This window comes from Serratia sp. CoH_122_TC_1 (assembly GCF_058191755.1).
In genome coordinates this window covers 281,875-330,096 of sequence record NZ_JBXWLA010000003.1, presented here as the reverse complement: position 1 = coordinate 330,096, position 48,222 = coordinate 281,875, and the positions used below count along the sequence as shown (strand labels likewise).

The 48,222-nt window shown below is 52.9% G+C and carries 43 protein-coding genes and 1 other RNA gene; 28 read left to right on the top strand and 16 right to left on the bottom strand.

Going from position 1 to position 48,222, the window contains the following annotated elements; all coding sequences use genetic code 11:
• Nucleotides 1-52 precede the first annotated feature (52 nt).
• Genes pheS through ihfA form a run of 3 tightly spaced genes read left to right on the top strand, consistent with a single transcriptional unit; the run spans nucleotide 53 to nucleotide 3,763 of the window.
• Nucleotides 53-1,060 (top strand): phenylalanine--tRNA ligase subunit alpha, encoded by a 1,008-nt coding sequence (pheS, locus tag AC2FC2_RS05940; protein ID WP_490658945.1) that lies wholly within the window; start codon nucleotides 53-55, stop codon nucleotides 1,058-1,060.
• A gap of 14 nt (nucleotides 1,061-1,074) precedes the next feature.
• Nucleotides 1,075-3,462, top strand: coding sequence for a phenylalanine--tRNA ligase subunit beta (pheT, locus tag AC2FC2_RS05935; RefSeq protein WP_404759728.1), 2,388 nt, complete (start codon nucleotides 1,075-1,077; stop codon nucleotides 3,460-3,462).
• 4 nt (nucleotides 3,463-3,466) lie between these two features.
• The gene (ihfA, locus tag AC2FC2_RS05930; protein ID WP_004943604.1) at nucleotides 3,467-3,763 is read left to right on the top strand and encodes an integration host factor subunit alpha; all 297 of its coding nucleotides are present in this window, start codon (nucleotides 3,467-3,469) and stop codon (nucleotides 3,761-3,763) included.
• A 212-nt stretch (nucleotides 3,764-3,975) separates the two neighbouring features.
• Here the strand turns inward: ihfA and AC2FC2_RS05925 are convergent, their stop codons facing one another.
• Nucleotides 3,976-4,107: a hypothetical protein gene (locus AC2FC2_RS05925; RefSeq protein ID WP_265556156.1), complete on the bottom strand. Its 132-nt coding sequence runs from the start codon at nucleotides 4,105-4,107 to the stop codon at nucleotides 3,976-3,978.
• A gap of 234 nt (nucleotides 4,108-4,341) precedes the next feature.
• Here AC2FC2_RS05925 and AC2FC2_RS05920 point away from each other — a divergent pair, with 234 nt between their 5' ends.
• The 15 genes from AC2FC2_RS05920 (at nucleotide 4,342) to AC2FC2_RS05850 (ending at nucleotide 19,811) form a co-directional block, all read left to right on the top strand.
• Entirely contained in the window at nucleotides 4,342-4,764 is a 423-nt protein-coding gene (locus AC2FC2_RS05920) for a DUF2502 domain-containing protein (protein WP_209633011.1), read from the top strand.
• Nucleotides 4,765-4,940: 176 nt separating this feature from the next.
• Nucleotides 4,941-5,948 carry a vitamin B12 ABC transporter permease BtuC gene (gene btuC / locus AC2FC2_RS05915; protein ID WP_404759726.1) on the top strand — a complete coding sequence of 336 codons (1,008 nt, stop codon included), beginning with the start codon at nucleotides 4,941-4,943 and terminating at the stop codon, nucleotides 5,946-5,948.
• A gap of 41 nt (nucleotides 5,949-5,989) precedes the next feature.
• The gene (locus AC2FC2_RS05910; RefSeq protein WP_490658932.1) at nucleotides 5,990-6,544 is read left to right on the top strand and encodes a glutathione peroxidase; all 555 of its coding nucleotides are present in this window, start codon (nucleotides 5,990-5,992) and stop codon (nucleotides 6,542-6,544) included.
• A 20-nt stretch (nucleotides 6,545-6,564) separates the two neighbouring features.
• Complete coding sequence (gene btuD / locus AC2FC2_RS05905; RefSeq protein ID WP_265556153.1) at nucleotides 6,565-7,320, top strand: vitamin B12 ABC transporter ATP-binding protein BtuD; 756 nt, start codon at nucleotides 6,565-6,567, stop codon at nucleotides 7,318-7,320.
• A 400-nt stretch (nucleotides 7,321-7,720) separates the two neighbouring features.
• Entirely contained in the window at nucleotides 7,721-8,875 is a 1,155-nt protein-coding gene (arnB, locus tag AC2FC2_RS05900) for a UDP-4-amino-4-deoxy-L-arabinose aminotransferase (protein WP_490658931.1), read from the top strand.
• A complete protein-coding gene (gene arnC, locus AC2FC2_RS05895) occupies nucleotides 8,862-9,842 on the top strand; it encodes an undecaprenyl-phosphate 4-deoxy-4-formamido-L-arabinose transferase (protein ID WP_209633015.1) in 981 nt (326 codons plus the stop codon). Before arnB ends, arnC begins: the two co-directional genes overlap by 14 nt.
• Nucleotides 9,842-11,824 (top strand): bifunctional UDP-4-amino-4-deoxy-L-arabinose formyltransferase/UDP-glucuronic acid oxidase ArnA, encoded by a 1,983-nt coding sequence (gene arnA / locus AC2FC2_RS05890; RefSeq protein WP_209633016.1) that lies wholly within the window; start codon nucleotides 9,842-9,844, stop codon nucleotides 11,822-11,824. Before arnC ends, arnA begins: the two co-directional genes overlap by 1 nt.
• Entirely contained in the window at nucleotides 11,821-12,726 is a 906-nt protein-coding gene (arnD, locus tag AC2FC2_RS05885; RefSeq protein ID WP_209633017.1) for a 4-deoxy-4-formamido-L-arabinose-phosphoundecaprenol deformylase, read from the top strand. The genes arnA and arnD overlap by 4 nt, the downstream gene beginning before the upstream one ends.
• Complete coding sequence (gene arnT / locus AC2FC2_RS05880; RefSeq protein ID WP_490658930.1) at nucleotides 12,723-14,390, top strand: lipid IV(A) 4-amino-4-deoxy-L-arabinosyltransferase; 1,668 nt, start codon at nucleotides 12,723-12,725, stop codon at nucleotides 14,388-14,390. Before arnD ends, arnT begins: the two co-directional genes overlap by 4 nt.
• Nucleotides 14,387-14,734 carry a 4-amino-4-deoxy-L-arabinose-phosphoundecaprenol flippase subunit ArnE gene (arnE, locus tag AC2FC2_RS05875; RefSeq protein ID WP_209633019.1) on the top strand — a complete coding sequence of 116 codons (348 nt, stop codon included), beginning with the start codon at nucleotides 14,387-14,389 and terminating at the stop codon, nucleotides 14,732-14,734. The genes arnT and arnE overlap by 4 nt, the downstream gene beginning before the upstream one ends.
• Nucleotides 14,731-15,123, top strand: coding sequence for a 4-amino-4-deoxy-L-arabinose-phosphoundecaprenol flippase subunit ArnF (gene arnF / locus AC2FC2_RS05870; protein WP_209633020.1), 393 nt, complete (start codon nucleotides 14,731-14,733; stop codon nucleotides 15,121-15,123). Before arnE ends, arnF begins: the two co-directional genes overlap by 4 nt.
• A gap of 173 nt (nucleotides 15,124-15,296) precedes the next feature.
• Entirely contained in the window at nucleotides 15,297-15,761 is a 465-nt protein-coding gene (locus tag AC2FC2_RS05865) for an NlpC/P60 family protein (RefSeq protein WP_037418610.1), read from the top strand.
• A 57-nt stretch (nucleotides 15,762-15,818) separates the two neighbouring features.
• On the top strand, nucleotides 15,819-16,832 hold the full coding sequence (gene lplA / locus AC2FC2_RS05860) for a lipoate--protein ligase (RefSeq protein WP_265556151.1): 1,014 nt from the start codon (nucleotides 15,819-15,821) through the stop codon (nucleotides 16,830-16,832).
• A gap of 552 nt (nucleotides 16,833-17,384) precedes the next feature.
• Nucleotides 17,385-18,122 (top strand): EAL domain-containing protein, encoded by a 738-nt coding sequence (locus AC2FC2_RS05855; RefSeq protein WP_209633022.1) that lies wholly within the window; start codon nucleotides 17,385-17,387, stop codon nucleotides 18,120-18,122.
• A gap of 246 nt (nucleotides 18,123-18,368) precedes the next feature.
• Nucleotides 18,369-19,811 carry a protein adenylyltransferase SelO gene (locus tag AC2FC2_RS05850; RefSeq protein ID WP_490658929.1) on the top strand — a complete coding sequence of 481 codons (1,443 nt, stop codon included), beginning with the start codon at nucleotides 18,369-18,371 and terminating at the stop codon, nucleotides 19,809-19,811.
• Between the two features lie 152 nt (nucleotides 19,812-19,963).
• On the opposite strand, the gene AC2FC2_RS05845 is transcribed toward AC2FC2_RS05850, so the two are convergent.
• The 9 genes from AC2FC2_RS05845 to ppsR all read right to left on the bottom strand — a co-directional run bounded on the left by AC2FC2_RS05845 (nucleotide 19,964) and on the right by ppsR (nucleotide 29,002).
• Nucleotides 19,964-20,749, bottom strand: a complete 786-nt coding sequence (locus tag AC2FC2_RS05845) for a heme ABC transporter ATP-binding protein (protein WP_209633024.1) — start codon at nucleotides 20,747-20,749, stop codon at nucleotides 19,964-19,966.
• Nucleotides 20,742-21,746, bottom strand: a complete 1,005-nt coding sequence (locus tag AC2FC2_RS05840; protein ID WP_314592289.1) for a FecCD family ABC transporter permease — start codon at nucleotides 21,744-21,746, stop codon at nucleotides 20,742-20,744. The genes AC2FC2_RS05845 and AC2FC2_RS05840 overlap by 8 nt, the downstream gene beginning before the upstream one ends.
• On the bottom strand, nucleotides 21,746-22,576 hold the full coding sequence (locus AC2FC2_RS05835; protein WP_209633026.1) for a heme/hemin ABC transporter substrate-binding protein: 831 nt from the start codon (nucleotides 22,574-22,576) through the stop codon (nucleotides 21,746-21,748). The genes AC2FC2_RS05840 and AC2FC2_RS05835 overlap by 1 nt, the downstream gene beginning before the upstream one ends.
• A complete protein-coding gene (locus AC2FC2_RS05830; protein ID WP_209633027.1) occupies nucleotides 22,573-23,607 on the bottom strand; it encodes a hemin-degrading factor in 1,035 nt (344 codons plus the stop codon). Before AC2FC2_RS05830 ends, AC2FC2_RS05835 begins: the two co-directional genes overlap by 4 nt.
• Before the next feature lie 63 nt (nucleotides 23,608-23,670).
• A complete protein-coding gene (locus AC2FC2_RS05825) occupies nucleotides 23,671-25,761 on the bottom strand; it encodes a TonB-dependent hemoglobin/transferrin/lactoferrin family receptor (RefSeq protein ID WP_490658928.1) in 2,091 nt (696 codons plus the stop codon).
• A 93-nt stretch (nucleotides 25,762-25,854) separates the two neighbouring features.
• Nucleotides 25,855-26,040, bottom strand: coding sequence for a hemin uptake protein HemP (gene hemP / locus AC2FC2_RS05820; protein ID WP_209633029.1), 186 nt, complete (start codon nucleotides 26,038-26,040; stop codon nucleotides 25,855-25,857).
• 167 nt (nucleotides 26,041-26,207) lie between these two features.
• On the bottom strand, nucleotides 26,208-26,693 hold the full coding sequence (locus AC2FC2_RS05815; RefSeq protein WP_209633030.1) for a glutathione peroxidase: 486 nt from the start codon (nucleotides 26,691-26,693) through the stop codon (nucleotides 26,208-26,210).
• Between the two features lie 112 nt (nucleotides 26,694-26,805).
• Nucleotides 26,806-27,852: a 3-deoxy-7-phosphoheptulonate synthase gene (locus tag AC2FC2_RS05810; protein WP_490658927.1), complete on the bottom strand. Its 1,047-nt coding sequence runs from the start codon at nucleotides 27,850-27,852 to the stop codon at nucleotides 26,806-26,808.
• 328 nt (nucleotides 27,853-28,180) lie between these two features.
• Nucleotides 28,181-29,002 (bottom strand): posphoenolpyruvate synthetase regulatory kinase/phosphorylase PpsR, encoded by an 822-nt coding sequence (ppsR, locus tag AC2FC2_RS05805; RefSeq protein WP_209633031.1) that lies wholly within the window; start codon nucleotides 29,000-29,002, stop codon nucleotides 28,181-28,183.
• 529 nt (nucleotides 29,003-29,531) lie between these two features.
• Between ppsR and ppsA the strand changes: the two genes are divergently transcribed.
• Nucleotides 29,532-31,910, top strand: a complete 2,379-nt coding sequence (ppsA, locus tag AC2FC2_RS05800; protein WP_490658926.1) for a phosphoenolpyruvate synthase — start codon at nucleotides 29,532-29,534, stop codon at nucleotides 31,908-31,910.
• A gap of 110 nt (nucleotides 31,911-32,020) precedes the next feature.
• Here ppsA and rprA read toward each other — a convergent pair.
• Together rprA and ydiK are read right to left on the bottom strand one after the other, a co-directional pair.
• Nucleotides 32,021-32,131, bottom strand: an RNA gene (gene rprA / locus AC2FC2_RS05795) — antisense sRNA RprA.
• A 261-nt stretch (nucleotides 32,132-32,392) separates the two neighbouring features.
• Nucleotides 32,393-33,493 carry an AI-2E family transporter YdiK gene (gene ydiK, locus AC2FC2_RS05790; protein WP_209633033.1) on the bottom strand — a complete coding sequence of 367 codons (1,101 nt, stop codon included), beginning with the start codon at nucleotides 33,491-33,493 and terminating at the stop codon, nucleotides 32,393-32,395.
• A 252-nt stretch (nucleotides 33,494-33,745) separates the two neighbouring features.
• On the opposite strand from ydiK, the gene ydiJ reads away from it, so the two are divergent.
• Nucleotides 33,746-36,802: a D-2-hydroxyglutarate dehydrogenase YdiJ gene (gene ydiJ / locus AC2FC2_RS05785; protein ID WP_490658925.1), complete on the top strand. Its 3,057-nt coding sequence runs from the start codon at nucleotides 33,746-33,748 to the stop codon at nucleotides 36,800-36,802.
• Nucleotides 36,799-37,215 (top strand): 1,4-dihydroxy-2-naphthoyl-CoA hydrolase, encoded by a 417-nt coding sequence (gene menI / locus AC2FC2_RS05780; protein ID WP_209633035.1) that lies wholly within the window; start codon nucleotides 36,799-36,801, stop codon nucleotides 37,213-37,215. The genes ydiJ and menI overlap by 4 nt, the downstream gene beginning before the upstream one ends.
• 51 nt (nucleotides 37,216-37,266) lie before the next feature.
• Here the strand turns inward: menI and AC2FC2_RS05775 are convergent, their stop codons facing one another.
• On the bottom strand, nucleotides 37,267-37,671 hold the full coding sequence (locus AC2FC2_RS05775) for a hypothetical protein (RefSeq protein WP_037418867.1): 405 nt from the start codon (nucleotides 37,669-37,671) through the stop codon (nucleotides 37,267-37,269).
• A gap of 555 nt (nucleotides 37,672-38,226) precedes the next feature.
• Between AC2FC2_RS05775 and sufA the strand changes: the two genes are divergently transcribed.
• From sufA to AC2FC2_RS05740, 7 genes are all read left to right on the top strand, one after another.
• Nucleotides 38,227-38,598, top strand: a complete 372-nt coding sequence (gene sufA / locus AC2FC2_RS05770) for a Fe-S cluster assembly scaffold SufA (RefSeq protein WP_037418650.1) — start codon at nucleotides 38,227-38,229, stop codon at nucleotides 38,596-38,598.
• Nucleotides 38,599-38,612: 14 nt separating this feature from the next.
• Nucleotides 38,613-40,109: a Fe-S cluster assembly protein SufB gene (sufB, locus tag AC2FC2_RS05765; RefSeq protein WP_037418869.1), complete on the top strand. Its 1,497-nt coding sequence runs from the start codon at nucleotides 38,613-38,615 to the stop codon at nucleotides 40,107-40,109.
• A 42-nt stretch (nucleotides 40,110-40,151) separates the two neighbouring features.
• The gene (sufC, locus tag AC2FC2_RS05760; RefSeq protein WP_209633036.1) at nucleotides 40,152-40,898 is read left to right on the top strand and encodes a Fe-S cluster assembly ATPase SufC; all 747 of its coding nucleotides are present in this window, start codon (nucleotides 40,152-40,154) and stop codon (nucleotides 40,896-40,898) included.
• Nucleotides 40,873-42,159, top strand: coding sequence for a Fe-S cluster assembly protein SufD (gene sufD / locus AC2FC2_RS05755; protein WP_265556147.1), 1,287 nt, complete (start codon nucleotides 40,873-40,875; stop codon nucleotides 42,157-42,159). Before sufC ends, sufD begins: the two co-directional genes overlap by 26 nt.
• Nucleotides 42,156-43,376 (top strand): cysteine desulfurase SufS, encoded by a 1,221-nt coding sequence (gene sufS, locus AC2FC2_RS05750; protein WP_490658924.1) that lies wholly within the window; start codon nucleotides 42,156-42,158, stop codon nucleotides 43,374-43,376. The genes sufD and sufS overlap by 4 nt, the downstream gene beginning before the upstream one ends.
• A gap of 95 nt (nucleotides 43,377-43,471) precedes the next feature.
• Nucleotides 43,472-43,885, top strand: a complete 414-nt coding sequence (gene sufE / locus AC2FC2_RS05745) for a cysteine desulfuration protein SufE (protein WP_209633039.1) — start codon at nucleotides 43,472-43,474, stop codon at nucleotides 43,883-43,885.
• A 292-nt stretch (nucleotides 43,886-44,177) separates the two neighbouring features.
• Complete coding sequence (locus tag AC2FC2_RS05740) at nucleotides 44,178-45,191, top strand: L,D-transpeptidase family protein (protein WP_265556144.1); 1,014 nt, start codon at nucleotides 44,178-44,180, stop codon at nucleotides 45,189-45,191.
• A gap of 144 nt (nucleotides 45,192-45,335) precedes the next feature.
• Here AC2FC2_RS05740 and AC2FC2_RS05735 read toward each other — a convergent pair whose 3' ends face one another.
• From AC2FC2_RS05735 to AC2FC2_RS05725, 3 genes are all read right to left on the bottom strand, one after another.
• The gene (locus AC2FC2_RS05735) at nucleotides 45,336-45,572 is read right to left on the bottom strand and encodes a major outer membrane lipoprotein (protein ID WP_004943717.1); all 237 of its coding nucleotides are present in this window, start codon (nucleotides 45,570-45,572) and stop codon (nucleotides 45,336-45,338) included.
• A 308-nt stretch (nucleotides 45,573-45,880) separates the two neighbouring features.
• Nucleotides 45,881-47,293, bottom strand: a complete 1,413-nt coding sequence (gene pykF, locus AC2FC2_RS05730; protein ID WP_037418669.1) for a pyruvate kinase PykF — start codon at nucleotides 47,291-47,293, stop codon at nucleotides 45,881-45,883.
• 405 nt (nucleotides 47,294-47,698) lie between these two features.
• On the bottom strand, nucleotides 47,699-48,004 hold the full coding sequence (locus AC2FC2_RS05725; RefSeq protein ID WP_209633041.1) for a cupin domain-containing protein: 306 nt from the start codon (nucleotides 48,002-48,004) through the stop codon (nucleotides 47,699-47,701).
• Nucleotides 48,005-48,222 lie beyond the last annotated feature (218 nt).

Sequence of the window (48,222 nt, the reverse complement as noted above, 5' to 3'; positions counted from 1 at the left end):
AAGATGTGCTAAAGGCGTGTTCGAATAATAGATAACAATTACTTAGAGCCATATCGGCCAGAGGAAGAGGAAAGCAACGCCACATCTCGCAGAGCTGGTTGCCAATGCCAAGGCAGCCGTAGAAGATGCCCAGGATGTTGCCGCGTTAGATTTGGTACGCGTCGAATATTTAGGCAAAAAAGGTCATTTCACCTTGCAGATGCAGTCGCTGCGTGACGTGCCGGCGGAAGATCGCCCGGCTGCCGGTGCGGTGATCAACCAGGCAAAACAAGCGGTGCAGGAAGCGCTGAACGCGCGTAAAAACACGCTGGAATCTGCCGCATTGAACGAACGTCTGGCCGCAGAAACCATCGACGTCTCTTTGCCGGGCCGCCGTATGGAAAACGGTGGATTGCATCCGGTGACGCGCACCATCGACCGTATCGAAGCCTTCTTCGGTGAGTTAGGTTTCTCCGTGGAGACCGGGCCGGAAATTGAAGATGACTATCACAACTTCGACGCGTTGAATATTCCGGGTCATCACCCGGCGCGCGCCGATCACGATACCTTCTGGTTCGACGCCACACGCTTACTGCGCACACAGACATCCGGCGTGCAGATCCGCACCATGAAGAACCAGCAGCCGCCAATCCGCATTATTGCACCGGGCCGTGTGTACCGTAACGATTACGACCAGACACATACCCCGATGTTCCATCAGATGGAAGGCCTGATTGTTGATAAAGACATCAGCTTCACCAACCTGAAGGGGACATTGCATGATTTCCTGAATAACTTCTTTGAAGAAGACTTGCAGGTTCGTTTCCGTCCGTCTTACTTCCCGTTTACCGAGCCTTCCGCTGAAGTGGATGTGATGGGTAAAAATGGCAAGTGGCTGGAAGTGCTGGGCTGCGGCATGGTTCACCCGAACGTGCTGCGCAATGTGGGCATCGATCCGGAGATTTATTCCGGTTTCGCTTTCGGTATGGGTATGGAGCGTCTGACGATGCTGCGTTACGGCGTTACCGATCTGCGTGCATTCTTCGAAAACGATCTGCGTTTCCTCAAACAGTTTAAGTAAGGCGGGAATATCACATGAAATTCAGTGAACTCTGGTTGCGCGAGTGGGTAAACCCGGCCATCAGCAGCGAAGCATTATCCGATCAAATTACCATGGCCGGCCTGGAAGTGGACGGCGTGGAGCCTGTCGCGGGTGCCTTTAACGGCGTGGTCGTGGGCCATGTTGTTGAGTGCGGTCAGCATCCGAATGCGGACAAACTGCGCGTAACCAAGATTAATGTGGGCGGTGACCGTCTGCTGGACATCGTCTGTGGCGCACCAAACTGCCGCACTGGCTTGAAAGTGGCTGTTGCTACCGTGGGCGCAGTGCTGCCAGGCGACTTCAAAATCAAAGCTGCGAAACTGCGTGGCGAACCTTCTGAGGGTATGCTCTGCTCGTTCTCCGAACTGGGGATTACCGACGATCACGACGGTATCATTGAGCTACCGGAAGACGCGCCAATCGGGACAGATATTCGCGAATATCTGCAGCTGAACGACAACGCGATCGAAATCAGCGTCACGCCGAACCGTGCCGACTGCCTGGGTATTATTGGCGTTGCACGCGATGTTGGCGTTTTGAATCAGGTTGCGTTGACCGAACCGGATATGAGCCCGGTAGCCGCAACTATCAATGATACATTGCCAATCCGTGTTGATGCGCCTCAGGCGTGCCCGCGTTATCTTGGCCGCGTAGTAAAAGGCATCGACGTTAAGGCTGCCAGCCCACTGTGGATGCGTGAAAAACTGCGTCGTTGCGGTATCCGCTCCATTGATGCCGTGGTTGATGTGACCAACTATGTACTGTTGGAACTGGGGCAACCCATGCATGCCTTCGACCTGAGCCGCATTGAAGGCGGTATCGTGGTGCGTATGGCAAGCGAAGGCGAAACCCTGACGCTGTTGGACGGTAACGAAGCGAAGCTGAACGCCGATACTTTAGTGATTGCCGATCACCAGAAAGCCCTGGCGATGGGGGGCATCTTCGGTGGTGAACATTCCGGTGTGAACGAATCTACCCAGGATGTGCTGCTGGAGTGCGCTTTCTTTAGCCCATTGTCCATTACCGGACGCGCACGCCGTCATGGCTTACACACTGACGCATCACACCGTTACGAGCGTGGCGTTGATCCTGCGTTGCAGTATAAAGCAATGGAGCGAGCGACTCGTCTGTTGATTGATATTTGCGGCGGTCAGGCTGGCCCTGTGATTGATGTAACCGCTGAAAGCGAGCTGCCAAAACGCGCCACCATTACGTTGCGTCGTGAAAAACTGGATCGCCTGATTGGTCACGTTGTGCCAAGTGAGCAGGTAAGCGACATTCTGCGTCGTTTGGGTTGCCAGGTGACCGAGCAGGGCGATAACTGGCTGGCGGTTGCGCCTAGCTGGCGTTTTGATATGGAAATCGAAGAAGACCTGGTGGAAGAAGTGGCCCGTGTTTACGGCTACAACAATATTCCTGACGTCCCGGTACGCGCTGACCTGATCATGACCAAGCATCGTGAAGCGGATCTGACGTTGAAGCGTGTGAAGACCATGTTGGTCGATCACGGTTATCAGGAAGCCATCACCTATAGCTTTGTTGATCCTAAAGTTCAGGCCTTACTGCACCCTGGCGAAGACGTCTTGATTCTGCCAAGCCCGATTTCGGTCGAAATGTCTGCGATGCGTCTGTCTCTGTGGACCGGTTTGCTGTCTGCGGTTGTCTATAACCAGAATCGTCAGCAAACTCGCCTGCGCCTGTTTGAAAGCGGCCTGCGCTTTGTGCCTGATACTGCGGCAAATCTGGGTATCCGTCAGGACGTCATGCTAGCTGGGGTGATTGCGGGCCATACGCATGAAGAACATTGGGATCTGGCGCGTAAGCCTGTCGACTTCTATGATTTAAAAGGGGATCTGGAGTCTGTTCTGGAGCTGACCGGTAAATTATCTGAAATTCAGTTCAAGGCAGAGACTCATCCAGCATTGCACCCGGGGCAGAGTGCGGGCATTTATTTCCAAGGTGAACCTGTAGGTTTCATCGGTGTAGTTCATCCGGAACTTGAACGTAAACTGGATCTTAACGGCCGAACAGTGGTGTTCGAACTGGAGTGGAACAAGGTCGCAAGCCGCGCCGTGCCTCAGGCGCGAGAGGTTTCTCGCTTCCCGGCAAACCGCCGTGATATCGCTGTTGTGGTGGCTGAAAACGTCCCCGCAGAAGATATTTTGGCAGAGTGTAAGAAAGTTGGCGCAAATCAGGTAGTTGGCGTAAACTTGTTTGATGTGTACCGTGGCAAGGGCGTGGCAGAGGGTTATAAGAGCCTGGCTATCAGTCTGGTATTGCAGGATACCGCTCGTACACTGGAAGAAGAGGAGATAGCCGTTACCGTTGCAAAATGTGTAGAGGCTCTAAAACAGCGATTCCAAGCATCCTTGAGGGATTGAACCTATGGCGCTTACTAAAGCTGAAATGTCAGAACACCTGTTTGAAAAGCTTGGGCTTAGCAAACGGGATGCCAAAGACCTGGTAGAACTGTTTTTCGAAGAGGTACGTCGTGCTCTTGAGAACGGTGAGCAGGTAAAACTGTCAGGTTTTGGCAATTTTGATTTGCGTGACAAAAACCAACGTCCGGGGCGTAACCCGAAGACCGGCGAGGATATTCCGATTACGGCGCGCCGCGTGGTCACTTTCCGTCCGGGACAAAAGCTGAAAAGTCGGGTAGAGAACGCAAGCCCGAAAGAGTAAGTTACGTGAAACCAAAAAAGGCCGCTTTTGCGGCCTTTTTCTTTTTGTGTATTAAATTCGGTTTATTCTTAAATTAAGGCGGAAAAACGAATTAAAAAATTAAGTTTCATTGGTTTTTTTAAATCCAAAATAATATATCGTTTGCGGATTATTCTTATGGTTATTTTTAACTTCGCATTACCATAAATAAAAGAGGCCGAAGCCCCTAATAATTAATAATGGTTGTAGTAGTGGCCAGGGCCACCACCGCCTCGGTGTCCACCACCGTAAGGCCCGTAGCAACAGGCGCTAAGCGCCGTGGCCAGCACGGCAACGGTCAGCAGCAGTACAATACGCTTAATCATAATAATATCTCTCTGGTGGGTGTTGGTTGAATTATAAATGTCGGTAGGGTACGCAGTACGTCAGTTATTCGTTAAGCGTTGTTAGCAGCTATAATTATTTAAATAACGAAAAGTTGACTGTATGGATTGTGTAAAGGAGATGAAAACGATCTGAAAATAGGCTTTGGTGAGATAGGCGCAAAATAAACGCACTGATATAAACACCACAGCGAGAAAATAAAGTAGGAGCGTAAAATGAAAAAGATCCTGTTGCTGGTGTGTTTACCGCTGCTGCTGCCGCTGGTTGCAAAGGCGGATGTCTCTATCGATATCAATGTACCGGGTGTTGCGGTGCATTTGGGGGATCAGGATCGTCGCGGCTACTATTGGGATGGATACGACTGGCGTCCACCACAGTGGTGGCATGAACACCAGGGACGCGGTATTGGCGAACGAAACAACCGCGGTATGTATTGGGATGGTGGGCGTTGGCAACCCTCGCCGCCGCGCGGAAATGATCACCGTGGCCCTGAGCGAGGGGGTAACCCATTCCACGGTGAGCGTGATCATCGTGATAACGGCAATCATCATGACAATGGCGACCGCGATAATGGCCGCGATCGTGACAATGGTCACGGCAAACCCTATCCGCAAAACAATAACGACCCTCGCCGCTAATTGATTTAACGGCGGCTAATCTTGCCATCACCTGCGCGTGGTGGGCAGGATTAGCCGCTGTTTTCCTGCCGTAATCCTTATGCAATGCTTTCCCTTCTGAGGCTAACCCCCTAATATTTGACCCAGACGTCAATTATTCGGCCGCTGATCACGGCCAGCAGGGAACCGCCACACTTATGTCAACCCGCCAGACTTTTACCTTATTGCTGCACAAACAGCGTCATCGCGATAAACGGCATCTCATGGTGTTGGCGTTGGGCGTTGCCGTTGCTTTTGTTTTCAGCCTCAGTGCCGGTGATGTATGGCTTTGGCCCACGCAGTGGTCGAGTGAAACGGCGCAGCTGTTTGTCTGGCAATTACGCTTGCCCCGTGCGCTGGCGGTGATGTTGGTCGGGGCGAGCCTGGCGGTTGCGGGTGCGGTAATGCAGGCACTCTTTGAGAATCCGTTGGCCGAACCGGGTTTGCTGGGGGTGGCAAATGGCGCGGGTGTGGCGTTGGTGCTAACGGTGCTGTTGGGCAACGGCCTGCTGCCGGTGGCGATGATGAGCCTGAGCGCTATTGCCGGTGCATTGATAATGACTTTCCTGTTGCTCAGTTTTGCGCGGCGCAAGCGCTTGACCAATGCGCGTTTACTGCTGGTCGGCGTTGCCCTGGGCATTCTGTGCAGTGCCGTGATGACCTGGGCGGTGTATTTCAGTTCCAGTCTGGATTTGCGCCAACTTATGTATTGGATGATGGGAGGGTTTGGCGGCGTTGACTGGCGACAGAAGTGGCTGGTATTGGCGCTGTTGCCCGTGTTGTTGTGGTTGTGCGTTCAGGGCAAAGCGCTGAACTTTATGGCGCTGGGGGAAGTGCAAGCTCGCCAGCTTGGCCTTTCTTTGCACCTCTGGCGCAACCTGCTGGTTTTAGCGATCGGCTGGCTGGTGGGGGTTAGCGTCGCCTTGGCGGGGGTGATCGGTTTCGTCGGGTTAGTGATACCGCATATACTGCGTCTGAGTGGCCTGACCAACCAACGTTATTTATTGCCCGGCTGCGCGTTGGCGGGCGCCGGCGTGTTGCTTGCGGCCGATGTCATGGCTCGTATTACTTTGCTGTCGGCTGAATTACCCATTGGTGTGGTGACCGCTACGTTGGGTGCACCTCTATTTATCTGGTTACTGATCCGGGTAAAAAGCGTAAGGTAGTTTCTCTGTTCATCTGCAAGCAAAACAAGAGGATAAAATCCATGGCTCAACCGATTTATGACATTCCACTGAATACCATCCAAAACCAGCCCACCACGCTGGGTACTTATAAAGGCCGCGTGTTACTGGTGGTGAATGTGGCATCAGAGTGCGGCTTGACGAAACAGTACGAAGGACTGGAAGCCTTATATGAAACCCACCGGGAGCAAGGTTTTGAAGTCCTGGGCTTTCCGTCTAATGAGTTTCTGGGGCAGGAACCAGGAAGCAACGAAGAGATCCTGGCTTTTTGCCGTGGCACCTTTGGCGTCCAGTTCCCGATGTTTGCCAAACTCGAAGTCAACAGTGAAAACCGGCATCCATTGTATCAGGCGCTGATCTCTGCAGAGCCTCAAGCCGTTGCACCACAGGGCCGTGAGTTCCTGGCACGCATGAGCAGCAAGGGCCGGGCACCGAAGCAAACCGGCGATATTTTGTGGAACTTTGAGAAATTCCTGATCGGGCGCGATGGCACTGTGATCCAGCGTTTCTCCCCGGACACAACGCCGGAAGATCCGATCTTGGTTGCTGCGGTTAAACAGGCGTTGGCCGAAAAATAAAGAGGGAGTGGTAATTAAGCATGCTGCAACTCAGTCAGGTTGGGGTAGAAGGGCGTTTTACGCCGTTTTCAGCACAGGTCGATGCTGGGTTGCAGTTTCACCTTATTGGTCCGAATGGCGCCGGTAAAAGCACGCTGCTGGCGCGACTGGCGGGTATATTGCCGGGTACAGGTGATGTCTTGCTCGCCGGGAAACCATTGGAAGACTATCAGGGCCATGAGTTGGCGTTGCGCCGTGCCTATTTGAGCCAGCAACAGCCGCCAGTCGCGCTGATGCCCGTATTCCAATATCTGGAACTGCACCGCCCGGCGGGGGCCGCGGAAGAGGCTCTGGAAAGTACCCTTCTTTATCTCTGTCAGCGTCTGAAACTGATGGATAAATTGTCCCGCATGTTGACACAACTATCCGGCGGGGAGTGGCAACGGGTGCGGCTGGCGGCGGTATTGCTGCAAGCCTGGCCGACGGTCAATCCGCGGAGCCAACTGTTGTTGCTGGACGAACCGACGAACAGTCTGGACGTGGCGCAGAAGGTTGCCCTGGATAGGTTGCTGCGGGAGTTTTGCCAAAGTGGGCGCAGTGCATTAGTTTGCGCGCATGACCTCAACCATACCTTGCAGCAGGCCGACCGAGTTTGGTTATTGCATGCAGGCCGTTTGGTTGCCCAGGGAGCCACGCAGGAAGTGATGGAGCCGTTATTGCTTTCAACAATTTATGACGTGGATTTTCACTTGCAGGCGGTTGGCGATCAACGCTGGATTATGACCAAAACTGCATAGTCCGTTAGCACGGTTAAAATTCACCCTAAACGAAAATTAAACGGACCCGATATAAATAGCGAGATAACGGTCGGCGTTATTTCCCTTTTTGCTTAAAATTGTCTGTCCAATCTTGAAAACCGTCGCTGACGTGCTACGATGATTAAGTTCAAAAATAATAAGTAAATAATTATAAATCACTATAACTAATTGATTATTAAATCAATTTAATTTTATGATGATGGCCCTCGCAGATCAGATAGTTAACTGATAATAAATCGCATCTTAAGGTTTAGTTAAGCTTGCGGCCGTACATTGGCAGTTAATCAACCAGGAACGATTCTCTCTGGCGTTTAATATCCGTTAAATAAAAGAGATCTACAGTGTCATTAAAAGAAGTTTGATACGTTTGGGGTTAACTATGGATCAATTTTTACCTTTCTCACGCCCAGCGATTGGCGATGAAGAAATCGCGGCGGTAGAAAGGGTATTGCGCTCAGGTTGGATCACTACCGGGCCGCAAAATCAGCAGTTGGAAAGTGAGTTTTGCGCCACCTTCGGCTGTAAACATGCCATTGCTGTTTGTTCCGCCACCGCCGGTATGCACATCACCCTGATGGCTCTGGGTATTGGCCCAGGCGACGAAGTTATCACTCCCTCACAGACCTGGGTTTCCACCCTCAACATGATTGAATTGCTCGGCGCGACGCCGGTAATGATTGACGTTGACCGCGATACGCTGATGGTCAGCGCCAGCGATGTTGAAGCAGCGATTACGGCAAAAACCAAAGCTATTGTTCCGGTACATTACGCTGGCGCACCACTGCAAATGGACGCGTTGCGCGATGTGGCTCAACGCCACAACATTCCTCTGATTGAAGACGCGGCCCACGCCGTCGGTTCCCGTTACAACGGTGAGTGGGTCGGTGCTCGTGGCACGGCCATCTTCTCATTCCACGCGATTAAGAATCTGACCTGCGCCGAAGGCGGCCTGATTGCCACCGACGACGACGAATTGGCGGATCGCCTGCGTTGTTTGAAATTCCACGGTTTGGCCGTTGATGCGTTTGACCGCCAGCAACTGGGGCGCAAACCTCAGGCTGAAGTGGTCGAGCCTGGCTACAAATACAATCTTTCTGATATCCATGCGGCCATCGCCGTGGTGCAACTGGCACGCTTGCCGCAGCTTAATGCTCGCCGTAACGCGCTGGCGCAGCGTTATCTCACCGCGTTGGAAGGCTCGCCTTTCCTGCCGCTGGGTTTGCCGGATTACCCGCATGACCACGCATGGCATCTGTTTATGGTACGCGTTGATGCCGAGCGCTGTGGGATCGACCGCGATCAACTGATGGAATGCTTGAAAGAAGTCGGTATTGGCACCGGTCTGCATTTCCGCGCGGCCCATACTCAAAAGTTTTATCGTGAACGTTATCCGCAGCTGTCATTGCCGAATACTGAATGGAACTCGGCGCGCCTGTGTACCTTACCGCTATTCCCTGATATGACCGACGACGATGTTGATCGCGTGGTCAAAGCCTTGTCTTCTGTTGTGGAGTCGTTACGTGTCTCGCGTTGAACCGATAAAAAAAGTTTCGGTGGTGATCCCGGTATACAACGAGCAGGAAAGCTTACCTGCTTTGCTTGAGCGTACCAGTGCTGCCTGTAAACAATTGACCCAACCTTATGAAATTATCCTGGTCGATGACGGAAGCAGCGACAACTCTGCTGACATGTTGACCGCCGCGGCTGAACAGCCAGGCAGCTGTGTTATTGCGGTATTGCTTAACCGTAACTACGGTCAGCATTCGGCGATCATGGCCGGTTTCAACCAGGTGAGTGGCGATCTGGTGATTACACTGGATGCCGATTTGCAAAACCCACCAGAAGAGATCCCGCGTTTAGTGCGCGTGGCGGAAGAAGGCTACGACGTTGTGGGCACCGTGCGTGCTAATCGTCAGGATTCCTGGTTCCGAAAAAGTGCCTCGCGCATCATCAATATGATGATCCAACGCGCCACTGGCAAATCGATGGGGGATTACGGTTGCATGCTACGTGCTTACCGTCGCCATATTATCGAGGCGATGCTTAACTGCCACGAGCGCAGCACCTTCATCCCTATCCTGGCGAATACCTTCGCCCGCCGCACCACAGAAATTGAAGTGCTGCATGCTGAGCGTGAGTTTGGCGATTCTAAATACAGCCTGATGAAGCTGATTAACCTGATGTATGACCTGATCACCTGCTTGACGACAACACCGCTGCGTTTGCTCAGCGTTGTCGGCAGCGTGATAGCTCTCTCAGGTTTCATACTGGCAGTGCTGTTGATCGCTCTGCGTTTGATTATGGGACCTGAATGGTCAGGCGGCGGGGTGTTCACCCTGTTTGCCGTATTGTTTACCTTTATCGGCGCCCAATTTGTCGGCATGGGCCTGCTGGGCGAGTACATCGGTCGTATCTATACCGACGTGCGTGCTCGTCCCCGTTATTTTGTTCAGAAAGTGGTCGGTGAACAGCCGACTCACAATACTCAGGAAGAAGAATAATGAAAGCTATTGTATTTGCTTACCATGATATTGGCTGCGCAGGCCTGAAAGCGCTAACTGACGCAGGCTATGATGTTCAAGCGGTATTCACGCATACCGACGATCCTGGTGAGAACAACTTTTTCTCCTCCGTTGCCCGCTTGGGTGCAGAATTGGAGTTGCCGGTTTATGCGCCGGATGACGTTAACCACCCGCTGTGGATCGAGCGTATCCGTCAGATGCAGCCGGACGTTATTTTCTCATTCTATTATCGCAATCTGCTGAGCGACGAACTTCTGTCACTGGCCCCGAAAGGCGGTTTCAACCTGCACGGTTCATTGCTGCCACACTACCGCGGCCGCGCACCAGTGAACTGGGTGTTGGTGAATGGCGAAACCGAAACCGGTGCGACGCTGCATAAAATGGTCAAGCGTCCAGATGCGGGTGACATCGTTGGTCAACGTAAAGTGACCATTGCCGCTGAAGACACTGCTCTGACGCTGCACAAAAAAGTGTTGGAAGCCGCGCAGGTACTGCTGAAAGACGAGCTGCCAAAACTGAAAAACGGTACCGCCACGTTCACCGCGCAAAACGAAGCCGAAGCCAGCTATTTTGGCCGTCGCACTGCGGCAGACGGTGAAATTCTTTGGCATAAATCCGCGCAGGAAATCAACAACCTGGTGCGTGCTGTTACCGAACCTTACCCAGGGGCTTTCAGCTACCTTGGCCAGCGTAAATTGATCGTTTGGCGCGCTCGCGTGCTGGATACACAGCACGACAAACAACCGGGTACTGTGCTCAGCACTTCTCCGCTGGTTATTGCCTGCGGTGAAGGCGCACTGGAAATCGTTGCCGGTCAAAACGATGCGGGTCTGTACGTACAGGGCAGCCGTCTGGCACAGGAAATGGGTATCGTCACCGATGTGCGCCTGGCTGCCAAGCCAAACGCAGTGATGAAGCGCAGAACGCGTGTGCTGATTCTCGGGGTTAACGGCTTCATCGGTAACCACCTGACCGAACGCCTGCTGCGTGATGACCGTTACGATATCTACGGCTTGGATATTGGCTCTGATGCTATCAGCCGTTTCCTTGATAACCCGCGCTTCCACTTTGTGGAAGGTGACATCAGCATTCACTCCGAGTGGATCGAGTATCACATTAAAAAATGTGACGTTGTTCTGCCGCTGGTGGCTATTGCGACGCCAATCGAATATACCCGCAACCCACTGCGCGTGTTCGAGCTGGATTTTGAAGAAAACTTGAAAATCGTCCGCGACTGCGTGAAATACAATAAGCGCATTATCTTCCCGTCCACCTCTGAAGTGTATGGCATGTGTGACGATAAGGAATTTGACGAAGACCACTCACGTCTGATTGTTGGGCCAATCAACAAACAGCGCTGGATTTATTCCGTGTCCAAACAGTTGCTGGATCGGGTTATCTGGGCATACGGTGCCAAAGAAGGCCTGAAGTTCACGCTGTTCCGTCCATTTAACTGGATGGGGCCACGTCTGGATAACCTGGATGCTGCGCGTATTGGTTCTTCCCGTGCTATTACCCAGTTGATTCTTAATCTGGTTGAAGGTTCTCCAATCAAATTGATGGACGGCGGGGCGCAGAAACGTTGCTTCACTGACATCAACGACGGTATCGAGGCGCTGTTCCGCATTATCGAAAACCGTGATGGCCTGTGTGACGGCCAGATCGTCAACATTGGTAACCCGACCAACGAAGCCAGCATCCGCGAATTAGCAGAAATGCTGCTTGAAAGCTTCAACAACCACCCGCTGCGCGATCGCTTCCCGCCGTTTGCCGGCTTCAAAGATGTGGAAAGCAGCAGCTACTACGGTAAAGGCTATCAGGACGTTGAGCACCGTACGCCAAGCATCAAGAATGCGCGTCGCCTGCTGGATTGGCAGCCGACTATCGCGATGCAGCAAACCGTTGCTGATACGCTGGATTACTTCTTGCGCACAACCGTTCAGGAAGGTGACGGTGCATGAAGAAAGTCGGTCTGCGAGTTGATGTAGATACCTTCAGCGGCACCCGGGAAGGGGTGCCGCAGTTGCTGGAGTTGTTTGACAAGTACAATATTCAGGCCAGTTTCTTTTTCAGCGTAGGACCGGACAATATGGGGCGCCATCTTTGGCGCCTTTTGCGTCCGAAATTCCTGTGGAAAATGCTGCGTTCTAACGCAGCATCACTGTATGGCTTGGACATTTTGCTGGCTGGCACAGCCTGGCCGGGACGCAATATCTCCCGTCGGCTGGGGCCGTTGATGAAACTTACCGCAGAGGCCGGGCATGAGGTGGGGTTACATGCCTGGGATCATCAGGGTTGGCAAGCCAAAGTCGCGCGCTGGTCTGAGGCTGAGCTGACGCAGCAGGTTCAACTTGGTGTGGACGCACTGGCTGCCAGTACCGGTCAGCCGGTTAAATGTTCAGCGGTTGCCGGTTGGCGTGCAGATACGCGGGTGTTGGAAGTGAAGCAGCGTTTTGGTTTTCATTACAACAGCGATTGTCGTGGTACGCATCCCTTCCGACCTGTGTTAAGCGATGGCCGCCTGGGAACCGTACAGATTCCAGTCACGCTACCGACCTTTGATGAGGTGATTGGTAGCGAAGTGAGTATGGCTGACTTTAACGATTACATTCTGCGGGCCATTGAAAGCGATCCGGGTGTGCCGGTATATACCATTCACACTGAAGTTGAAGGTATGTCACAGGCAGCCATGTTTGAGCAGTTACTGCAGCGGGCGCAACGGCAGGGCATAGAATTCTGTCCGTTAAGCGCACTGTTGCCCCAAGATTTGGCGTCATTGCCATTGGGCCGCGTCGAGCGTGCTCCTTTCCCTGGCCGCGAAGGTTGGCTGGGCTGTCAAACCGATGTGAAGGACGATTCATGAAGGCGCTAAAAGGATCATGGGCCATTTTATTGGCCATTTTTTTTGCTTTGGTTTACCTGATTCCTCTCAACGGTCGCCTGTTATGGCAACCAGATGAAACTCGCTATGCTGAAATTAGCCGAGAGATGCTGCAACGTGGCGACTGGGTCGTGCCGCATTTGCTCGGTCTGCGCTATTTTGAAAAACCGGTTGCTGGCTATTGGTTCAACAACATCAGCCAATGGTTGTTTGGTGATACTAACTTTGCGGTGCGCTTTGGTTCGGTATTTAGCACCGGCATGACGGCGTTGCTGGTATTTGTACTGGCAATGCTGATGTGGCGCAATGCCCACCGCGCTTGCCTGGCGGTACTGATTTTCCTGTCTATGGTGCTGGTTTTCAGCATCGGTACCTACAGCGTATTGGATCCGATGATCTCGTTGTGGCTGGCCGCAGCCATGGTCAGCTATTATCTGACGCTGAAAGCCACCACGGTTAAAGGCAAACTGGGCGGCTACGTGCTGCTGGGCTTGGCCTGTGGAATGGGCTTTATGACCAAGGGGTTCCTGGCACTGGCGGTACCGGTGATTGCGGTGATCCCGATCGTTATACAACAGCGGCGGATTAAAGATCTGTTGATTTATGGCCCTGTGGCGATCGTGGTTGCCGTGTTGCTGAGCTTGCCTTGGGCGTTGGCGATTGCACAACGTGAACCGGACTTCTGGAATTACTTCTTCTGGGTTGAGCATATTCAGCGATTCGCCGAAGACAATGCCCAACATAAAGCGCCATTCTGGTATTACCTCCCGATTCTGATGGCTGCTGTATTGCCATGGCTGGCACTTTTGCCGGGGGCGCTGCTCAAAGGCTGGCGTGAACGCGTCCAACGGCCTGAGCTGTTCTTCCTGCTCAGTTGGGTGATGATGCCGCTGATCTTCTTCAGCATCGCCAAGGGCAAGTTGCCAACCTATATTCTGCCATGCATGGCACCGATGGCGTTGTTAATGGCGGCGTATGCTGAAGATTGCGTGGCGGCACTGCGCAATAAGGTCTTCAAGGTTAACGCCGTATTAAACGGATTGTTTGGCTTAATCGGCATCGTGGCGCTGCTGCTCCTGGGCTCCGGGTTACTGCCGAAAGTGCATTTGTTTACCGCACAAGAGTGGCCGAAGATCGTCATCGGCATTATCGCCTTTGCCGGTTGGTTGCTGTTTGCTGTCGTATCGGTGCGCAATAATGCAAAACGCTGGAGCTGGGCGGCGGCTTGCCCGTTGCTGCTGTGCCTGCTGATTGGTTATGCTATTCCACAACAGGTCACTGACTCCAAATTGCCGCAAAACTTCGCGCAGACCAATATGGCTGAGTTAAGCCACAGCCGTTATGTACTGACTGATAGCGTTGGCGTGGCTGCGGGTTTGGCCTGGGAATTGAAGCGCAGCGATGTACTGATGTTTAACCAGAAGGGAGAAGTTTCCTATGGCTTGGATTACGCAGATGCGCGTAGCCATTTCATCAGCGATGCGGACTTCCCACAGTGGTTGGAACAGGCACGTAAGCAGGGCGATGTTTCACTGGTCTTGCAGTTGTCCCGTGGCGAAAGCATTGAACAGCAAAATCTGCCGCCGGCGGATAAGGTGCAGGTAATGAACCGTCTGGCATTGTTCTGGTATCAGCAGCAGCCATGATCATCGGCTATCTGTTGGTCATTGTGGTCAGCTTGCTCACCTGTGGTGGGCAGCTGTGCCAGAAACAGGCCGCCCAGTGCTGGCAGTTGGCTCCCGCCGTCAGGCGGGGGCCAACGCTGCGTTGGTTGGCACTGGCGGTGTTGTTGTTAGGGTTAGGTATGGCCGTGTGGCTTAACGTATTACAACGTTTGCCGCTCAGTTTGGCCTATCCGACACTCAGTCTGAACTTTGTGTTGGTGACGCTTGCCGCCCGTTGGTTGTTTAAAGAACCGACTACCGTACGGCATTGGTGGGGGGTAGGTTCGATTATGCTGGGGATCCTGCTGATGAGTATAAATCCATGAGGGGCTATGCCTGGGGCGCTGCCAGCGTCCTGCTGGTTACGCTGGCACAGCTGTTGATGAAGTGGGGAATGTCACAGATCCCACTGATGTCATTTGCTGACGTCACTCTCAGCCTGTTTAGCCAATACTGGTTACCACTTCTGGCGGTCAGTGGCGGTATTTTCGGCTATGCATTGTCAATGTTATGCTGGTTCTTCGCGCTCCACCATTTGCCTCTTAACCGTGCTTATCCCTTGCTGAGTGTCAGTTATGCGTTGGTCTATCTGGCGGCGGTGATTTTGCCATGGTTTAACGAATCGGCTACCTTACTGAAAACATTGGGTACGCTGTTTATCCTGTTTGGCGTGTGGTTGATTAACAGCCAAGCCACGGTAAAAACGCCCCAATAGCACAAAAACTGGCGCTAATACGATTATCTCCTTCACAGCGCTTGCCTTTTTCCCCCGGTGGGGGATAAATTAGCCCAAAATAGCGATCTCCTTACGTGGTGCCAGCTTTGCCTCGCAGGCGGTAGGCTTTACCGGACGGCATGATGCGGCAGCGTGTTCAATGAAGGGATATTATGCGGATGCGTATTTGGTTTTTACTCGCCAGTTTAATACTTGCTGGTTGCAGCAGCCATGCACCGCCTCCAAGCGGCCGGTTGGCGGATTCCATTGTGGTGGTGGCTCAGTTAAATGAGCAGCTGCGTCAATGGTACGGCGCACCTTATCGTTACGGTGGCGTGGATCGGGGCGGCGTTGATTGCTCCGGGTTCGTCTATCGCACCTTCCGCGACCGTTTCGATATGCAATTACCTCGCTCCACAGCAGAGCAAACGTCTCTGGGCACCAAAGTGTCTCGTGATGAACTGATGCCGGGCGATTTAGTCTTTTTCAAAACCGGTGCTGGCGAGAACGGTTTGCACGTCGGCATTTATGATACCAACGATCAATTCATTCACGCGTCCACCAGTCGAGGCGTGATGCGTTCGTCTCTGGACAACGTATATTGGAAAAAGGCCTACTGGCAGGCTCGCCGCATTTAGTCTTAACTCTTTGATTTGGTGTATCATGGCGGTATCACATATTTAACGGTGACCGCCATGACACGTTTACGCTTATTGATTTCCGACTCTTACGATCCTTGGTTCAATCTGGCTGTGGAAGAATGCATCTTCCGCGAAATGACTACGCAGAAAATTCTGTTCTTATGGCGCAACGCCGAAACCGTGGTCATTGGCCAGTCACAAAACCCCTGGAAAGAGTGCAATACCCGCAGGATGGAACAAGACGGCATTCGCCTGGCACGTCGTAGCAGTGGCGGTGGCGCGGTATTTCACGATCTGGGGAATACCTGTTTTACTTTTATGGCGGGCAAGCCCGATTACGATAAGACAGTCTCAACCGGGATTATTCTGCAGGCGTTGGCACAGCTGGGTATTGCCGCCACCGCGTCCGGGCGTAATGATCTCGTGATCGATACCGCAGACGGCGTACGCAAAATCTCCGGGTCGGCCTACCGAGAAACGCAGGATCGCGGGTTCCACCACGGTACGTTATTGCTCAATGCCGATCTTAACCGCTTGGCGGACTACCTTAATCCTGACCCCAAGAAATTGCAGGCTAAAGGCATCACGTCCGTACGCTCTCGCGTTGCCAATCTGTCAGAATTTCTACCCGACATTAGCCATGAACACGTATGCAACGCGGTGATCCAGGCGTTCTTTAATCACTATGGAGAGACCGCCACGGCGGAGATCATCTCGCCTGATGTCTATCCTGACCTGCCGGATTTTGCCGCACAGTTCGCCAAACAAAGCAGTTGGGAATGGAACTTTGGCAAGGCGCCAGCGTTTAGTCATTTGCTAAATGAACGTTTTGTCTGGGGCGGGGTAGATATCTTCTTTGACGTAGAGAAGGGCCTCATCTGCCGGGCGCAAATCTTTACCGACAGCCTTAGCCCGGCACCGTTACAACATTTGGCCGACATGCTGATTGGCTGTGCCTACCGTACTGATGCACTGGCAGCGTGCTGTGACAGTCTGATTGCCCAGTTTCCAGAACAGGGGGCTGAATTGGCCGAGCTGCGGCAATGGCTGGTTGAGACGATTAAATAATATTCAGATTCTGAATGTTCTGGGATGAGGCAACTCATCCCTTTTTTATGCCAGAAAGAGGGGCTTACTGACGGCCGGTATCCTCCCTTCGACAAAAAATGCAGCCAAAACATCGATGTAGTAGATTTTTCTCAAAAAGCAAGGTGGCATTTTTTTACCGTTTCAATGCAAGGAATAACGAGTGAAATTGATGCGTAATTAAATTTAATCAGTTTATGTGTCTCTTGTGCTTATGTTTGTCGTATACCTTGTTAATAGATTTACGTTGTTAGGATTTTCTTTAATGAAAACAATGATAATAAGTCAAATTTTTAGCGTGACGATATCACTTAAGTTAAATATCGCTTTGTTTAGGGTGTGGCGCGTGTTTTTACCCTTAAGCCAAATTGTTTCTGTTTCCGTCTGATGTGTCGTGGATATAGCTTTAATCTATCAATTAAATGATAAGTTATGGGAGGCTGCATTGATATTTCCGATTAATCTCAGAGGGATTGATCGATAAAATATATTGATATACGATGAGGTGCTCGCCATTCAGCCTGTGGCATTGAAATGAAAATCCAATTCGAAGCTGACTTTATTAGTAGCTATGTTTTTCAACCTGTTTACTCAATGGAGGGCAGGCTGTTAGCGGTAGAAATCTTGAACCGTTTTAATAGTCTGGACGGTGATTTGGCTATGCCGGCTGACATTGGGATTAATTTATTGACCGCTGAGCAAAGGATTGAGTTATTTAATGAGCAATTGAAATTGGCAGAACAGAATGCACCCTGGTTTGCCGAAAACAACGTGTTGTTGACGCTGAATATCGAAGAAACTCTTGTCGATTTGATACTCACTGATGATCAACTGTGTGAACGCATCAGAAAGTGGCCTTTTATTGCCTTTGAAATCAGTGAAGGTTTTCCGAATCTTTCGGCAGGTAAAAACAATGAAAAAATCTACCGGCTTAGCGAGAGGTTTTCGCTATGGTTGGATGATTTTGGTTCTGGTCAGGCAACGTTGACGGCATTGTATGATGGTTTGTTCGACTATGTGAAAATTGACAAGCGTTTTTACTGGCAGTTGTTTACCCATCAGGGATATGACGTGGTCATTGACTCGCTATTAAAGAATATCAATCTGCTGTGTAAGGGGGTGATCGTCGGAGGAATAGAGAAAAAGGAATACTTTAATAAGCTCAGACATGCTGGCGTTTTTGGGCTGCAAGGTTTTTTATGGCCTAGCGTCGGTGTGGATAATCTGGCAGCGTTACGGGTAACACCCGATGAGTTTAATAACAATAATTGAGACCGCACACACAACGGAGCCAATAGTGGACTGGATGATTTTTTCTGTGATTCCGGCGCTGTTATTCATTATCATTTTCTCGCTGATTAAGTATTTTATCTACCAGCGTAAAAAGACATTTAAGTCGTATCGGCATAAACGCTGATCTCCCGCATCTGCCCGCGTTTCAGGCAGATGCGTTCTCCCTACATTTCCTCTGTGTTAATCGTTCCGTCCTGGCTCTACACTAGCTGTAACGGAGGGCCTATGCCGCAGTTTGAAAATGCTTACCATGACCAGCTAGCCGGTTTTTATACCGAATTGAACCCTACGCCGCTGAAAGGCGCTCGCCTGCTGTATCACAGTGAGCCACTCGCGCGTGAGTTGGGGCTGGACGAAAGTTGGTTTACCCAAGATAAAACCCCGATTTGGGCGGGTGAAACACTGCTGCCAGGGATGAAACCGTTGGCACAGGTATACAGTGGGCACCAGTTCGGGGTTTGGGCTGGGCAGTTGGGTGATGGCCGTGGCATTCTGCTGGGCGAACAGCGACTGGCCGATGGCCGCAGTATGGACTGGCATCTGAAAGGGGCCGGAATGACGCCATACTCGCGTATGGGGGATGGCCGTGCGGTGCTACGTTCGGCGATCCGCGAGTTCCTGGCCTCCGAGGCAATGCATCATCTGGGTATTCCAACAACGCGAGCACTGACCATTGTGACCAGTGAGCATCCCGTTTACCGTGAACAGCCGGAACACGGAGCGATGCTATTGCGCATAGCAGAAAGCCATGTCCGCTTCGGCCATTTTGAACATTTCTACTACCGCAAACAGCCAGAGCAGGTACAACAGTTAGCTGATTTTGTCATTGCCCGCCACTGGCCGCAGTTTCAAGATCAAAGCGATGGCTATTTGCAGTGGTTTACCGATGTCGTCGAACGTACCGCACGGCTTATCGCCCATTGGCAGACCGTTGGCTTCGCACATGGCGTGATGAATACCGATAATATGTCGATTCTGGGTATGACCATTGATTACGGCCCCTATGGCTTCCTGGATGATTACCAGCCCGACTATATCTGCAACCATTCTGACCATCAGGGCCGTTATGCATTTGATAATCAACCGGCAGTCGCATTGTGGAACCTCCACCGGCTGGCGCAGACGCTGTCCGGATTGATGAGCACCGAACAGTTGCAGCAGGCACTGGCAGCCTATGAACCGGCATTGATGCGTGCCTACGGGGAACAAATGCGGGCCAAGCTCGGTTTCTTCACCCAGTCGCAGCAGGATAACGATCTGCTTACCGGGTTGTTGAGCATGATGGCACAAGAAGGGCGGGATTATAGCCGTACCTTCCGTTTGTTGGGCCAAACGGAACAGCAACAAGCGCAGTCGCCATTACGGGATGAGTTTATTGATCGCGCCGCATTCGACAGTTGGTATCAGCAATATCGTCAGCGTTTGCAGCAAGAACAGGTGAGTGATGCCGAGCGTCAGCGGGCAATGAATGCCGTGAACCCTAAGTTAATTCTGCGCAACTATCTGGCACAGCAGGCGATAGAGAGTGCTGAACAGAACGATGTCAGCAAACTGGCACGTTTGCATCAGGCCTTACTGACCCCTTTTGCTGACACAGCGGAATATGACGATCTCGCGGCGTTGCCGCCAGATTGGGGCAAACACCTGGAGATTTCCTGCTCGAGCTGAAATACCCGTCGTCTTTCAAGTGGCAGGGTGGTTACCTGCACTCAGTGAGGTGGCCCGTCCATGGGCCACACCCCTTGTTGCGAGCCGCGTTCACATCAGCTGGGCGCCTGGCTGCAACTTAACATTCATCGGGTATAGGCATGGCAGTCAACTCATTGGCGCAAATACACCTGCGGCAACGCCACTTCCGGGTGGTGCACCACTCCCAAGTCCGCCTGATACCAACGGGTGAGAATCTCCGCCTGCAAGACCTCTTGCGGCGTCCCCGAAGCGACCAGTTGCCCCTGATGCAGCAACAAAATGCGGTCGGCATACAGCGCGGCCAGGTTGAGGTCGTGCAGTACGCAGCACACGGCAATGGGCTGCTGGCGTGTCAGCGTCCGCAGTAGCCTCAGCGTATGCTGCTGGTGGTAGAGATCCAATGCTGACGTCGGTTCGTCAAGAAACAGCCAGGCCGGAGAGGGCTGTGGCTGCCAGAGTTGCGCCAATACGCGGGCAAGCTGCACCCGTTGCTGTTCACCGCCGGAAAGTTGGCGATAATCTCGTTGTGCCAATTCAAGGCAGCCGGTTTGCGTCATCACCTGTTGTATTGCTTGCTGCGCATCCCGCTTGCCATGTGGCGCACGCCCCATGCTGACCACTTCTTCTACCGTAAAGGGAAAGGCCAAATCACTATGCTGGCGCATTACCGCGCGCACCTTCGCCAATTGCTGGGGATGCCACTGTTCTAACGGGCGTCCGAGCAACTGGCATTCGCCACAACCTGGAGCCAGATACCCGGTTAACACACGTAGCAACGTCGACTTACCCGCACCATTCGGCCCGATAATCGCCACCATTTCACCGCTGTTGATGCTGAGTGACACGTCGTTGATTAACCTGCGTGAACCCAGGCTGTAGCGTAATTGCTGCGCTGTCAGACTTGATGTGTTATCCACCCACACGCTCCCGCTGGCGCATGACCAGCCATAAGAAGTAAGGCCCGCCAATCAGGCTGGTCATCAAGCCGACGGGCATTTCCGCCGGTGCAACCAGCGTGCGTGCAAACGTATCGCTGACTAAAAGCAGGCAAGCTCCCCCCAGTGCAGAACAAGGCAACAGCCAGCGATGGTCACCGCCAAGGCGCATACGAACCAGATGCGGTACCACCAGCCCGATAAAGCCAATCACGCCGCTCATTGCCACTGCCGCGCCAATCAATAATGCGCTTAATAACAACAGCTGCAGTTTGGCACGCTGGACGTTCACGCCAAGATAATGTGCCTCTTCATCACCCAGTTGGAGCAGGTTCAGTCTACGCGCTTGCAACAGCGTGAGTAGGGTCGCTGGTAAAATCAGGGTGGCGGAAACCGCCAGCGTAGGCCACTGCGACTGGCTCAAGCTGCCCATCATCCACAATGAAAACTGGCGCAATTGCTGATCGTTACTCAGGTAAGACAGTACGCCAATTGCCGCCATGCACAGCGCATTGATGGCAATGCCCGCCAGTAACAGACGCGACAGGCTCCCGTGCCCGCTGCGGCTGATGCCGTAGATCAGGATAGACACCAGCATGCTGCCGAGAAACGCCGCCAGCATGTGGCCATAGAGGGCAACTACCGGTGGTAACGCCAGTGGCATCACGATAATCAGTGCGACAAACAGCGCACCGCCACTGCTGATACCCAGCAAGCTGGGGTCAGCCAACGGGTTGCGGAACAGCCCCTGCATTACGGCACCGGACACGGCTAACGCGCAGCCAATCACCACCGCTAACAGCACGCGCGGCAGACGGATGTTTAACCAGATATGCCAGGTGGTGTCGCTGAACGGTTGCTGCCACAAGGTACGGAATGACAAGGTCAGTGCACCCATATTGGCGGCACCCAGCGCCAGCAGCGTCAGTAACACCAGCAGGCTGGCAATCGCCAGGCGTGGGGAAGTGCGACTGCGCATTACTTTTGCTCCGCCGCATTACGCAATTTAGCCAGCGCGGCAGGCGTTTCTAACCCAAAACCGAGCAGCGCCATATCGTCAACGACCAGCACACGATGTTGTTTACCGGCAGGCGTGAGTGCAATGCCGGGCAATTTCCAAAGTTGTTCCTGCCCACCGAGGGTTTTAATGCCGTCAGTGGTGACCAACAACAGATCGGGTGCACTGGCGATCACGCCTTCCTGCGACAGCGGGCGGTAGCGGCTAAATCCTTGCATGGCGTTCTTCAGACCGGCTGCGGTGATGACCGCATCAGCCGCGGTGTGCTGCCCGGCAGCCATGGGGGTAATGCCGCCATGGCTCATGACGAACAAGACCCTGACCGGCAAGGCATCTGTTTTTACCGCCGCCAACTGTTGCTGGTAGCGCGTGTTTAACGCCTTGCCTTGGGCGGTTCGTTGCAGTGCATTGGCAATGACGGTGATTTTTTCCGGCACGCTCTGCAACGTGGTATCGCCTGGAATGCGCACCACGTTAACGCCGCTTTCTTCCAGTTGTTTCAGTACCAAGGCCGGCTCGGCCAACTCAGTGGTCAATACCATCGTGGGTTTTAACGCCAGAATGCCTTCGGCATTAAGCTGGCGCATGTAGCCGACATCCGGCAGTTTTTTGACGGCTTCCGGTTGCAGACTGGTACTGTCTCGCGCTATCACCTCATCGCCCGCGCCCAGTGCGAAGGCAATTTCGGTGACGTCACCGCCTATCGAGACAATACGTTCTGCCGCCGTAGCGGTGAAGGGTAACGCCAGCGCAATGCACAACGCCAGGCGACGGGTCAATGAGGATGTCATGCAGCAATGTCCTTAGGTTCAAGTGCCGCAACCTGCTCGCGCCACTGGGTTTGTTCAGGTTGACCTTCAGTACGTTGACCGTAAAGCTGGGCGATTTGTGTCCCATCAGCAGCGAACAATTCCAGACTGGTGACAAAGCCGTCTTTGGTTGGTTTGCGGGTGATCCAACTTTCGGCGATGGCATCTTCGATCAGGTGCAGGGTGAAGCGACGGTTAAACACGTTAATCCAGCCTTCCTGTGGCATCAGACGCTCGATCTGACCGGTAAAGATCTGCACACAGCCACGGTTGCCGACAAAAATCATGATTTCGTTTTGCAGGCCGAGCGCTGCGTTGAGCAACTGGGACAGGGCGCTGTTATCCACCCGGTAGGCCAAATCGTTGCCGACGGCCTTGAAGGCCTGCTGACGCGTCAGCTTATTGCGGCTTAACAACTGGAAGAACTGGTGAACGTCGGTCATTTCACGCCATTCGCGGTCGATCTTTTCGTTGTCCGGTGCGGCGTTACTGACCGTAGCGTCCGGGGCTTTCAGTTCCAACGCCGGATTTTCTGCACTCAGATGGCGCTCCACCAACGCCATCCAGGCGGACAGGTCGGTCTCGTCGGTGGTGTACACCTTATGCAACGCGTCACCCTGATGATCGAAGAACTGAATGCTGTGACGCACGCCGCGCTTGTTGGTTTCGCTCATGGCGAAGGCGCTGGCCCACTGGTTGAGGAACAGCCGCAAATCCAACTCGCGCGGGTTGAGGATCAGCCCCGCGTGTCCGTTCAGGTGTTGGTTGAGGTAGCGCCCCATCTGCTCGTGCACCGCGTAGCTGTTACGGGTGATGGATTTGGTGACGCCAACCTGCTCCAATTCGGTCAGCAGGGTACGGGCATCAGTCTGAAGGCGGCGGGTATCCTGACCAACGCGAGCATGGGTCAGTTCCGCTTCGCTAACGCCAAGCAGTTCGGCCAAATCACGTGCATATTTGCCTGGGTTATCAATCTTGGCCTGCTGGTAGCGTGCGTAGAGGGTATTGCTCATAAATAGTTCTCCTGTGTAAGGTGCAATCGGCGGGCATTCGGGTTGCCCGCCGGACTTAAAACGTTACCACTGGTAGCTGACCAACAGTTTGGCATTACGGCCATCCTGCGGAATGCCCTGCGGCGAGTAATATTCTTTGTCGAAGGCGTTCCCCAGCACCACGGTGGTGGTGACGCCTTGCAGACGATCGCGACCTTTATAGCTCAGGTAGAAATCGTTGACGCCGTAGCCGCCTTGTTCTGGCGTGCCGGTTTCTACGCGGCTAGCCCGTTGGGCTAAGGTGGCGACCCAACCGGTTGACAGGCCTGTTTCGCCGAGTGGAATATCCAATGTGCTCGTGACGGTGTCTGGATTGATGCTGTTTAGCCATTCGCCGCTGGTTTCGTTCTTGCCGCGGGTACGGTTGTATGCCAAGTCCCAGCCAAAAATCGAGGTTTTATAGCTCAGCATGGCGTCCCAACCCCAGATTTTTGCCCGGTCGATGTTGGTCGAGAACGTGGTACAGCTGATGCAATAAGGGCCACGTGGGCCGCGCCCCAGCTCCATGGTGACGTTCGTGGTGATGTAGTCCCGCGCCTTGGTGTCGAAGTAGCTGGCTTTAAATTGCAGGCTGTCATCAGCCAACAACAGATCGTCAAAGCGTAATCCAAAACCGTATTCTTGGGTCGCATTGGTTTCAGGCTTCAGATTTGGGTTGGGCACCCAGTTGTTGGTAATGGTGGTAGGCCCCATAGGGATCGAGAAGTGTTTGGAATCGTTGTACATCTCGCCCATCGTTGGGGCACGGAATGCCTGCGAGTAGGAGCCGAACAGCATCAACCAATCGGTTGGCGTGATGCTGACTGCACCGCGCGAGGACCACTTGTCGGCATCCACGTCCGCATATCCGTCGCTAGAGCCTTTGTAATTGTCGTAGCGCGTCCCGGCAAGCAGGGTGATAGGCAAATCACGCAGGGTGATTTCGTCTTGTAACCAGCCGGAAGCAAAATTGATTTTTGCCTGTGGGAAGCTTTCCGTGGCGCCACCTGGCGTTTGTTCCTGCTTGTAAGCTTCACTGCCGTAGGTAAACAAGTGGGAAGCGAAGGTATCCGCAAACAGCCGCGTGCGGTTTTCCAACTTAGCACCCCGCGTGGTTTGCTTGCGGGCCTCATCTTCACTGCCGTTGGTGTGTGCGTTAATCTCTACTTCGGAGTAATAGATTTTCGCTTCTGCGTCGAGCCAGTCTTGGCCTACAGGTTTCAATTTGTAGCTAAGTTGACCGTCACGCTGGATGGTAGAACGGTCGGTCATCAGGTTACCGCTGCTGCTGGCGGACTCTTGCGGGTTCTTTGGCTCCTGCGCCCGGTTATTGTAGTAGCGTAAATTCCCGCTTAACGATTGGTTCTCATCGAGCATCCATGTCCCTTTGGCTAACACATTGCTGATGGTTTCATCATTCGGTGCATCGAAGCCGTTACCCTGGCGCAGATTACCGACATCACGGGTGCCGAATGACAGCAGGCCGTCGAGGCTGTCGGTCCTGCCGTAGGTGCTGGCACCCATACCCAGGCTGTGATCGCCGCTACCCGCGGTGCCATAGACCCGGTAGCCGCTATTGTGACCCGGCATTAATAGATCGGCGGCATCCACCGTTTCATAGGCAATTACGCCGCCCAACGCACCGCTGCCATACAACAGGGCAGAAGGGCCGCGCACCACTTCAATACGCTTTACCAGAGCAGGGTCGAGGAATGTCGCACCAAGGTGCCCGGTGTCAGTGCCCTGACGAATACCGTCTACCAGCGTTAGTACGCCATTTTTACCATAGCCGCGCATAAAAACGTCCTGACCGTTGCTGCGACCGGTGCCATTGACGGTAATACCCGGCACGCGGCGTAGCATATCGGCGGCGCTGGTGGCGGTCTGGCTTTCAGGCGTATCGCCCTCGATCACCGTGACCATCATTGGTGCTTCGAAGCTGCTGCGCGCGTTGCCGGTGGCGGCCACGGTCATTGTTTCGTCGCTGGCTTTGTCTTTTTTCGCTGGTGAAGCCGCCGTCGTAGAACGGGAAGAGGTCGTGCTGTTGGTTTGTGCAAAAGTCACCGCCGGCAGAGCACAGGCAATCGCCAGACTCAATGCGGATAAACGCAGCCGGGTGGAAGGGGTCAGAGGCATGTCGCAACTCTCCGTATGTTTTTAACATATCAATAGATTTGCTGGCTGCCTGGATCAACATCGATCGGGGTGGCTGGCGTTAAGGGATAGGTGTTATTTGGTCAGGATCAATTTCCCGGCTTTGGTCTGCCGCAGCTGATAGCGCTGGCCCTGATGGATGATGATCGCCACGCCATCGGCATCAAGCAGCTGAGTGCTGTCGTAGCAAGGAGGCGAGGTCAGGCCGGTCGCCGCGGGGCTAGCGGCTTTGGCGGGTAGATTATGATTGTGATTATCCATCGTCATGTGTTTATAAAACAGACCATTAAATAGTAATTAATATCAAAGTGAGAATCATTATCATGTGAACGAAAGGTTACATCAAGGAAAATTTTCTTACCAATGGAACCTTTTTGCAGGAAAGTGATGTGGTACGGGCTGAGCGACTCAGCCCGTGAAAATTGCGGTTATTTCAGCAGGGTTTCGATACGGTCAAATAAGCGTTCGGGTTTGGTGATCGGCGCGAAGCGTTTCACTCGTTGGCCGTCTGCCGTCAGCAAGAACTTGGTGAAGTTCCATTTGATGCGTTGGCTACCGAATACACCCGGTGCCAGTCGCTTTAATTCGTTAAACAGCGGGTGTGCACCCGGACCGTTAACTTCAATTTTGCTGAACAGCGGGAAGCTGACACCGTAGTTCAACGTGCAGAAGTTGGCGATTTCCAGCGGATCACCGGGTTCTTGTGCTCCGAATTGATTACAGGGAAAGCCCAGTACCATCAGGCCGCGCTCGCGGTAGTATTGCCAAAGGTTTTCCAACCCACGGTACTGCGGCGTAAACCCGCATTTGCTGGCGGTATTCACCACCAAATAGGCCCGGGCAGGGAAATCACCCAGGGTTTTGTGTTCCCCTTGCAATGTAACGCAGGGGATGGATAACAATGAATTGCTCATGCAGGGAACTCCATATCCTGTGACGAAAGCGCTTTCGCGCTGCAGACTGGGCATAATTATAGATGAGTCGCTGGCGGGTAGAAAAGCCGGGGCGGGCGCCCCGGTGAGTGGCTCAGAAGCGGGTATCTACCGCATCCGCGAGCATAGCCAGCAACTGTTCGCTGTCGGACCAGCTCAGGCAAGGATCGGTGATCGACTGGCCGTAGGTCAGCGGTTGTCCGGCAACGATTTTCTGTGTGCCTTCTACGAGGAAGCTTTCTGCCATTACGCCAGTGACAGCGACAGAACCTGCACGGATTTGCTGGCAGACGTTTTCCGCCACTTCCAGCTGGCGACGATGCAATTTCTGACAGTTACCGTGGCTGAAGTCGATCACCAGGTGTTCCGGCAGGTCGAATTCACGCAGGCTATCGCAGGCGGCAACGATGTCGGTTGCGTGATAGTTCGGCGTTTTGCCCCCGCGCATGATGATATGGCCATACGGATTACCACTGGTCTGATAGATCGTCATTTGCCCGTGTTTGTCCGGGGACAGGAACATATGCCCGGCGCGTGCGGCACGGATGGCATCTATGGCAATACGGGTGTTGCCGTCTGTCCCATTCTTAAAGCCTACCGGGCAAGAAAGCGCCGAAGCCATCTCGCGGTGGATCTGGCTTTCGGTAGTGCGTGCGCCAATGGCACCCCAACTGATCAGGTCGGCAATGTATTGGCCGACAACCATGTCGAGGAATTCGGTGGCGGTAGGCAGGCCGAGTTGGTTCACTTCCTGCAACAGTCTACGGGCCATTTCAATGCCACGATTCACCTGGAAAGTTCCATCCAGTGCAGGATCGGAGATTAAGCCTTTCCAACCCACCACGGTGCGCGGCTTTTCAAAATAGGTACGCATCACGATTTCGAGGCGATCCTGATAACGGATGCGCAGGGCATTCAGCCGGCCGGCATAATCAATGGCGGCGTCAAGATCGTGGATAGAACAAGGCCCGATAACCACCAATAGACGGCGATCCTCACCGGTCAGGATTTTTTCAATTCGCTTACGTGACGCCGTCACGTTATCAGCGATTTCCGCCGAGATCGGCAACGTCTCTGCCAACGCTTGCGGCGTCACGAGGCTGTCGATGCGCGCGGTCCGCAGTTCATCTGTTTTGTGCATGATTTTCTCTAAAGATTTTTCTTCGCTGCGGCCGGAGTGCCGGGAAGTGATGGCGATCACAATAACGTAAAAACCGATGAATTCAACCGTAGAAACTGTGTTCTGTTGATCAAAGCCGCGAAAAAAAGCGCAAAAATGATGGGCTATGGAGGAATAATCAACAGATGGCAGGGGAGAGCCTCTGCGATTAGCATTCAAATCCGCTGCCGGTAGAATTGTCCTTCCAGTGATTTGGGGGGCGAATACGTTTGCCGCGATTAACGCGGGCGCAGCATGCCGCGCCCCTTCAATCATGTCAGGTGCCTGTCCGTATTGTAGAGGGTACAGATCAGAACATACGGCGGCTCATACCCAGAATATCCAGAATTTTGGTTGAGATTTCTTCTACCGAATAGTTGGTGGTATTCAGATATCGGATCTGATTCTTGCGGAATAAAGCTTCGACTTCTGCAAGCTCCATACGGCACTGGCGTATTGAGGCATAACGGCTGTTTTCGCGCCGCTCTTCACGGATCGCGGCTAAACGTTCTGGGTCAATCGTCAGACCGAAAAGCTTGTGCTGAAACGGTTTCAGCGCGGCAGGCAGATGCAAATTGTCCATATCGTCAGCGGTAAACGGGTAGTTGGCAGCGCGAATCCCGAACTGCATCGCCAGGTACAGGCTGGTGGGGGTCTTTCCGCAGCGGGACACGCCAAGCAAAATCACCTGAGCCTGATCGAGGTTGCGTAACGAGATTCCGTCATCGTGTGCCAATGTGTAGTCAATGGCGGCAATACGTGCGTCATATTTCCCAAGGTTGCTGGCCGTCAGTCCGTGGGTGCGATTCGGTACCGGCGTCGGTTCCACACCCAGCTCACCCTGTAACGGACCAACCAACGCTTGTACGATATCCTGACAAAAGCCTTCGCTCTGAGTAATAACATTGCGCACTTCCGGCGATATGATCGAGTAAAACACCAGCGGGCGCACGCCGGTTTCACGATAAATCTCATTAATCTGCTGACAAACACCGCGGGCGCGCGCTTCAGTTTCCACAAAGGGCAGCGTAAATGTCGTGGCCGTCACTGGAAATTGCGACAACACGGCATGACCCAAAACCTCGGCAGTGATCGCCGTGCCGTCCGAAATATAAAAAACGCTTCTTTCCACCCTAGACTCCTTACCTGGAACAGTGACGTAATTTTCACGTCTGCTTGTTCTTATCATGGGCTCCAGGTAATCCAGCGGTAAAGAGGCGGGCAGAAAAATTGTGATAACGCGGTCAGAGTCGGTCATTAATCGGGCAAAAAGAGGGGGGGATGTCGGGTAAAAACTTCAGTGAAACACTATTTCAATTTTAATGAAGAGTTTAAGGTTATTTATCCTGCGTTATTATTCCGCATTGTGGTGTTATTTTGGTCTAAAACATGAATTTGAGTATGGTTTTTAAAACTGAAGTTTAAAAAATACTTAATTTGTTGAGTTTTAAGCTATTAGTGCGGCAGGGAACGATTCCATCGCCATTTTCCCTGTCAGGAAGTTTTCCTAAAATCCACTTTCTTCGCCGGGTTGATCGATTCACCTTTCCATTTCCTATGGATCATTGTGCTAGTCTGATTCGGCGCCGTTTTGGCGGTGCTGAGAAAGCAAGCGAATTAAATCCGTCTATACCCTACTGATAGCAATAAGGATTGTCTCGATGTCCAACAATGGCCCAGACTTGCGTAATGTGCTTTGGTACAACCAGCTCGGCATGCACGACGTTGACCGTGTCGGCGGCAAAAATGCCTCCCTCGGTGAAATGATCACCAATCTTTCCGATTTGGGCGTGGCCGTGCCAAACGGTTTTGCCACCACCGCGCAGGCGTTTAACGATTTCCTCGAGCAAAGCGGTGTTAACCAGCGCATCTATCAGCTACTGGATCAAACTGATGTTGACGACATTGCTCAACTGACCAAGGCTGGCGCGCAAATACGCCAATGGATTATCGACACGCCGTTCCATGCAGAATTCGAGCGTGAAATTAATCTGGCTTACCAGCAGCTGGCCGACGGTGAACCCCAGGCGTCATTTGCAGTACGTTCATCGGCGACTGCGGAAGATATGCCGGATGCCTCTTTTGCCGGCCAGCAGGAAACCTTCCTCAACGTGCAGGGAATCGACGCCGTCATGGTGGCGATCAAACACGTATTCGCCTCGCTGTTTAACGACCGCGCCATCTCCTACCGTGTGCATCAGGGTTATGACCACCGCGGTGTGGCGCTGTCAGCGGGCGTGCAGCGCATGGTGCGTTCTGACCTGGCGTCTTCCGGCGTCATGTTCACCATTGATACCGAATCGGGTTTTGATCAGGTGGTGTTTATCACCTCCGCCTTCGGCCTGGGTGAAATGGTGGTGCAGGGTGCGGTAAACCCTGACGAATTCTATGTGCACAAACCGACATTGCTGAAAGGCAAACCGTCGATCGTGCGCCGCAACCTGGGTTCGAAAAAAATCCGCATGGTGTATGCACCTTCGCAGGATCACGGCAAGCAGGTACAAATCGAAGACGTGCCAGAGCAGCAACGCAATCGTTTCTCTCTGACTGACGAAGAAGTACAAGGCTTGGCCCATCAGGCACTGCTGATTGAAAAACACTACGGTCGCCCGATGGATATCGAGTGGGCCAAAGATGGCCATACCGGCAAGCTCCTGATCGTGCAGGCGCGTCCGGAAACCGTGCGTTCAAACGAGCAAACCATGGAGCGTTACCAGCTTAATGGTTCCAGCCCGGTGCTGGTGGAAGGGCGTGCTATCGGTCACCGCATTGGCGCGGGCCCGGTGAAGGTCATCCACAATATCAGCGAGATGGATCGTATCGAGCCGGGTGATGTTCTGGTGACAGACATGACTGACCCGGATTGGGAGCCGATCATGAAAAAGGCTGCAGCAATCGTCACCAACCGGGGCGGTCGTACCTGCCACGCGGCCATCATCGCCCGCGAACTGGGTATTCCTGCCGTGGTGGGCTGCGGCAATGCGACCGATCTGTTGAAAGAAGGCCAGAAAGTCACGGTTTCTTGCGCAGAAGGTGATACCGGCTTTGTTTACAGTGAGATGCTCGACTTTAGCGTGCAGAGTTCTGAAGTGACTGAATTGCCTAAACTGCCGCTGAAAATCATGATGAACGTCGGTAACCCCGATCGTGCTTTCGACTTTGCGCGTTTACCGAATGAAGGTGTGGGTCTGGCTCGCCTTGAATTTATTATCAACCGCATGATTGGTGTGCATCCGAAGGCCTTGTTGGAATTTGATCAACAAACCGCCGAATTGCAAAATGAAATCAAGGCGCTGATGCAGGGCTACGACCACCCGGCCGAGTTCTATGTGGGCCGTCTGACGGAAGGGATCGCGACGCTGGGTGCTGCGTTCTGGCCAAAGCGTGTGATTGTGCGTCTTTCTGACTTTAAGTCCAATGAATACGCCAATCTGGTTGGCGGTGAGAAGTATGAGCCGCACGAAGAGAACCCAATGCTGGGCTTCCGTGGGGCAGGTCGTTATGTCTCTGATAACTTCCGCGACTGCTTCGCGATGGAATGTGATGCGGTAAAACGCGTTCGCAACGAAATGGGCCTGACTAACGTTGAGGTCATGGTGCCGTTTGTCCGCACCGTAGCACAAGCGGAAGCCGTCGTTGCCGAATTGGCGCGTCAGGGTCTGAAGCGCGGTGAGAATGGCCTGAAAGTGATCATGATGTGTGAGATCCCATCCAATGCGCTGTTGGCGGATCAGTTCCTGGAACACTTTGATGGCTTCTCCATCGGCTCTAACGACATGACTCAGTTAACATTGGGTCTGGACCGCGACTCGGGTGTGGTGTCTGAACTCTTTGATGAGCGTAACGAAGCGGTGAAGATTCTGCTGTCGATGGCGATTCAGGCGGCTAAGCGTCAGGGTAAATATGTCGGTATCTGCGGCCAGGGTCCTTCTGATCACGAGGACTTTGCCGAGTGGTTGATGGATCAGGGTATTGATAGCCTGTCACTCAACCCGGACACTGTAGTACAAACCTGGGTTAATCTGTCGAAGAGAAAGTAATTCTCTGGCGTTGATTAATTGCTCACCCTAAAGCCGCGACCTGTTGCGGCTTTTTTTATTTCTGAATGTAAATAAAAAGGGGCACAGGAATAATAATGACCAAAAAAAGAATAAAAAAAAGCCCATCATAGGAGACGGGCAAAGACTACACACAGCAATTCACATGTATGGCATTACATTGTTTGGAAATCTTCCTTTAAATCAGGTATTTGAAGCAATATATGGCAATAATACTAGATATTTAAACACCATTAGTCATTAAGAATCATCCTAATCAATATCCCTATCCCCCTTTATTTTTACCAGGCGTGATTATTATTGGGCTGATAAAAAGGTGTATTTATTCGGTATGTTCAATGCGTGCTCGAAAGAAAGTCACGGTGGTGATTTTATTATCGTGACCGGGAAATCCAAAAAACCAGGTGAGAGGCAGGGGCGGGGAAAGATCTCTGCCCGGCAGCCCGGGCAGAGTTTAAAGAGGGTTACATTTGCTCCAGATCTTTGGCGACCTCTTTTACATCGGCGGTGGGTTCTGGCGCTTCGCTCATCCAGGCAGTGAGTAAACGATAGGATACCGCCAGTACGACCGGGCCGATAAACAGGCCAATCATACCGAACGCGAGCAGGCCACCAATAACACCGGACAGGATCAGCAACATCGGTAAATCTGCACCCATGCGGATCAGAACAGGGCGCAGAACGTTATCCAGCGTGGCCACCACACAGCTCCAGACCAATAGCACGGTGCCCCAGGTTGTGTCCCCGCTCCAATACAGCCAGATGATTGCCGGCACCAGCACCAGTAGCGGCCCTAGCTGTGCAACGCAACAGATGAAGATCAGCACGGTCAGCAGCGTCGCGGCAGGAATGCCGGTTACTGCCAGGCCAATGCCGCCCAGGACCGATTGCACCAGCGCTGTGACTACAACGCCCAACGCGACTGCGCGGATTGCCTGCCCGGCCAATACCACCGCCGCGTCGCCGCGTGCAGCACCGAGACGTGTCGCAAAGTGACGGATACCCAGAGCAACTTGCTCACCGCGCGCATAGAGTAAGACGCTAAACAGCAGCATCAAGGTGCAATGCAATAAGAGGCGGCCAATATGCGCCGCTTGCGCGACAAACCAGGTTGCGGTCTGGCCGAAGTAAGGCTGGACCTTCGCGACCAGCGCCGTCCCCCCCGCGCTCACCAGCGTGTGGTAACTGGTATAGATCTTATCGCCGATCATCGGGATTGATTGTAGCCAGGCCAGATCGGGAATATGCAATTTTCCCGGCGTGCTAGCCCAGGCAACAACGGGCGCACTGTTGTCCACTACGCTGCTTATCAGCAGGGATATCGGCAGTATGAACAGCAGGATCAGCAGTATCGTCATCACGACGACCGCCAGTGAACGTCTGCCCCAAAGTACTTTTTGCAACTTAATGAGCAATGGCCAAGTGGCGATGACCACCATGCCCGCCCAGGCAAAGCCGAGAATGAAGGGTTGAATGACCCAAAAACAAGCGACGATCATAATGGCGATAAATAGCACGCCAAAAATAATCCGTGGCAAATCGTATCGAGATTGCGGGATTGTCATGAATGGGTTCTCATCCTGGTAGGTTTAGTCCTTGGGACCGTTTAATCATGGTGCATATTGGTCAAAAATTACAGGGCGGCACACCTTTTGTTGCGGGCCATTCTGTGACAGGACAATTGCAATAATGTGCATGCCTTCACTAAACGAGTATGTTAGTTTTTATCTCTAATAAAAAATAGGGCGGGTCTGAATAAAGGCCTGATTCAGCGTTCATTAACGCATATAAAACAGACAGACAGGGTCAAAAATCGAATGATCCCACAGATTTCTCAAGCGCCCGGCCTCGTTCAGCGGGTGCTCGACTTTTTGGAAGCGTTAAAGCAAAACGGATTCAACGGCGATATCGCCACCAGCTACGCCGATCGACTGACGATGGCGACCGACAACAGTATCTATCAGTTATTGCCCGATGCCGTCGTGTTCCCTCGCTCAACGGCAGACGTGGCGTTGATTGCGCGTCTGGCGGCAGAGGAGCGTTTCAGTACGCTGGTCTTTAGCCCGCGCGGCGGGGGCACCGGCACTAACGGCCAGTCGCTCAATACCGGTATTGTGGTGGATATGTCGCGCCATATGAACCGCATCCTTGAGATCAACGTTGAGCAAGGCTGGGTCAAGGTTGAAGCGGGGGTCATTAAAGACCAACTTAACCAGTATTTGCGGCCGTTCGGCTATTTCTTCTCGCCGGAGCTTTCTACCAGTAACCGCGCCACGCTGGGCGGTATGATCAACACAGACGCCTCCGGTCAGGGCTCTCTGGTGTACGGTAAAACATCCGATCACGTGTTGGGCCTGCGAGCTGTCCTGCTGGGTGGGGACATGATCGACACGCGTGCTATGCCGACGCCGTTGGCGGAAACGATTGCTCGCGAAGATACGGTTGAAGGCCGGATTTACCACACCGTGCTCAATAGCTGTCGTGAGCAGCGCACACTGATTCTGGAAAAATTCCCCAAACTTAATCGCTTTCTGACCGGGTACGATCTGCGGTATGTGTTTAGCGATGACATGCAAACCTTCGATCTGACACGTATTCTGACGGGCGCTGAAGGGACGTTGGCGTTTATTACCGAAGCGCGGCTGGATATTACGCCATTGCCGAAGGTGCGCCGCTTGGTGAATGTCAAATACGATTCGTTTGATTCTGCACTGCGCAATGCCCCGTTCATGGTGGATGCCAAGGCTCTGTCGGTTGAAACCATCGATTCCAAGGTCCTGAATCTGGCTCGTGAAGACATTGTCTGGCATTCGGTGAATGAATTAATCACCAACGTGCCAGATAAAGAAATGCTTGGTCTTAACATCGTCGAGTTTGCCGGGGATGACAACGTGTTGATCGATCGGCAGATGGAGGATCTCTGTCAGCGGCTGGACGAATTGATCACCGAAAAGCAGGGCGGTGTGATCGGCTATCAGATCTGTGGGGATCTGGCCGGCATTGAACGAATTTATAACATGCGTAAAAAGGCTGTCGGGCTATTAGGCAACGCCAAAGGGCGCGCTAAACCTATTCCGTTTGCCGAAGACACCTGTGTGCCGCCGCAGCATCTGGCCGATTACATCGTCGAGTTCCGCCAGTTGTTGGACAGCCATAACCTGAGCTATGGCATGTTTGGCCATGTGGATGCTGGCGTATTACATGTACGCCCTGCACTCGATATGTGTGACCCACAGCAGGAAGTGTTGATGAAACAGCTTTCTGACCAGGTGGTGGCGCTGACGGCCAAATATGGTGGGTTGCTGTGGGGGGAACATGGTAAAGGGTTCCGCGCTGAATACAGCCCTGAATTCTTCGGTGATCAGCTGTTCCTGGAACTGCGGCGTATTAAGGCCGCGTTTGATCCGAACAACCGTCTCAACCCCGGTAAAATATGCCCGCCATTAGGTGTCGATGCGCCGATGATGAAAGTTGATGCCGCCAAGCGTGGCACGCTTGATCGCCGTATTCCGGTAGAGGTACGCACCTCGTTCCGTGGCGCGATGGAATGTAACGGCAATGGTTTGTGCTTCAATTTTGATGTACGCAGCCCAATGTGCCCGTCGATGAAGATCACCGGTAGCCGTATTCATTCACCCAAAGGTCGGGCGGCGTTGGTACGTGAATGGTTACGTCTGCTTTCAGAGCAGGGCGTCGATCCGCTGGTGCTGGAGAAACAGCTGCCACAACAACGTCTCAGTTTCCGGGCTCTGATAGAGAAAACGCGCAACAGTTGGTACGCCGGCAAAGGCGAATATGATTTCTCCCATGAAGTGAAAGAGGCCATGTCCGGTTGTCTGGCCTGTAAAGCCTGTTCTACCCAGTGCCCGATCAAAATTGACGTGCCGGGCTTCCGTTCGCGCTTCCTGCAGCTATACCACACGCGCTATTTGCGGCCGGCACGCGACTATATGGTCGCAGGGGTCGAGAGCTACACGCCGCTGATGGCGAAAGCGCCGAAAGTGTTCAACTTCTTTTTCCGCCAGCCCTGGGTTCGTGAATTGAGCCGTAACACGATTGGCATGGTTGATTTGCCGATGCTTTCCAGCCCGACGCTGCGTCAGCAGCTTTCAGGTCATGGTGCCATGACCATGACGCTGGAGCAGCTTGAAGCGCTGAGCGTAGAAAAGCGCGAACAGTATGTCCTGATCGTTCAGGATCCCTTTACCAGCTATTACGACGCCAAAGTGGTGGCGGATTTTGTACGGCTGGTGGAAAAGCTCGGTTACCGTCCTGTGCTGTTGCCGTTCTCACCGAACGGGAAAGCCCAACATATCAAAGGTTTTCTGACACGATTTGCCCGCACCGCGCGCAAGACAGCTGATTTTCTTAACCGAGTGGCAAAGCTTGGCATGCCGCTGGTGGGTGTCGATCCGGCGTTGGTGTTGTGCTATCGCGACGAATATAACGAGATCCTCGGTGAGGCCCGCGGGGATTTCCAGGTACAACTGGTGCACGAGTGGTTGCAGCAGCGCTTGGCTGAACGTGCAGAGCAGCCTGCGACGGGCGAAGCCTGGTATTTGTTCGGCCACTGTACGGAAACCACGGCCTTGCCTGCCAGCGGCCAACATTGGGCGTCCATCTTTGCACGCTTTGGGGCCAGGCTGGAAAACGTCAGCGTCGGTTGCTGCGGCATGGCGGGAACTTACGGGCATGAAGTAAAGAACCTGCAGAATTCGCTCGGGATTTATGAGCTATCCTGGCATCAGGCATTACAACGTCTGCCGCGGCAACGTTGTCTGGCGACCGGCTATTCCTGTCGCAGCCAGGTCAAACGTATTGAGGGTAACGGTGTACGACACCCATTACAGGCACTTCTGGAGATGATTGAGTGAAACTGTGGAAACGAGAGACGACGCTGGAGCAACTAAACCAGGCCGGTGACGGATGTATGGTCAGTCATGTGGGGATCCAATTTACCCGACTGGAGGACGATTATCTCGAAGCGACCATGCCGGTTGATCAGCGTACCCGGCAGCCGTTTGGCCTGTTGCACGGTGGTGCATCGGTAGTGCTGGCAGAATCGATGGGGTCGATGGCCGGTTACCTGTGTAGCGAAGGGGAACAGAAAGTGGTGGGGTTGGAAATCAACGCCAACCATCTGCGCGCGGTATTTGAAGGCCAGGTGCGCGGCGTGTGTCGGGCGTTGCATGTTGGGCGTCGCCATCAGGTGTGGCAGATAGAAATCTTCGATTCACGCGATCGCCTGTGCTGCACTTCACGCCTGACTACGGCCGTTATCGACTAGGTTTACCCCGCAGGTAGCCTTACCTGCGGGTATTTTTGCCATTCAGTCAGTTCACAACTGAAAGGGCACCCGCTTAACGAAGTCTTTCTGGAAGGCATTGGCCTTCTCCCAAGTGCCTTCCATTGCATATTTTTGACAGATTAAGGTCAGAGTATGACGGGCAAAATGATAGCTCTGAACCCGGAACAGCTGACAACGCTGTGGGTTGTTGATCTCTACGATCAGCCGGTTATGCAGTTTGCTCAACGCGTGCAGATAGCTTTCATCATCACCGTTTTCCAGACACAGATTGGCCATATTCAGGCTGACACTGTTGTAGCGTTTCAGATGGTTGATATTGCACTCCGGCCGTTTAAGCGACGCCTCTGCCATGTAGAAATCTACCGTAGCGTCGCGCACGCTGAATTTATAGTCATCAATTTTGCCCAGCAGCCACGCATTCATCGAGATATTCATTTGCCCGTGCTCAATTAGAATTGAATGATAATCATTATCATATTTATTGGTGCGTTCGTGATCAATCATTCTGTTGAAATTTTTATCGCCAGCAGGGGATGCATTGGGGGGACAGCATCCCAACATAGTCAGTAGCGACTAAACTTTAATCAGGGATTGCCGCTTTTGTTGGGACGGACGGAAAGGCAAAAGAGGGGGAAAAGCCGTTAATTGTCGATAAACGCATTTTTAAGACAGACAAAATTCAGAAATAGGTATTTTCTATGAATGTTTAAATCGACATAAAAAGCCCGGTTCTGTAAAGCCTTCGCGCCAGCGGGTAAGGGGCATGGTATGACAGGATGTACAGTAAATTCATAAGGATAAAATGATTCCATTTCCGACCGGCAGCGCCAGACGCGCTGACTGTCCCAGGCAGTTGCCGCATGCCAAAGCAAAAATCCGGGCTTTTGGCGGATAACCCCGCAAAACAAACGGTTGAAGTGATAATCGTTATCACTAACATAGTAGCAACCCAGATTGGCTGTGGTAAAACACGAGTGTGAGGTAGGCCATATGCAAACGGAAAATGTCGGCACTTTTTCTCTGGACGAAAATGTCTGGCAAGGCATTTTGCTCAGTGACAACGCCGTACAACAAATAACGAAACTAATGCAGCAGGATCCACAAGTGAAGGGGCTGCAACTCGGGGTCAAGCAGTCAGGCTGCGCCGGGTTTGCCTATGTGCTGGATCTCACCCGTGCTCCTGCTGACGACGACCTGCTGTTTGAGCGTGATGGCGCCAAACTGTATGTGCCGTTGAAAGCCATGCCGTTTATCGATGGCACCACGGTAGATTTTGTCCGTGAAGGGCTGAATCAGATATTCAAATTTAATAACCCTAAAGCTCAGCATGCCTGCGGGTGCGGCGAGAGTTTTGGCGTTTGAGCGATGCAATCAACATGACACGAAGCAATGTAGAAATGCCTAATGAAGTGCAGGCTTGGGTCAGCGAAGGTCGCTACAAAGAAGGTTTTTTTACCCAACTGGCCACCGATGAGTTAGCGAAGGGCATCAATGAAGACGTGGTGCGCGCCATCTCGGCCAAGCGTAATGAACCTGAGTGGATGCTGGAGTTCCGCCTTGAAGCCTACCGTGCCTGGCTGCAAATGGAAGAGCCACACTGGCTGAAAGCGAACTACGATCGGCTGAACTACCAGGACTACAGCTATTACTCCGCGCCCTCCTGTGGCAGTTGTGACGATGCCTGTGGATCCCAGCCGGGCGCAGAACAGCAACCGGGCGCACCGACCGATAACAACTACCTGACCAACGAGGTTGAGTTGGCGTTTAACCAACTCGGCGTCCCTGTGCGCGAAGGCAGTGAAGTCGCGGTCGATGCGATTTTTGACTCTGTCTCTGTCTCGACGACCTACCGCGAAAAGTTGGCGGAAAGCGGGGTCATTTTCTGCTCGTTCGGTGAGGCCATACACGAATACCCGGATCTGGTGCGTAAATACCTCGGTCGCGTCGTACCGTCCAACGACAATTTCTTCGCCGCACTGAACGCAGCGGTGGCTTCCGACGGGACCTTTGTCTATGTGCCGAAGGGCGTACGTTGCCCAATGGAACTGTCGACGTATTTCCGTATCAATGCCGCTAAAACCGGTCAGTTCGAACGCACCATACTGATCGCCGATGAGGGCAGTTATGTCAGCTACATCGAAGGCTGTTCGGCGCCGGTACGCGACAGTTACCAACTGCATGCCGCGGTGGTAGAAGTGATCCTGCACAAGGATGCCGAAGTGAAATATTCGACAGTGCAGAACTGGTTCTCTGGCGGTGACAGCAAGGGAGGCATCCTGAACTTTGTGACCAAGCGCGCATTGTGTGAAGGCGCAGGTTCAAAAATGTCATGGACTCAGTCGGAAACCGGCTCGGCAATCACCTGGAAATACCCTAGCGTGATCCTGCAGGGGGATAATTCTATCGGTGAGTTCTTCTCGGTAGCCCTGACCAGCGGCCATCAGCAGGCCGACACCGGCACCAAGATGATCCACATCGGCAAAAATACCCGTTCAACCATCATCGCCAAAGGTATCTCTGCCGGACACAGCGAGAATACCTACCGTGGCCTGGTGAAGATCCTGCCGGGGGCAGAAAACGCGCGTAACTTTACCCAATGCGACTCGATGTTGATTGGGCCGGACAGCGGTGCCCATACCTTCCCGTACGTTGAAGCGCGTAACAACAGTGCCCAGTTGGAACATGAAGCGACGACATCAAAAATTGGCGATGACCAACTGTTCTATTGTTTGCAGCGCGGCATTAGCGAAGACAATGCCATTTCGATGATTGTTAACGGATTCTGTAAGGACGTGTTCTCTGAGCTACCGCTGGAGTTCGCCGTCGAGGCGCAGAAGTTATTGGCCATCAGCCTGGAACACAGCGTGGGCTAAACGCCGGATTTACAGCGCGACAGCGCGATCTAAGGACACTGCATGTTAAGTATCAAGAATTTAAAAGTCAGCGCGGAAGGCAACGAAATCCTTAAGGGATTGAACCTGGAGATTAAACCGGGTGAAGTGCATGCCATCATGGGGCCGAATGGTTCAGGCAAGAGCACGCTTTCGGCAACGCTGGCGGGACGCGAAGAATATGAAGTCACCGAAGGTGAAGTGACCTTTAAAGGTAAGGATTTGCTTGAGCTGGACCCGGAAGATCGTGCGGGTGAGGGCGTATTCCTGGCCTTCCAATATCCGGTGGAGATCCCCGGCGTCAGCAACCATTTCTTCCTGCAAACTTCGGTTAACGCCGTACGCAAATACCGCCAGCAAGAACCGCTCGACCGTTTCGACTTCGCTGATTTTATTGAAGAAAAAATTGAATTGTTGAACATGCCTCCTGACTTACTGACCCGTTCGGTCAACGTCGGTTTCTCTGGCGGTGAGAAAAAACGTAATGACATCCTCCAGATGGCGGCGCTGGAGCCGGATCTCTGTATTTTGGACGAAACCGACTCCGGTTTGGATATTGATGCGCTGAAGATTGTCGCTAACGGCGTGAACTCGCTGCGTGATGGTAAGCGTTCGTTCATTATCGTTACGCACTACCAACGTATCCTGGACTACATCAAGCCGGATTACGTCCATGTTCTTTCTCAGGGGCGCATCGTCAAGTCCGGCGATTTCTCTCTGGTGAAACAGTTGGAGGAGCAGGGCTATGGCTGGCTTACCGACGAACAATAACGCGCGCGCGCTGCAACAACTGTATAGCCTGTTTGAAGCACGCGGTGGTGAGCACTCTGCCCATGCATTGGCACACTGGCAACAGGCTTTGCGCTTAGGGTGGCCGACGCGCAAGCATGAAAACTGGAAATACACACCGCTGGAAGGTTTGCTTGAACAGCAGTTCCTTGAGCCACTGGTGGAGCCAGTCACTGCCGCGCAGTTGGATGCGTTGGCGCTGGCGATTGATGCTTATCGGCTGGTCTTTGTTGACGGGCGTTTTTGTGCGGCGTTGAGCGACAGCGACCTGGGTGATTATCAGTTCGACATCGCACCCTACGGGACGTTACAGGCGTTACCCGAACCGATCCAGCCCGAGATCTTTCTGCATCTGACGGAAAGCCTGGCGCAGGAAACCAGCATTGTTCGCGTGGCCGCCGGTAAAATCGCGGCGCGACCGCTGTATCTGCTGCATATCAGCAGCGGACGCGGGGCTGAAGGTGAGGTGAATACCGTGCATCACCGCCATCACCTTGATATTGCGCGTAATGCGCAGGCCGAGGTGATAGAGCATTACGTTAGCCTGAACCAGGCTGCGCATTTCACTGGCGCGCGCCTCACCGCTAACATCGGTGATAATGCCCAATTGAACCATTGCAAGTTGGCGTTTGAGAGCCAGCCGAGTTACCACTTCGCCCATAACGATCTGGTGATTGGCCGCGATGCACGGGTGAAGAGCGACAGCTTCCTGTTGGGGGCTGGGCTAACACGGCATAACACCAGCGCACAGCTTAATGGTGAAGGCTCTAATTTGGTGATCAATAGTCTGGTATTGCCGGTCGGTAAAGAGGTGTGTGACACCCGTACTTACCTTGAGCATAACAAAGGCTATTGCGAGAGCCGCCAATTGCACAAAGTGGTGGTCAGCGATCGCGCCAAAGCGGTATTTAACGGCATGATCAAAGTGGCAAAACACGCGATTAAAACCGATGGGCAGATGACCAACCATAACCTGTTGCTGGGTAAGGTGGCGGAAGTGGATACCAAACCGCAATTGGAAATCTATGCCGACGATGTGAAGTGCAGCCATGGCGCTACCGTTGGTCGTATCGATGAAGAGCAGCTGTTTTATCTGCAATCGCGCGGCATTGACAAGCACGCGGCGCAGCAGATGATTATCTTTGCTTTTGCCGCTGAGCTGACTGAGGGGATTGGTAACGATCTCATCCGAGAATCGGTACTGGCACGCATTGCGCAGCGCCTGCCGGGGGAGGCCACATGAGTTTTCCGATTGAACGGGTACGCAGTGAATTCCCGCTGTTGGCGCGTGACGTCAATGGTCAGTCGCTGGCTTACCTCGACAGCGCTGCCAGCGCGCAAAAGCCGCAGGCGGTGATCGATCGCGAGTTGGATTTTTATCGTCATGGCTATGCGGCCGTTCACCGAGGCATCCACACCCTGAGTGCTGAAGCGACGCAGGACATGGAAGCGGTGCGTGAAAAAGTAGCCGCGTTTATTAATGCCGCTTCGGTTGAAGAGATTGTGTTTGTTAAAGGCACCACCGAGGGCATTAACCTGGTGGCTAACAGCTTTGGCCGTCATTTCCTGCAACCCGGTGACAGCATTATCATCACCGAGATGGAACACCACGCCAATATCGTGCCTTGGCAGATGCTGGCGAAGGAACGAGCACTGAACCTGCGTGTTTGGCCGTTACAGCAAGACGGCACCTTGGATCTGGCACAATTGCCTGGCCTTATCGACGCCAGCACCAAATTGCTGGCGCTGACCCAGGTTTCCAATGTGTTGGGGACGGTGAACCCGGTACGCGACATTACGGCGCAGGCGAAGGCCGCAGGCCTTAAGGTGTTGATCGACGGGGCACAGGCCGTGATGCACCAGCAGGTGGACGTACAGGCGCTGGACTGTGACTTCTACGTGTTTTCCGGCCATAAGCTGTATGGGCCTTCCGGTATTGGCATTCTTTATGGCAAGCAGTCACTATTGCAGCAAATGCCGCCGTGGGAAGGGGGCGGCTCGATGATTCAGCAGGTCAGCCTGACGCATGGCACAACCTATGCGGAGCCACCGTGGCGCTTTGAGGCGGGCTCACCCAATACCGCAGGCATCATGGGATTGGGTGCGGCGATTGATTACGTGAATGCGCTGGGGCTGGCTGCGATTGGTGATTATGAGCAATCATTAATGCATTACGCACTGGAAGCGCTGCAGCAGGTGCCTACCCTTAAAATCTACGGCCCGGCAGAGCGCGCCGGTGTGATCGCCTTTAATCTGGGTGAACACCATGCCTATGATGTTGGTAGCTTCCTGGACAAGTATGGTATCGCTATTCGCACCGGGCACCATTGCGCGATGCCACTGATGGCGTTCTATAATGTGCCGAGTATGTGTCGCGCTTCATTGGCTGTCTACAACACGAGGGACGACGTGGATCGGCTGGTGGCCGGGTTGCAGCGAATTCACAAACTGCTGGGATAGGGGCGATCGGCGTGCATAGCCGCCGAGTGAATGAACGTCTGTTGTATAAGACATGGGGTCGGCATGCCGGCCCCTAAATTATTGAAAGGATCCTCATGGCGAACTTGCCGGACAAAGATAAGTTAGTGCGTAATTTTTCCCGTTGCCTTAACTGGGAAGATAAATATCTGTATGTCATCGAACTGGGCGCTAAGCTACCGGCACTGGACGACAGTGAGCGTCAGGCGGGAAATCTGATTTCCGGTTGTCAGAGCCAGGTGTGGATTGTGATGCGGCTTGACGAGCAAGGGCACGTTGAGTTTCATGGTGACAGCGATGCGGCGATTGTAAAAGGACTGCTGGCAGTGGTGTTTATTCTTTATCACCATATGACCCCAGAGCAGATTATCGCATTGGATGTTCGTCCGTTTTTTGCCGAGTTAGCGTTGAGCCAACACCTGACACCTTCACGTTCGCAAGGGTTAGAAGCCATGATCCGTGCAATCCGCGCTCAGGCTGCCAAGCTCTGATGTGCGCTAAGACTCATTGATACGTTGCATGTTTTCTTGTGTCAGTGAGTCTTTACAAAGACCTGCCCACCTCGCCATTCATCCCGCAAATTAGTGACATATCAGCAGTTTACCTATTGACGTTCTGTTGACAAATGCATAAAGCGATTACGTTATAACATGTTGATTTTTAGAGGACTTATTGCCTTTGACGTCAGCATTGCTAGTATTAATCAGGTCTTGTCTGATTTACCCGCGGCCAGGCGCCAGATAGCCTTGTTGCCGAACCGTAATAAGCATAATAGGGATGATAATGAAACGTGCGTTGAGTTTAATGGGCATGCTGTTTGCCACCGTACTGACCGGCACCCAAGCCGCCAGCGCGAGCGAATACCCGCTGCCGCCGCCAGATAGCCGCCTGATTGGCGAAAACACCACTTATACCGTGCCGAACGACGGGCGTCCGCTGGAGGCCATTGCGGCCGACTATAAGATTGGTCTGCTGGGTATGTTGGAGGCCAACCCCGGTACAGACCCGTTTCTGCCGAAGCCGGGCACGGTATTGACTATCCCGACCCAAATGCTGCTGCCAGACACCAAGCGTGAGGGGATTGTGGTTAACCTGGCTGAGCTGCGTTTGTACTACTACCCGAAGGGCGAGAACAAGGTCATCGTTTATCCTATCGGTATCGGTCAGACGGGGATGCATACGCCGCTGCAGGTGACGTCTGTCAGCCAAAAAATCCCGAACCCGACCTGGACACCGACGGCTAATATTCGTAAACGCTATCAAGAAAAAGGTGTGACGTTGCCTGGCGTGGTTCCGGCCGGTCCTGATAACCCAATGGGACTGTTCGCCATGCGCTTAGCGATGGGGCACGGTGAGTATTTGATCCACGGTACCAACGCCAACTTTGGTATCGGCATGCGCGTCAGTTCCGGTTGTATCCGCTTGCGGCCAACCGATATCGAGGCGCTATTCAATATGGTACCGCGTGGCACGCGGGTTCAGGTGATCAATGATCCGGTGAAAATTTCCGTTGAGCCGGACGGTAAACGCTATGTTGAAGTGCATCAGCCGCTGTCGAGAGTCGAAAGCGATGATCCGCAAACCATGCCGATCGCACTGTCTAAAACCGAAAAAGCGTTTGTTGGCGATGCACAGACCGATAAGGCCATGTTCGACAGTGCGGTTGTACGCCGCTCTGGCATGCCGGTGCTGGTTAACCTTGGTCAGAACCCATCTGAGGTGAGTTTAACGCCTGTAGCCTCGCAGGAAGCGAATAAAGGCTTATTCAAAGGGGCACCCATCAGCTCTGTGAATTAAAATGTGCTTATAACGGGTATTACTGAGGGGTTCAGCGTGCTGAGCCCTTTTTTTTGCCTGGTGGCAAGAGGGGATTCATCGGGGGGATAAACAGACAAAAAAAACGGCGCACAATGTGCGCCGTTTTCATTAACCGAAGCTAACTTACTTTTTGTAAGCGTGAGCTTGGTTGTCCAGGCGCTGGTTAGCACGTGCTGCGTCGTCTTTAGCTGCTTGAACGTCAGAACGGATTGCGTTCACGTCGTTGCTCAGCTGGTCAACTTTAGCGTTCAGAGTCTGAACGTCAGAAGACAGTTGATCGATTTTAGCATTGCTAGAGCAGCCTGCCAGCAGAGTGGAACCCAGGATTACCGCGCCCAGTACCAGTTTAGTACGATTCATTATAACACCCTCTAGATTGAGTTAATCTCCATGTAGCGTTACAAGTATTACACAAACTTTTTTCGAAAGAGAATAATTTTTTTGTATTGGAGTGCTTTATTTTGATCGTTCGCTCAAACTTGCATCTTCTTTTGAAAAATAGTTAAAAAATGTAGGGAAAACAGCCGGATTCCATGGGACAACTCCGATTTGTAATTAGCCAAATAATGAGCAATCGATGGTTGCGTTTTTGATAAAATAGTTTACTAGTGCTAAAAAAAACGCCGCAAAGCGGCGTTTTTGTCAAAATAATTATGTCACGTTTTATATTAGAGCACGTGAACCGAGGCCGTATTGGTGGTGCCACTTGGTACCAGTGCACCAGAAACCATCACCACAACGTCGCCTTTTTGTGCAAGACCACTGGCCAGTGCCGCTTCTTTACCAATGCGGTAGAAATCGTCGGTGGAGGCGATTTCTTTAACCATTTGTGGAATCACGCCTTTGCTCAGAATGAGCTGGTGAGCGGTGACTTCATTGGTGGTCAGCGCCAGGATCACAGCGTTAGGGAAGTATTTACGCACGGACTTGGCTGATTTACCGCCGCTGGTGGCGACGACGATCAGTGGCGCATCCAGCTTTTCTGCGGTTTCAACCGCGCCGCGGCATACCGCTTCGGTGATGCGCAGTTTGCGGTTGTCATTCAGGCTGTCGATACGGCTTGGCATCACGCGATCGGTGCGCTCACAGATGGTCGCCATGATGGTAACGGCTTCCAGCGGGTACTTACCCTTGGCGCTCTCACCTGACAGCATGACGGCGTCGGTACCATCCAGAATGGCGTTGGCAACGTCGCCAGCTTCTGCACGGGTAGGGCGCGGGTTTTTGATCATGGAATCGAGCATCTGCGTTGCGGTGATGACCACTTTGCGTGCACGGTTACATTTTTCAATCATCATCTTCTGCGCGAAGATCACTTCTTCTACCGGGATTTCCACACCCAGGTCACCACGAGCAACCATGATGCCGTCAGAGGCTTCGAGGATCTCGTCGAAGTTGTTCAGGCCTTCCTGGTTTTCGATTTTAGAGATGATCTGGATCTGCTCGCCGCCGTGGGCTTTCAGGTGTTCACGGATTTCCAGCACGTCTGAACGTTTACGGATAAAGGACGCAGCAACGAAGTCTACGCCTTGCTCGCAGCCGAAAATCAGATCGCGCTTGTCTTTTTCTGCCAGTGCAGGCAACTGAATAGAAACGCCCGGCAGGTTAACGCCTTTGTTTTCGCCCAGGTCGCCGCTGTTCAGCACCTTACAAACCACTTCGTTTTCGGTCACGTTGGTGACTTCCATACCGATCAGACCATCGTCTACCAGCACGGTGTTGCCGATTTTCAGGTCAGCACTAAAACCTGCGTAAGTGACCGCGACACGTTCATTGTTGCCGATAACGCTCTGATCGGTAGTGAAAGTGAAAGTCTGACCTGCAACCAGTGCGGCGTCTTTGCCGCCTTCCAGCTTCATGGTGCGGATTTCCGGGCCTTTGGTATCCAACAGGATGCCTGCGTTCTGACCGGTTTTCGCCATTACGGCACGCATGTTCTTGATGCGGTTGCCGTGCTCTTCATAATCACCATGTGAGAAGTTCAGGCGCATTACGTTCATGCCGGCATTCAGCAGGTTGGTCAGCATTTCTTCCGATTCGGTTTTTGGACCGATGGTACAAACAATTTTGGTCTTTTTCATGACGGATTTTTCTACAAGTTGTGATGGATAAAGAAACGAATAAAACCAGCGGTCAGGCCACTGATAAGGGATTTGAGTCGTGCCTGGTGATACAAAACAAAGTTAAGGATAGGTGACCAGAGTCGAAATGGGGCGGAAAAATTCAGCCCGCGCCGGGATGCGGGGATGCTGCGCAACGAGATGAGGTGAAAATATGTTGTTATTGCGTTTTCGCAGATCAAGGGCTGAAACCATTCAACTGAAAGACGTTGCGCATTATAAAGGCTAAGCGGCGGGAAACAAAATAAAAAACCGATGCTAAATCGCGGAACCGTCAAATCAGCAGCAAATGTGGCGCAAATGCAAACCAACAGCAGGTGTTTGTTGCGCAAATACCCCTTCTGTAAATACAAGTACTGTCGAGGGTTAGCTTGACGTGATGATTTCCCACAGCGTACCGGCAGACAAACAGAAGCAGCCACTCGCGGTATTCGCGGGGATCGTGACGGTTTCACCGGCGAGTACTATCTGGGTGTCGCTGCCTACGGTAAATTCAAACTCACCAGAGACTACCCGTGTTTGCAACGCGTGGGCGTGCTTTTGCAGTTGGCCGAAGGCACCCGCGTCAAATTTGACTTCTGTGGCGCGTGCTCCGTCGTTCATTTTCCCTTGTCGGCGGGAGAGACCATTGTCGAGCTTCTCAAAGGGCGTCTCTGCGGTAAATGTCAGCATGGGATCTGTCCTGATAAGGTATTCGCCTTGATGATAGGATATATGGCCTGCGATGGCAGAAACAAAAGTATGGGGCCGTGCTGGCGAGTTAACAATAGCGTGAGTGTTAAGCTGATAGGGCAAGTTTGAGAAAACAACGCTTTGGTGCGTCCGAGTGGACTCGAACCACCGACCCCCACCATGTCAAGGTGGTGCTCTAACCAACTGAGCTACGGACG

What these genes read in the sequence shown, in the direction of transcription:
- pheT (WP_404759728.1), top strand. Translation starts at nt 1,075, where the DNA reads ATGAAATTCAGTGAACTCTGGTTGCGCGAGTGGGTAAACCCGGCCATC.
- ihfA (WP_004943604.1), top strand. Translation starts at nt 3,467, where the DNA reads ATGGCGCTTACTAAAGCTGAAATGTCAGAACACCTGTTTGAAAAGCTT.
- AC2FC2_RS05925 (WP_265556156.1), bottom strand. Translation starts at nt 4,107, where the DNA reads ATGATTAAGCGTATTGTACTGCTGCTGACCGTTGCCGTGCTGGCCACG.
- AC2FC2_RS05920 (WP_209633011.1), top strand. Translation starts at nt 4,342, where the DNA reads ATGAAAAAGATCCTGTTGCTGGTGTGTTTACCGCTGCTGCTGCCGCTG.
- btuC (WP_404759726.1), top strand. Translation starts at nt 4,941, where the DNA reads ATGTCAACCCGCCAGACTTTTACCTTATTGCTGCACAAACAGCGTCAT.
- AC2FC2_RS05910 (WP_490658932.1), top strand. Translation starts at nt 5,990, where the DNA reads ATGGCTCAACCGATTTATGACATTCCACTGAATACCATCCAAAACCAG.
- btuD (WP_265556153.1), top strand. Translation starts at nt 6,565, where the DNA reads ATGCTGCAACTCAGTCAGGTTGGGGTAGAAGGGCGTTTTACGCCGTTT.
- arnB (WP_490658931.1), top strand. Translation starts at nt 7,721, where the DNA reads ATGGATCAATTTTTACCTTTCTCACGCCCAGCGATTGGCGATGAAGAA.
- arnA (WP_209633016.1), top strand. Translation starts at nt 9,842, where the DNA reads ATGAAAGCTATTGTATTTGCTTACCATGATATTGGCTGCGCAGGCCTG.
- arnD (WP_209633017.1), top strand. Translation starts at nt 11,821, where the DNA reads ATGAAGAAAGTCGGTCTGCGAGTTGATGTAGATACCTTCAGCGGCACC.
- arnT (WP_490658930.1), top strand. Translation starts at nt 12,723, where the DNA reads ATGAAGGCGCTAAAAGGATCATGGGCCATTTTATTGGCCATTTTTTTT.
- arnE (WP_209633019.1), top strand. Translation starts at nt 14,387, where the DNA reads ATGATCATCGGCTATCTGTTGGTCATTGTGGTCAGCTTGCTCACCTGT.
- arnF (WP_209633020.1), top strand. Translation starts at nt 14,731, where the DNA reads ATGAGGGGCTATGCCTGGGGCGCTGCCAGCGTCCTGCTGGTTACGCTG.
- AC2FC2_RS05865 (WP_037418610.1), top strand. Translation starts at nt 15,297, where the DNA reads ATGCGGATGCGTATTTGGTTTTTACTCGCCAGTTTAATACTTGCTGGT.
- lplA (WP_265556151.1), top strand. Translation starts at nt 15,819, where the DNA reads ATGACACGTTTACGCTTATTGATTTCCGACTCTTACGATCCTTGGTTC.
- AC2FC2_RS05855 (WP_209633022.1), top strand. Translation starts at nt 17,385, where the DNA reads ATGAAAATCCAATTCGAAGCTGACTTTATTAGTAGCTATGTTTTTCAA.
- AC2FC2_RS05850 (WP_490658929.1), top strand. Translation starts at nt 18,369, where the DNA reads ATGCCGCAGTTTGAAAATGCTTACCATGACCAGCTAGCCGGTTTTTAT.
- AC2FC2_RS05840 (WP_314592289.1), bottom strand. Translation starts at nt 21,746, where the DNA reads ATGCGCAGTCGCACTTCCCCACGCCTGGCGATTGCCAGCCTGCTGGTG.
- AC2FC2_RS05835 (WP_209633026.1), bottom strand. Translation starts at nt 22,576, where the DNA reads ATGACATCCTCATTGACCCGTCGCCTGGCGTTGTGCATTGCGCTGGCG.
- AC2FC2_RS05830 (WP_209633027.1), bottom strand. Translation starts at nt 23,607, where the DNA reads ATGAGCAATACCCTCTACGCACGCTACCAGCAGGCCAAGATTGATAAC.
- AC2FC2_RS05825 (WP_490658928.1), bottom strand. Translation starts at nt 25,761, where the DNA reads ATGCCTCTGACCCCTTCCACCCGGCTGCGTTTATCCGCATTGAGTCTG.
- hemP (WP_209633029.1), bottom strand. Translation starts at nt 26,040, where the DNA reads ATGGATAATCACAATCATAATCTACCCGCCAAAGCCGCTAGCCCCGCG.
- AC2FC2_RS05815 (WP_209633030.1), bottom strand. Translation starts at nt 26,693, where the DNA reads ATGAGCAATTCATTGTTATCCATCCCCTGCGTTACATTGCAAGGGGAA.
- AC2FC2_RS05810 (WP_490658927.1), bottom strand. Translation starts at nt 27,852, where the DNA reads ATGCACAAAACAGATGAACTGCGGACCGCGCGCATCGACAGCCTCGTG.
- ppsA (WP_490658926.1), top strand. Translation starts at nt 29,532, where the DNA reads ATGTCCAACAATGGCCCAGACTTGCGTAATGTGCTTTGGTACAACCAG.
- ydiK (WP_209633033.1), bottom strand. Translation starts at nt 33,493, where the DNA reads ATGACAATCCCGCAATCTCGATACGATTTGCCACGGATTATTTTTGGC.
- ydiJ (WP_490658925.1), top strand. Translation starts at nt 33,746, where the DNA reads ATGATCCCACAGATTTCTCAAGCGCCCGGCCTCGTTCAGCGGGTGCTC.
- AC2FC2_RS05775 (WP_037418867.1), bottom strand. Translation starts at nt 37,671, where the DNA reads ATGAATATCTCGATGAATGCGTGGCTGCTGGGCAAAATTGATGACTAT.
- sufA (WP_037418650.1), top strand. Translation starts at nt 38,227, where the DNA reads ATGCAAACGGAAAATGTCGGCACTTTTTCTCTGGACGAAAATGTCTGG.
- sufB (WP_037418869.1), top strand. Translation starts at nt 38,613, where the DNA reads ATGACACGAAGCAATGTAGAAATGCCTAATGAAGTGCAGGCTTGGGTC.
- sufC (WP_209633036.1), top strand. Translation starts at nt 40,152, where the DNA reads ATGTTAAGTATCAAGAATTTAAAAGTCAGCGCGGAAGGCAACGAAATC.
- sufD (WP_265556147.1), top strand. Translation starts at nt 40,873, where the DNA reads ATGGCTGGCTTACCGACGAACAATAACGCGCGCGCGCTGCAACAACTG.
- sufS (WP_490658924.1), top strand. Translation starts at nt 42,156, where the DNA reads ATGAGTTTTCCGATTGAACGGGTACGCAGTGAATTCCCGCTGTTGGCG.
- sufE (WP_209633039.1), top strand. Translation starts at nt 43,472, where the DNA reads ATGGCGAACTTGCCGGACAAAGATAAGTTAGTGCGTAATTTTTCCCGT.
- AC2FC2_RS05740 (WP_265556144.1), top strand. Translation starts at nt 44,178, where the DNA reads ATGAAACGTGCGTTGAGTTTAATGGGCATGCTGTTTGCCACCGTACTG.
- AC2FC2_RS05735 (WP_004943717.1), bottom strand. Translation starts at nt 45,572, where the DNA reads ATGAATCGTACTAAACTGGTACTGGGCGCGGTAATCCTGGGTTCCACT.
- pykF (WP_037418669.1), bottom strand. Translation starts at nt 47,293, where the DNA reads ATGAAAAAGACCAAAATTGTTTGTACCATCGGTCCAAAAACCGAATCG.
- AC2FC2_RS05725 (WP_209633041.1), bottom strand. Translation starts at nt 48,004, where the DNA reads ATGCTGACATTTACCGCAGAGACGCCCTTTGAGAAGCTCGACAATGGT.